General features: G+C 72.4%; 49 protein-coding genes (1 of these 49 running past the window's edge). 21 read left to right on the top strand and 28 right to left on the bottom strand.

Annotation, left to right across the window (positions count from 1 at the left end):
- Both IT780_RS29425 and IT780_RS29420 read left to right on the top strand, forming a co-directional pair.
- Window positions 1-124, top strand: a 124-nt coding sequence (locus IT780_RS29425; RefSeq protein WP_267910100.1) for a sigma factor-like helix-turn-helix DNA-binding protein, incomplete at its 5' end; no start/stop codon positions are given.
- Between the two features lie 237 nt (window positions 125-361).
- Window positions 362-1618: an alpha-amylase family protein gene (locus tag IT780_RS29420; RefSeq protein WP_199515046.1), complete on the top strand. Its 1257-nt coding sequence runs from the start codon at window positions 362-364 to the stop codon at window positions 1616-1618.
- Between the two features lie 75 nt (window positions 1619-1693).
- Here IT780_RS29420 and IT780_RS29415 read toward each other — a convergent pair whose 3' ends face one another.
- Window positions 1694-2527: an SDR family oxidoreductase gene (locus IT780_RS29415; protein WP_199515045.1), complete on the bottom strand. Its 834-nt coding sequence runs from the start codon at window positions 2525-2527 to the stop codon at window positions 1694-1696.
- 109 nt (window positions 2528-2636) lie between these two features.
- Between IT780_RS29415 and IT780_RS29410 the strand changes: the two genes are divergently transcribed.
- Window positions 2637-3239 (top strand): TetR/AcrR family transcriptional regulator, encoded by a 603-nt coding sequence (locus IT780_RS29410; RefSeq protein ID WP_199515044.1) that lies wholly within the window; start codon window positions 2637-2639, stop codon window positions 3237-3239.
- Between the two features lie 4 nt (window positions 3240-3243).
- On the opposite strand, the gene IT780_RS29405 is transcribed toward IT780_RS29410, so the two are convergent.
- Window positions 3244-5112 carry a sulfatase-like hydrolase/transferase gene (locus IT780_RS29405; RefSeq protein ID WP_307831446.1) on the bottom strand — a complete coding sequence of 623 codons (1869 nt, stop codon included), beginning with the start codon at window positions 5110-5112 and terminating at the stop codon, window positions 3244-3246.
- A gap of 182 nt (window positions 5113-5294) precedes the next feature.
- Here IT780_RS29405 and IT780_RS29400 point away from each other — a divergent pair, with 182 nt between their 5' ends.
- The 6 genes from IT780_RS29400 to IT780_RS29375 all read left to right on the top strand — a co-directional run bounded on the left by IT780_RS29400 (window position 5295) and on the right by IT780_RS29375 (window position 12309).
- Window positions 5295-8156 carry a GH92 family glycosyl hydrolase gene (locus IT780_RS29400; protein ID WP_199515043.1) on the top strand — a complete coding sequence of 954 codons (2862 nt, stop codon included), beginning with the start codon at window positions 5295-5297 and terminating at the stop codon, window positions 8154-8156.
- A 162-nt stretch (window positions 8157-8318) separates the two neighbouring features.
- Window positions 8319-8996 carry a DedA family protein gene (locus IT780_RS29395; protein WP_199515042.1) on the top strand — a complete coding sequence of 226 codons (678 nt, stop codon included), beginning with the start codon at window positions 8319-8321 and terminating at the stop codon, window positions 8994-8996.
- A 45-nt stretch (window positions 8997-9041) separates the two neighbouring features.
- On the top strand, window positions 9042-9488 hold the full coding sequence (locus tag IT780_RS29390) for a hypothetical protein (protein ID WP_199515041.1): 447 nt from the start codon (window positions 9042-9044) through the stop codon (window positions 9486-9488).
- Between the two features lie 131 nt (window positions 9489-9619).
- Complete coding sequence (locus IT780_RS29385; RefSeq protein WP_199515040.1) at window positions 9620-10450, top strand: SDR family NAD(P)-dependent oxidoreductase; 831 nt, start codon at window positions 9620-9622, stop codon at window positions 10448-10450.
- 66 nt (window positions 10451-10516) lie between these two features.
- Window positions 10517-11476 carry an ATP-binding cassette domain-containing protein gene (locus IT780_RS29380; protein ID WP_199515039.1) on the top strand — a complete coding sequence of 320 codons (960 nt, stop codon included), beginning with the start codon at window positions 10517-10519 and terminating at the stop codon, window positions 11474-11476.
- Window positions 11473-12309 carry an ABC transporter permease gene (locus tag IT780_RS29375; RefSeq protein WP_307831445.1) on the top strand — a complete coding sequence of 279 codons (837 nt, stop codon included), beginning with the start codon at window positions 11473-11475 and terminating at the stop codon, window positions 12307-12309. The genes IT780_RS29380 and IT780_RS29375 overlap by 4 nt, the downstream gene beginning before the upstream one ends.
- Here IT780_RS29375 and IT780_RS29370 read toward each other — a convergent pair.
- Window positions 12302-15448 (bottom strand): ATP-binding protein, encoded by a 3147-nt coding sequence (locus IT780_RS29370; RefSeq protein WP_199515038.1) that lies wholly within the window; start codon window positions 15446-15448, stop codon window positions 12302-12304. The two genes, IT780_RS29375 and IT780_RS29370, sit on opposite strands and share 8 nt — an antisense overlap.
- Window positions 15449-15452: 4 nt before the next feature.
- A complete protein-coding gene (locus IT780_RS29365; protein ID WP_199515037.1) occupies window positions 15453-16229 on the bottom strand; it encodes a helix-turn-helix transcriptional regulator in 777 nt (258 codons plus the stop codon).
- Between the two features lie 109 nt (window positions 16230-16338).
- Here IT780_RS29365 and IT780_RS29360 point away from each other — a divergent pair, with 109 nt between their 5' ends.
- Complete coding sequence (locus IT780_RS29360) at window positions 16339-16542, top strand: tautomerase family protein (RefSeq protein WP_199515036.1); 204 nt, start codon at window positions 16339-16341, stop codon at window positions 16540-16542.
- Between the two features lie 22 nt (window positions 16543-16564).
- On the opposite strand, the gene IT780_RS29355 is transcribed toward IT780_RS29360, so the two are convergent.
- Together IT780_RS29355 and IT780_RS29350 are read right to left on the bottom strand one after the other, a co-directional pair.
- Window positions 16565-17710 (bottom strand): NHL repeat-containing protein, encoded by a 1146-nt coding sequence (locus IT780_RS29355; RefSeq protein WP_307831444.1) that lies wholly within the window; start codon window positions 17708-17710, stop codon window positions 16565-16567.
- Window positions 17711-17717: 7 nt separating this feature from the next.
- A complete protein-coding gene (locus IT780_RS29350) occupies window positions 17718-19829 on the bottom strand; it encodes an alkaline phosphatase family protein (RefSeq protein ID WP_199515035.1) in 2112 nt (703 codons plus the stop codon).
- A gap of 126 nt (window positions 19830-19955) precedes the next feature.
- Between IT780_RS29350 and IT780_RS29345 the strand changes: the two genes are divergently transcribed.
- The 3 genes from IT780_RS29345 to IT780_RS29335 are packed head-to-tail and all read left to right on the top strand — an operon-like array spanning window position 19956 to window position 22396.
- Window positions 19956-20423 (top strand): DUF6174 domain-containing protein, encoded by a 468-nt coding sequence (locus tag IT780_RS29345; protein ID WP_199515034.1) that lies wholly within the window; start codon window positions 19956-19958, stop codon window positions 20421-20423.
- 34 nt (window positions 20424-20457) lie between these two features.
- The gene (locus IT780_RS29340) at window positions 20458-21654 is read left to right on the top strand and encodes a glycoside hydrolase family 18 protein (protein WP_372443818.1); all 1197 of its coding nucleotides are present in this window, start codon (window positions 20458-20460) and stop codon (window positions 21652-21654) included.
- A gap of 28 nt (window positions 21655-21682) precedes the next feature.
- Entirely contained in the window at window positions 21683-22396 is a 714-nt protein-coding gene (locus IT780_RS29335; protein ID WP_199515033.1) for an aspartate/glutamate racemase family protein, read from the top strand.
- Between the two features lie 8 nt (window positions 22397-22404).
- On the opposite strand, the gene IT780_RS29330 is transcribed toward IT780_RS29335, so the two are convergent.
- The 3 genes from IT780_RS29330 to IT780_RS29320 all read right to left on the bottom strand — a co-directional run bounded on the left by IT780_RS29330 (window position 22405) and on the right by IT780_RS29320 (window position 26303).
- Complete coding sequence (locus IT780_RS29330) at window positions 22405-23196, bottom strand: LamG-like jellyroll fold domain-containing protein (RefSeq protein ID WP_233413684.1); 792 nt, start codon at window positions 23194-23196, stop codon at window positions 22405-22407.
- Window positions 23197-23309: 113 nt separating this feature from the next.
- Window positions 23310-24815 carry an MFS transporter gene (locus IT780_RS29325; protein WP_199515032.1) on the bottom strand — a complete coding sequence of 502 codons (1506 nt, stop codon included), beginning with the start codon at window positions 24813-24815 and terminating at the stop codon, window positions 23310-23312.
- Window positions 24816-24989: 174 nt separating this feature from the next.
- Window positions 24990-26303, bottom strand: a complete 1314-nt coding sequence (locus IT780_RS29320; RefSeq protein WP_199515031.1) for an NAD(P)/FAD-dependent oxidoreductase — start codon at window positions 26301-26303, stop codon at window positions 24990-24992.
- Between the two features lie 123 nt (window positions 26304-26426).
- Here IT780_RS29320 and IT780_RS29315 point away from each other — a divergent pair, with 123 nt between their 5' ends.
- Entirely contained in the window at window positions 26427-28229 is a 1803-nt protein-coding gene (locus IT780_RS29315; RefSeq protein WP_199515030.1) for a glycoside hydrolase family 15 protein, read from the top strand.
- A 48-nt stretch (window positions 28230-28277) separates the two neighbouring features.
- Here IT780_RS29315 and IT780_RS29310 read toward each other — a convergent pair whose 3' ends face one another.
- The 8 genes from IT780_RS29310 to IT780_RS29275 all read right to left on the bottom strand — a co-directional run bounded on the left by IT780_RS29310 (window position 28278) and on the right by IT780_RS29275 (window position 35229).
- Window positions 28278-29207, bottom strand: coding sequence for a sporulation protein (locus IT780_RS29310; protein ID WP_199515029.1), 930 nt, complete (start codon window positions 29205-29207; stop codon window positions 28278-28280).
- Window positions 29208-29215: 8 nt separating this feature from the next.
- A complete protein-coding gene (locus tag IT780_RS29305) occupies window positions 29216-30529 on the bottom strand; it encodes a hemolysin family protein (protein WP_199515028.1) in 1314 nt (437 codons plus the stop codon).
- A 218-nt stretch (window positions 30530-30747) separates the two neighbouring features.
- A complete protein-coding gene (gene ptsP, locus IT780_RS29300; protein WP_199515027.1) occupies window positions 30748-32373 on the bottom strand; it encodes a phosphoenolpyruvate--protein phosphotransferase in 1626 nt (541 codons plus the stop codon).
- Entirely contained in the window at window positions 32366-32638 is a 273-nt protein-coding gene (locus IT780_RS29295; protein ID WP_199515026.1) for an HPr family phosphocarrier protein, read from the bottom strand. The genes ptsP and IT780_RS29295 overlap by 8 nt, the downstream gene beginning before the upstream one ends.
- The gene (locus IT780_RS29290) at window positions 32635-33081 is read right to left on the bottom strand and encodes a PTS mannitol transporter subunit IIA (protein WP_199515025.1); all 447 of its coding nucleotides are present in this window, start codon (window positions 33079-33081) and stop codon (window positions 32635-32637) included. Before IT780_RS29290 ends, IT780_RS29295 begins: the two co-directional genes overlap by 4 nt.
- The gene (locus IT780_RS29285; RefSeq protein ID WP_199515024.1) at window positions 33078-33830 is read right to left on the bottom strand and encodes a magnesium transporter MgtE N-terminal domain-containing protein; all 753 of its coding nucleotides are present in this window, start codon (window positions 33828-33830) and stop codon (window positions 33078-33080) included. Before IT780_RS29285 ends, IT780_RS29290 begins: the two co-directional genes overlap by 4 nt.
- A gap of 14 nt (window positions 33831-33844) precedes the next feature.
- Window positions 33845-34165 (bottom strand): PTS lactose transporter subunit IIB, encoded by a 321-nt coding sequence (locus tag IT780_RS29280; protein WP_199515023.1) that lies wholly within the window; start codon window positions 34163-34165, stop codon window positions 33845-33847.
- Window positions 34162-35229, bottom strand: coding sequence for a PTS transporter subunit EIIC (locus tag IT780_RS29275; protein ID WP_372443816.1), 1068 nt, complete (start codon window positions 35227-35229; stop codon window positions 34162-34164). The genes IT780_RS29280 and IT780_RS29275 overlap by 4 nt, the downstream gene beginning before the upstream one ends.
- 341 nt (window positions 35230-35570) lie before the next feature.
- Here IT780_RS29275 and IT780_RS29270 point away from each other — a divergent pair, with 341 nt between their 5' ends.
- The 3 genes from IT780_RS29270 to IT780_RS29260 are packed head-to-tail and all read left to right on the top strand — an operon-like array spanning window position 35571 to window position 38293.
- Window positions 35571-36098 carry a SigE family RNA polymerase sigma factor gene (locus IT780_RS29270; RefSeq protein ID WP_199515022.1) on the top strand — a complete coding sequence of 176 codons (528 nt, stop codon included), beginning with the start codon at window positions 35571-35573 and terminating at the stop codon, window positions 36096-36098.
- The gene (locus IT780_RS29265) at window positions 36095-37255 is read left to right on the top strand and encodes a TolB family protein (RefSeq protein ID WP_199515021.1); all 1161 of its coding nucleotides are present in this window, start codon (window positions 36095-36097) and stop codon (window positions 37253-37255) included. The genes IT780_RS29270 and IT780_RS29265 overlap by 4 nt, the downstream gene beginning before the upstream one ends.
- An 18-nt stretch (window positions 37256-37273) precedes the next feature.
- Entirely contained in the window at window positions 37274-38293 is a 1020-nt protein-coding gene (locus tag IT780_RS29260; RefSeq protein ID WP_199515020.1) for a lysylphosphatidylglycerol synthase transmembrane domain-containing protein, read from the top strand.
- Here the strand turns inward: IT780_RS29260 and IT780_RS29255 are convergent.
- From IT780_RS29255 to IT780_RS29235, 5 genes are all read right to left on the bottom strand, one after another.
- Window positions 38256-38996, bottom strand: a complete 741-nt coding sequence (locus IT780_RS29255) for a tetratricopeptide repeat protein (protein ID WP_199515019.1) — start codon at window positions 38994-38996, stop codon at window positions 38256-38258. The two genes, IT780_RS29260 and IT780_RS29255, sit on opposite strands and share 38 nt — an antisense overlap.
- A gap of 86 nt (window positions 38997-39082) precedes the next feature.
- Entirely contained in the window at window positions 39083-40036 is a 954-nt protein-coding gene (locus tag IT780_RS29250; RefSeq protein WP_199515018.1) for a cyclase family protein, read from the bottom strand.
- A 17-nt stretch (window positions 40037-40053) separates the two neighbouring features.
- On the bottom strand, window positions 40054-40641 hold the full coding sequence (locus IT780_RS29245; protein WP_199515017.1) for a TMEM165/GDT1 family protein: 588 nt from the start codon (window positions 40639-40641) through the stop codon (window positions 40054-40056).
- A gap of 299 nt (window positions 40642-40940) precedes the next feature.
- On the bottom strand, window positions 40941-42527 hold the full coding sequence (locus tag IT780_RS29240; protein ID WP_199515016.1) for an alpha/beta hydrolase: 1587 nt from the start codon (window positions 42525-42527) through the stop codon (window positions 40941-40943).
- A 94-nt stretch (window positions 42528-42621) separates the two neighbouring features.
- Entirely contained in the window at window positions 42622-43848 is a 1227-nt protein-coding gene (locus IT780_RS29235) for an MFS transporter (protein WP_199515015.1), read from the bottom strand.
- 79 nt (window positions 43849-43927) lie between these two features.
- On the opposite strand from IT780_RS29235, the gene IT780_RS29230 reads away from it, so the two are divergent.
- Together IT780_RS29230 and IT780_RS29225 are read left to right on the top strand one after the other, a co-directional pair.
- Entirely contained in the window at window positions 43928-44533 is a 606-nt protein-coding gene (locus IT780_RS29230) for a TetR/AcrR family transcriptional regulator (protein ID WP_199515014.1), read from the top strand.
- 94 nt (window positions 44534-44627) lie between these two features.
- Window positions 44628-45176, top strand: coding sequence for a hypothetical protein (locus tag IT780_RS29225; protein ID WP_233413683.1), 549 nt, complete (start codon window positions 44628-44630; stop codon window positions 45174-45176).
- Here IT780_RS29225 and IT780_RS29220 read toward each other — a convergent pair.
- From IT780_RS29220 to IT780_RS29195, 6 genes are all read right to left on the bottom strand, one after another.
- A complete protein-coding gene (locus IT780_RS29220; protein WP_199515012.1) occupies window positions 45157-46572 on the bottom strand; it encodes an APC family permease in 1416 nt (471 codons plus the stop codon). The genes IT780_RS29225 and IT780_RS29220 overlap by 20 nt on opposite strands.
- A gap of 122 nt (window positions 46573-46694) precedes the next feature.
- Window positions 46695-47684 carry a zinc-dependent alcohol dehydrogenase family protein gene (locus tag IT780_RS29215; protein WP_199515011.1) on the bottom strand — a complete coding sequence of 330 codons (990 nt, stop codon included), beginning with the start codon at window positions 47682-47684 and terminating at the stop codon, window positions 46695-46697.
- Window positions 47681-48517: a carbohydrate ABC transporter permease gene (locus IT780_RS29210; RefSeq protein ID WP_199515010.1), complete on the bottom strand. Its 837-nt coding sequence runs from the start codon at window positions 48515-48517 to the stop codon at window positions 47681-47683. Before IT780_RS29210 ends, IT780_RS29215 begins: the two co-directional genes overlap by 4 nt.
- Window positions 48514-49443 carry a carbohydrate ABC transporter permease gene (locus IT780_RS29205; protein ID WP_199515009.1) on the bottom strand — a complete coding sequence of 310 codons (930 nt, stop codon included), beginning with the start codon at window positions 49441-49443 and terminating at the stop codon, window positions 48514-48516. Before IT780_RS29205 ends, IT780_RS29210 begins: the two co-directional genes overlap by 4 nt.
- Window positions 49444-49544: 101 nt before the next feature.
- Window positions 49545-50909 carry an ABC transporter substrate-binding protein gene (locus IT780_RS29200; RefSeq protein WP_307831442.1) on the bottom strand — a complete coding sequence of 455 codons (1365 nt, stop codon included), beginning with the start codon at window positions 50907-50909 and terminating at the stop codon, window positions 49545-49547.
- 67 nt (window positions 50910-50976) lie between these two features.
- Window positions 50977-51738, bottom strand: coding sequence for a DeoR/GlpR family DNA-binding transcription regulator (locus tag IT780_RS29195; RefSeq protein ID WP_199515008.1), 762 nt, complete (start codon window positions 51736-51738; stop codon window positions 50977-50979).
- Window positions 51739-52119: 381 nt separating this feature from the next.
- Between IT780_RS29195 and IT780_RS29190 the strand changes: the two genes are divergently transcribed.
- Complete coding sequence (locus IT780_RS29190) at window positions 52120-54408, top strand: putative bifunctional diguanylate cyclase/phosphodiesterase (RefSeq protein WP_199515007.1); 2289 nt, start codon at window positions 52120-52122, stop codon at window positions 54406-54408.
- Between the two features lie 291 nt (window positions 54409-54699).
- Window positions 54700-56535, top strand: the 5' portion of a protein-coding gene (locus IT780_RS29185; protein ID WP_199515006.1) for an MMPL family transporter. Its footprint extends 402 nt past the window's final position; the window shows 1836 of its 2238 coding nt (coding positions 1-1836); its start codon is at window positions 54700-54702; its stop codon lies off the right edge, out of view.

The following is a 56535-nucleotide window of genomic DNA, read 5'->3' as shown; positions in this document are numbered from 1 at the left end:
CTACGGCAACCTGACCCAGTCGCAGATCGCCGAGCAGATCGGCATCTCCCAGATGCACGTCAGCCGCCTGCTCACCAAGGCCCTGACCAAGCTGCGCACCCAGCTCGCCGCCGAGACCCTCTGACCCTCGCACCACCAGGAAACGCCGGCCCGGTTCGGGCCGGCGTTTCGCCATGTCCGGGACGCCCGGGTTCAGGCCTGCGCCTCGCCGCGTCCGACTGGGCCTGAGCCTCGCCGCGTCCAGGCAGCCCTGCGCCTCGCCACGTCCAGGCAGCCCTGCGCCTCGCCACGTCCAGGCAGCCCTGCCTCGCCCGGCTCGGGCCGGCGCCTCGCCGTGGCCGGGCGGCCGTAGAGTGGCCCGATGAATGAGGCCTCGTGGGTTCAGCACGCCGTGTGGTGGCAGGTGTATCCGCTCGGCTTCGCCGGCGCGTACCCGGAGCACGACAACGGCGGGCTGCGGCGCCTCGACGCGTGGCTGGACTACGTAATTGAGCTGGGCGCCTCCGGGCTGATGCTCGGGCCGGTCTTCGCGTCCGAGACCCACGGGTACGACACCGTCGACCACTTCCGCATCGACCCCCGGCTGGGCGACGACGGCGACTTCGACGCGCTGGTCGCCGCCGCCCACGGGCGCGGGCTGCGGGTGCTGCTCGACGGGGTCTTCAACCATGTCGGCCGCGGCCACCCCGCCTTCCAGGACGTGCTCACCCGTGGCCGGGAGGCGCCGACCGCCGGGTGGTTCCGGCTGACCTGGCGGGAGGGGCGCAGCGAACCGGACTACGCGACCTTCGAGGGGCACGGCGCGCTGGTCGCCCTCAACCATCTCGAACCGGCCGTCGCCGACTACGTCGCCGACGTGATGATCCATTGGCTGCGGCGCGGCGCGGACGGATGGCGCCTGGATGCCGCGTACGCCGTCCCGGCCGCGTTCTGGGCGCGGGTGCTGCCCCGGGTACGGGCCGAGTTCCCGGAGGCGTACTTCGTCGGGGAGGTGATCCACGGCGACTACCAGGACGTCGTGTCGCGCTCCACGATGGACTCGGTCACCCAGTACGAGCTGTGGAAGGCCATTTGGAGCGCGCTGGAGTCGCGGAACTTCTTCGAGCTCAGCTGGGCCATGGAACGCCACAACGACTTCCTCGCCGCCTTCGTGCCGCAGACGTTCACCGGCAACCACGACGTCACGCGGCTCGCCAGCCGGCTCAGCGACGAGCGCGACATCCCGCTCGCCGTCGCCGTCCTGATGACCGTCGGCGGCACGCCCAGCATCTATTCCGGCGACGAGCAGGGCTTCCGCGGCGTGAAGGAGGATCGGGCGGGCGGCGACGACGCGGTCCGGCCGCCGTTCCCCGAGAAGCCGGCGGACCTGGCACCGTTCGGCCGCCCGCTCTACCACGTACACCAGGAACTGGTCGCCCTTCGCCGCCGCAACCCGTGGCTGCACCGCGCGCGGACCACGACGCTGCATCTGACGAACGAGCAGTTCGTCTACGAGGCGGCGGCCGACGGCAACCGGCTCGTCATGGCCCTGAACGTGGGCAACGAGCCCGCCGAGGTGCCGGCCCCGGGCGGCGGCACCGCCACCCTCGAACCGCACACCTGGCGTGTGCTGACCTGACAGCAGTGGGCGAGTCCCGACCCGGACGGCACGGGCGAGTCCCGACCCGGACGGCGTGATTGTCCCGGCGCGGCTTCAGCGGAAGTCGTCGGCGTGGTCGCGCGCCCATTCGGCGAAGGTCAGGGCCGGCCGGCCGAGGAGCTCCGGCACGGCGTCGGTGGCCACCTCGGGCGGCAGCTGATGCACGCTGCCGCCGGACTGGATCAGGAGCTCGACCAGCGGGCCGGGAAGCTGGGTCATCAGGTCGGCGCGGTACGTGTCGACGTCCACCTCCTGCAGGACCACCGGCTCCCCCAGCGCCTCGGCGATCGCGGCGACTTGATCCCGAATGGTCACCGGACCCGCTCCGAGCACCGGATAGGCGGCGTCAGCGGTGTCGTTCAGCAACGCTCGCGCCGCCACGGCGGCGATGTCGCGCTCGTGGACCGGCGCGGTCGTCGCATCCGGGAACGCGGTGCGCAGCACGCGGTCGGTGCGGATGGACTGCCAGCGCAACGAGTTCGTGGCGAAGTAGCCGGGGCGCACGAAGGTCCGGGTGAGACGGGCACCGGCCAGCTCCCGCTCCGCCGCGAGGTGGCGCCGCCCGATCGGGTTGGCCTCGGCGTCCGCAGCCATCACCGTGTAGGACGACAGCAGGACCACATGCTCGACCCCGGCCCGCTCGGCCGCCGCCGCGAACTCCGCCGCGGTCTCCGGATGGGCGTACAGAAACACCTTCTGCACGCCGGCGAGAGCCGCCGGCCACGTCGACGGATCGGTCAGGTCGGCCCGCACCGCGTCGACGCCGGGCGGGAAGTCGCCCGGCTGCGGGGAGCGAGCGGACGCGCGGACCGGGGCCCCGGCGGCCAACAACTCGCCGAGGACCGCGGCGCCCACCTGCCCACGTGAACCGGTCACCAAGATCGCCACGTCTGACCCCCATTCGCTGGAACGGGTTACAGAGTACATAATCTGAAACCTGTCACCAAGTCGCCCAGTACGCTCGGAAAATGCTCGCCTCGCCGAACCGCGCCGCCTGATGCGGGCGCGTGAACCGCTGGACGCCGAAGCGATCCTGTCCGCCACCGAGGACGTGTTGCGCCGCCACGGGCCGGCCAAGGCAACCGTGGTGGACGTGGGCAGAGCGCTCGGCGTCAGCCACGCCGCCGTCTACAAGCACTTCCCGTCCAAGACGGCACTGCGCGAGGCCGTCTCCCGGCGCTGGCTGAACCGTGACCGGGACACCTTGGCGGCCATCGCGCGCGACACGGAGATCCCGCCGCCGCAGCGGCTGCGCCGCTGGCTCGCCGCCCTCCTGGTCGCGAAGCGGGCCAAGGCCCACGACGATCCGGAACTGTTCGCCGCCTACAAGGCCCTGGTCACCGAGGACAGCGCCGCGGCGGTCGACCACGTGGCGGACCTGCTGGGGCAGCTGGAGACCATCCTCACCGACGGCATGACCGACGGCTCGTTGCAGCGGGCCGACCCGGCCGAGACCGCCCGGGCCGTCTTCACCGCCACCACCCGGTTCCACCACCCCGGCCTGGCCGGCGCCTGGACGGAACCGGGCATCGACCACGAACTGCAGGTCGTCTGCACCCTGCTGCTGGACGGCCTGCGAGCGGCCCGGCCGACGGCCTGAGGCGTCAGCGGCGCGGCGGCGACATCGCCCGCGCGACCTCGCCCGAGGGGCCGTACGCGGTCAGGAACTTGTCGCGGAACTGGTTCATCGGGAACGCCGGGACGCTCGCGGCGGGACGCAGCCCGTCGGTCCAGCCCCAGTCGGCGATCTTGTCCAGCACGGCCGGGTCCTTGGCGACGATCGTGATCGGCACGTCGTGGCTGGCGGTCTCGCCGACCACGATCGGCGCGGGCTGGTGGTCGCCGAGAAACACCATGACCGTGTCGTCGTCGCCGAACTTCTCCAGGTACGAGATCAGCGTCGAGAGCGTGTACTGGATCGAGCGGGCGTACTCGTGCCTGACCTTCGCCGGGTCCTTCCAGACCGAGCCGGGCTTCTTGGCGCGCGCGTGGATCTGCTCGTACACCGAGCCGTCGCCCACGTCGTTCCAGTCGATCATGCTGGGGATCGGCACCCACGGGGTGTGGCTCGAGACCAGCGGCATCTCGACGAACAGAGGCGAGTGCGCCGGGCCGTGCACGTTCTTCTGAAGCCACGAGAGCGTGTACTGGTCGGGCTGCGGTCCCCAGCCGAAGCGCGGGCCGGCGTAACCCATGGTGCGGGAGTCGTAGACGCGGTTGTAGCCGTAGAAGTTGCCCTCCGGCCAGGCCCGGGTCGCGCCCGGCATGACGCTCATCGTGTCGAAGCCCGCCTTGCGGGTCAGGCTGGTCAGCGTCAGCCGCTCGCTCGAGGTGAGGTTGCGGTACCGCTGCTGGTTGTTGATCCACAGGCCGGAGAGCAGCGTGGAGTGGGCGAGCCAGCTGCCGCCGCCGAAGGTCGGAGAGGTCAGCCAGCCGCTCTTCGCGGTGTACCCGGCCTTGGCGAGCGTCGCGGTGCCCTCGTCGAGCACCTCCACCGTGCCGGCGTTGATCGCCGGGTCCTCGACCGCCGAGCGGCCGTAGCTCTCCACGAACGTCAGCAGCAGGTCCTTGCCACGCAGCGAGGTGAGCAGCTGGTCCCCCGGTACGTTCGCGAACGCGTCGATCTTGACCTCACGGGCGAAGTTCGCCTCGTCGCGCAGGCCGCCGCGGACCATGTGGGCGCGGTCCCAGGCGTACATGGCGCTGGCGCGGGCGGCCACCGGCATGTTGCCGAAGACCTGGACGCCCAGCACGAAGCAGGTCACCCATACCGCCGTTCCGGCCAGCGCCGTCCGCGCGGTCGCCGTACGGTGCTTCGCGGCCACGCGGGCGATGCGCAGCGCCGCCAGCGTCGTCAGGCTCATGATCGCCAGGACGAGGACGATCACGCCGATCAGCGCGCCGATGGCGCCCGCCTCGCCGGCCGAGTCCCGCAGGAACGCCTCGGCGTCGTCGAGCAGCACCCAGTCCAGGACCGGGTCGAACGGGCGGGCCAGTACCTGGTAGAAGCCCATGTCCAGGGACTTCTCCACCATCAGCAGGCCGAGGCCGGCGCCGAGCACGCCGGCGACGATCCGCTTCCAGCGGCCGGGCAGGACCAGGAGCAGGCCGAGCGCGAGGAAGCCCTCGATCGGGAGGCGGACGTACGTGCCGGGGCGTTCGAGCCGGTTGACGATGTTCGGCATGATCAGCCCGGCGAAGATCAACACGATCGCGCCGGCGGTGAGGGCGCGCCCGGCGACCCGGCGCAGACGACTCGGCTCGGCGGCAGCGGCGGCCGGCTCGGCGGCAGCGGCGGCCGGCTCGGCGGTCGGCGGCTCGGCGGCGGAGGACGTCGGCTCAGCGGCGGCGGTGGCCGGCTCGGCGACGGCGGCCGGTTCGGGGGACGTCGGCTCGGCGGGGGCCTCCGGGGAGGTGGGCGTGGCCGACCGGCGCAGGCGGGTGGCCAGCACTTCCCGCAGGGAGACAGACAAGACGGGGTCCTCCTCGTGGCGAACGTTCCAGGAGGAGGAACGGATCTCACCGGGCGACAGTTCAACCACGGACCGAGTTCACCGGGTGTACACCTCGGCGCGGGTGGTTGACACATCGGATCGAGTCGATGGAGGCTGACCTCCGACATGGTCTGACATCGATGTCATCAGGGGGACCCCGCATGCTCGGACTCCGTACCGTCGCCGCCCTCGCCGGGGTGGCGCTGACCGTTCCGATCGGCGCGGCCGCGCAGGCCGCCGCGCCCCTACCGCCCTTGGTCGCGGAGCCGGCGTCGTACGTCAACCCGTTCATCGGCAGCACGAACCTCGGCAACACGTACCCGGGCGCGGTCACGCCGTTCGGCATGCTGGCGTGGAGCCCGCAGACCTCGCGCGGCAACCAGCTGTCGACGCCCGCACCGGGCGGCTACCAGTACACGGCGACGCGCATCCGGGGCCTGAGCCTGACGCACCTCAGCGGCGTCGGTTGCTCGGGCGCCAACGGGGACATCCCGATCATGCCGCACGTCGGTGAGGTGGCCGGGTCGCCGACCGCGGACGCCACCGACGCGGTCTACGCCAGCACGTTCTCGCACGCCAACGAGGCCGCCAAGCCGGGCTGGTACAAGGTCGGGCTGGACAGCGGCGCCGGGGCGGAACTGACCGCGACGCCGCGTACGGGATTCGGGAAGTTCACGTTCCCCGCCGACAAGGCGGCCAGCCTGCTGTTCCGCACCTCGCTGTCGGAGACCGGCAGCGAAGACGCGACGGTCCACATCGACCCGGCGACACAGACGGTCACCGGCTCGGTGAGCGCGGGCAACTTCTGCGGCCCGCAGAGCACCAACAACTCGCACGCCTACTACACGCTGCACTTCGTCGCGAAACTGGACAAGCCGTTCGCTGCCACGGGTACGTGGAAGGACACCACGCTGACCCCCGGCGGCACGGACGCCCAGGGCGGCAGCGGATACAGCTCGACCGGCCGGCCGAACGCCGGCAAGGGCTCGGGCGGGTACGTGACCTTCGCCCCCGGCACCACCAGCGTGGGCATGCGCGTGGCGATCTCGTACGTGAGCCTCGACGGCGCGCAGAAGAACCTCGCCGCGGAGTCGCCGGAGCGGCTGAGCTTCGCCGCGATCCAGGCCGGCGCGCGGGCCGCGTGGTCGCAGCGGCTGAAGAAGATCGGCATCGGCGGCGGCACCGAGGACCAGAAGACGACCTTCTACACGGCGCTGTACCACTCGATGCTCGAGCCGACGCTGACCAGTGACGTCGACGGCCGCTACTACGGCGCCGACGACGAAATCCACACGTTGTCCACAGGACAGAAGGCGCAATACGGGACGTTCTCCGGCTGGGACGTGTACCGGGCGCAGGTGCAGTTGCTCGCCCTGCTCGACCAGAAGATGGCGAGCGACTACGCGCAGAGCCTCTTCAACTACGCCACCCAGCGCGACGGCGAGTGGGACCGGTGGCTGCTGCAGCACGGCAAGACCGCGGTCATGTCAGGCGACCCGGCGGCGGCAGCCGTCGCCGGCATGCACGCCTTCGGCGCCCGCGACTTCGACGTCAAGGGCGCGTTCGACTCGCTCGTGCACGCGGCCACCGTGCCGACGGCCAACGACTCCAGCGACGCCGGCTGCAACGTCGAGTGCGTGGGCCAGCGCCCGGCCCTCGACAAGTACCTGAAGCTCGGCTACGTGCCGGCCGACGACTGCCACTGCTGGGGCGGCGCGGCGGAGACGCTGGAGGACGCGGCGGCCGACTACGGCATCGCGGAGCTCGCCAAGGCGCTCGGCGACGACGAGAAGCACGCGGAGTTCCTGGACCGGTCGCACAACTGGCGCAACGTCTTCGACCCGCAGGCCAAGGCCGACCCGGGGCTCGAGCACAACATCCGGGAGCGGATCACCGAGATCCAGGCCAGCGCCGAGAACGCCCCGTTCGAGGGCAAGGCGCAGGCGTTCGACGGCGACAAGGGCACCAAGTGGCTCACGTTCGCCACCACCGGCTGGATCCAGGCGAAGCTCGGCTCGCCGCTGACCGTGAACCGGTACGCCCTCACCTCCGCCAACGACGTCCCCGAGCGCGACCCGAAGGACTGGGAGCTGCAGGGCTCCGCCGACGGCAGCACGTGGACGACGGTCGACTCCCGGTCCGGCGAGAGCTTCGACAAGCGCGGGCAGACCAAGGAGTACGAGGTCAGCGACCCGAAGCCGTACGCGTACTACCGCCTGAACGTGACCGCGAACGGCGGCGCGCCGATCGTGCAGCTCGCCGAGCTGGAGCTGGCCGACCCGGCCGTACCGACCCCGGTGCCCGCCGACGGAGCGGCCGTGGGCTGGATGCGGGACCGCTACAGCGACGGCACCTGGGCCGAGGGCTTCAGCCCGTCCACCGGCACCGGTTTCGTCGAGGGCAGCAGCGCCCAGTACACCTGGATGGTGTACTCCGACGTGGTGACGCTCGCCGAGAAGATGGGCGGCACCGCCACGGCCATCGAGCGGCTGGACGGCTTCTTCCGCAAGCCCGACGGCACGTTCGACCTGAGCGCCACGAGCGGCACGAAGTTCGACGCGACCAACGAGCCGGACATCCAGACGCCGTACCTCTACAACTACTTCGGGGCGGCGTACAAGACGCAGGAGACGGTCCGGGCGATCATCGACGGGAAGTGGAGCAACGGCACCGGCGGCATCCCGGGCAACGACGACGCCGGCACGATGAGCGCCTGGTACGTCTTCTCCGCCCTGGGCCTCTACCCGACCGTGCCGACCCGCGCGGAACTGGCCCTGACCAGCCCGCTCTTCCCCCGCGCGGTGGTGCACCTGGGCAGCGGCGCGGATCTGACGATCGAAGCGCCGCGTACCGACGCCAAGGCGATCTACGTCCAGAAACTCACCGTCGACGGCAAGGCGACCACCAAGGGCTGGCTTCCGGCCTCGGCGGTCACCAAGGGCGGCAAGCTCAGTTACACCCTGAGTACGACCCCGAGCCGTACGTGGGGCAGCGGCCCGGGCGACGTGCCACCGCAGAACTAACCTTCGTTGCATAGCGGTTGCTATCACCGCGTAAGCACGACATCGGGTGCCCCGGCGAGGGATCGTCGGGGCACACCCGTGTTTGGCCGCCCGCCCGGCGGATACCGTGTCAGGCCACAGGGGCCGCCGCCCCACACCGATGACGGGAGCGCTTGAGGACCCATGCCGCCCACCGACGACCTGCCGAGCTTCCTGCACGGGGTGGCCCCGATCCTGGACAACTGGGGATATCTGGCGGTGGCCGGGGTCATCGGGGTGGAGAGCTTCGGCGTGCCGGCGCCCGGCCAGACGATCATGGTCGCCGCGGCGATCTACTCCAGCTGGGGGCGGCTCGACATCTTCGCCGTGGCGGCGGTCTCCTTCGTCGCGGCGGTGCTCGGCGACAACGTCGGCTACTGGATCGGCGTGCGCGGCGGCCGCAAGGCGGTGCACCGGTTCGGCCGGTACATCTTCATCACGCCCGAGCGGCTCGAACGGGCCGAGAAGTTCTTCGCCCGGCGCGGCAACCGGGTCGTCCTGGTCGCCCGGTTCATCGACGGGCTGCGGCAGCTCAACGGCGTGATCGCGGGGATCACCGCGATGCCGTGGCGCACGTTCCTGCTGTACAACGCGATCGGGGCCGCGCTCTGGGTGGGCTGGTGGACCACGGTGGCGTACCTGCTCGGCACCCACCTCGTCGACATCATCGACCACGCCCACAAGTACAAGTGGTGGGCGCTCGCCGCGATCGTGCTGGCCATCGGGGCGTACGCCGCCCTGCACATGCGCCACATCCGCCGGCGCCGCGCCCGGGCCGCGGCCGCCGACGACGAGACGGTGGAAGTCGACTCGCAGGCTTGACCGTCACCCGTCCGGGTACCGCTGGGGAAGGACCGGATGGGAGTGATGACCGTGACCGCAACCGACCAGACACTCGACCGCCGCCGGGACCGGGCCGGTGCCGCCGGCGCCGCCGCCGAACGGGCCGAGGCGACCGTGACCGACCTCGACAACCAGCTCAGGACGATCGCCGACCTGACGACGCAACAGCAGCAGTCGCTGCGCAACGCCGTCGACGAGGCGGCCCGCCTGAAGCGGTCACTGAAGGCCGCCCGGCAGCGGCGGGCCGAGCTGCTCAAGGCACGCAAGAAGGCCGCGGCGAAGGCCGGCAAGGCGCGCGACAAGGCCCGGGCCGCCGAGGCGAAGTACGACAAGCAGCTCCTGGCCGACATGATCCGCCGCGAGAAGGAACGCGACCGGGCCGCGTCGACCCCGGACCCGCAGCCGGAAACCGAGACCGCGAGCACCGCGACGGCCCGGAAGACTGCCGCGCGCAAGACCGCGCGATCCTGAGCTTTCTCCAGGTACGCGTCGCCGAGGCGGGACAACCGCAGCACCGGCGCGCCGCCCTCATGGGACGGCCAGCGCGACCGGTACGCGTCACATGTGGCGTGGTTCGGCGCCTCAGCGGTGATAATCGATCGATGGAAAGATTCGCGTTCGCGGGGCGTACGTGCGTGATCACCGGCGCGGCGAGCGGCATCGGCGCCGCGCTCGCGCTCGACCTCGCGAAGCGCCGGTCGGTGCTCGTGCTGGTCGACCGGGACGCCGACGGGCTGGCCCGGGTCGCCGAGACCGCCCGGCAGATCGGCGCGGCCGAGGTGGACACGTACGTGATCGATCTCGCCGACGGCGGCGACCGCGCCGACCTGGCCGCCGAGGTGGCCGCCCGGCACGGCGGCGCGGACCTGCTGGTCAACAACGCCGGCGTCGCGCTGAGCGGCACGTTCGAGCAGAACAGCCTCAAGGACTTCGACTGGCTGATGGAGATCAACCTGCACGCGGTCGTCCGGATGACCAAGGCGTTCCTGCCCCAGCTGCTGAGCCGTCCCGGTTCGCACGTCGTGAACATCTCCAGCCTGTTCGGGCTGATAGCGCCGCCGGCCCAGGTCGCGTACGCGACGAGCAAGTACGGCGTCCGCGGCTTCTCCGAGGCGCTGCGGCACGAGCTGGCCGGCCGGGTCGGCGTGACCGTGGTGCACCCCGGCGGCGTACGCACCAACATCGCCCGTAACGCGCGGCTGAGCGGGCCGGACGTGGACGGCCGGCAGGCGGCGCAGATCGAGCGGTTCACCGAGAAGGCGCTGACCCTGCCGCCGGAGGAGGCGGCGCGGCAGATCGTCGCGGCCGTCCAGTCACGCAAGCCCCGGCTGGTGATCACCCGGGTGGCGAAGCTCGCCGACCTGCTGGCCCGCGTCGCGCCGGGACGCTACTGGAACGTCATCGAGCGGCAGATCCGCGACCGGGGTCTGTAGCCGCCTGTCAGGCCGTGTCGGCACGATGTCGGCGCCGTGTCAGCGGCGCCGCGCACGCTGGGCGGCATGACAGCAGACCTGATCATCGAGGCCGAGGGCCTCGTCAAGCACTTCGGCAGGACGAAGGCGCTGCAGGGCGTCGACCTCGCCGTACCGCGCGGCACGGTGCTGGGGGTGCTGGGGCCCAACGGCGCCGGCAAGACCACCGCCGTACGGATCCTCTCCACGCTCCTCACCCCGGACGGCGGCTCGGCGCGGATCGCCGGCCACGACGTCGTCCGCGACGCCGAGCGGGTCCGCCAGTCGATCGGCCTGACCGGCCAGTACGCCTCCGTCGACGAGGACCTGACCGGCCGGCAGAACCTGGAGCTCTTCGGCACGCTGCTCGACCTCGGCCGGGCCGGCGCGCGGCGGCGGGCCGCGGAGCTGCTCGAGTGGTTCGACCTCACCGACGCCGCCGACCGGATGGCGAAGACGTACTCGGGCGGCATGCGCCGGCGCCTCGACCTGGCGGCGAGCCTGGTCGGCTCCCCCGCCGTGATCTTCCTGGACGAACCCACCACGGGCCTCGACCCCGCCAAGCGCGAGGACATGTGGGACGTCGTCCGCACGCTGGTGGCCGGCGGCGCGACGGTGCTGCTCACCACGCAGTACCTGGAGGAGGCCGACGCGCTGGCCGACGAGATCACCGTGATCGACCACGGCCGGGTCATCGCCCACGACACCCCGGACGGGCTCAAGCGGGTGGTCGGCGGCCAGACCCTGGAGGTACGCCCGGCCGACCTGACCGACCTGGGGCGCACCGCGGCGATCCTGTCCGAGGTGTCGACGGGCGCGGCGGCCGACGAGATCCGCAAGGGCGTCCTCGCCGTCCCGGTGGCCGGTGACGCGGCGCTGACCGAGGCGGTCGCACGGCTGGCCGGCGCCGGTGTCGCCGTCACCGAACTGTCCCTGCACCTGCCCAGCCTCGACGAAGTCTTCTTCACGCTGACCGGCGCACCCCAGAAGGAAGAGGTTCCCGCATGACCACCACGCTCGCCGCCAAGCCGTCCCGTTCCAACCCGGTCATGCCGGCCGAGGCCGTACCACGCAAGCGCCCGCTGAGGTTGTTGCGGCATTCCCTGGCCCTGACCAAACGCAGCCTGATCAAGACCGCGCGGACGCCCGAGGCGCTCATCGACGTGACCCTGCAGCCGGCGCTGTTCCTGGTCATCTTCGTGTACATCTTCGGCGGCGCGGTCGCCGGCTCCACCCACGACTACCTGCAGTTCCTGCTGCCCGGCATCCTGGCGCAGACCATCGCCACCGGCTGCATCGCGATCGGCGTCAACCTCAACACCGACCTGCAGAAGGGCATCTTCGACCGGTTCCGGTCGCTGCCGGTGCCCCGCTCGGCGCCGCTGGTCGGCGCGGTGCTCGGCGACATCGTCCGCTACGTGATCGTCACCGGGGTGACCCTGGCGATCGGGTACGTGATGGGCTTCCGGATCACCACCGACCCGTTGAGCGCGCTCGCCGGATGCCTGCTCGCCGTGCTGTTCGCGCTGTGCCTGAGCTGGCTGCCGGTCTTCGTCGCGATGAACGTACGGACCCCCGGCGCGGTGCAGGGCCTGATGTTCGCGCTGATCATGCCGCTGAGCTTCGCATCCAACGTCTTCGTCGGCACCGAGACGCTGCCCGGCTGGATGCAGGGTTTCGTGGACGTCAACCCGTTGACGCACCTGGTCGGCGCGACCCGCGGGCTGTTCCTCGGTACGCCGATCGGCAACCACATCTGGTGGACGCTCGCCTGGTGCGCCGGGTTCGTCGTGGTGTTCATGCCGCTGGCGCTGCGGGCGTACCGGCGGAAGGCTAGTTGAGCAGGCGCGCCATGAGCTCGTGGATGCGCGCGACGGTCGCCGTCACCTGCTCATCGGCGTGCGCGGCCAGCAACGCCTTGCGGTGGTCCTCGTCCCCGAGGGCCACCGCGAGCCGTCCGGTGTCCCCGGACGGGAACATCATCCGGTCGTAGGCGCCGATCCGGCGGGCCGCCGCCCAGAGCTCCCCCGCACCGTCCACATCCCCGCGGTACGCGGCCAGCGCGGCGCCGCCCAGCGCCCACCCACCCGCGAACTGGGCGTCCTGCAACGGCAGCCCTTCGTCCCGGACCTGAGCGAGCAGCGCCGCCGCCCGCGCGTCGGCCCCCTCGACCGGCCGCTCAGCGGCGACCGTCACGTACAGGGCCGCCACGGTGACCTCGAACAGGACCCGCAGCTGCGGCACCGGCTGGGTGAACTGGCCGAGCGTGCGCATCACCGCGTCGGCGCACCTCAGCGTCTCGTCGTGGTCGCGCCGCTGCCACGCCAGGTGGGCGAGGCTCAGGTACGCCTGCGCGACCTGCTCCGGCTCGGCGTGGCCCGACGTCGCCGTCTCGTGCAACCGGCGTTCCGCCTCGGCATCGCCGGCCGCGGCGAGTTGCCCGTCCAGCACCACGCGGATCGACCGGGCGTCCTGCGCGGCTCCCAGCATCTCCATGTGCTCCACGCCGCGCCGGAGCCACTGCACCGACTCCTCTTGCTGAGGGGTCATGGACTGCCCGATCGCCCCGGCCGACATCGCCATGCCCCAGTGGTCGCCGACCGCCTCGAAGCGGGCGTACGCGGCCTTGGCGTCGTTGAGCGACTCCTCGGGCATGCCGCCGTTCTCGCGCAGCACCGCCCGCATGAACAGCGCCAGCGCCTGCACGTACGGGTCGGCGTGCCCGATCAGCTCCTCGGCGCCCCGCAGTGCGTCCTGCGATTCGAACCGGTCGAGCCGGGGAAGCTGCGCCGCCAGCGCGAGGTAGCGCGGCGAGATCTCGGCGGACCGCTCGGCGACGACCCGGCGCAGGGCGCGGCGGGCCAGCACGGCGACCCGGACCGGGCCGGTGATGCCGGCGTTGATGCCGAGCATGAGGCAGAGGGCGGCCAGCCGGTCGGCGTTCGGGAGCGCCCTGCCGTCCGCGTGTCCGCCGGCCACGGCCGAGCGCATCCGCGCCACCGGGTCGTCGGTGTGCAGCAGCGTCCGCCCCCAGCCGGAGACCTCGACGTGCAGGCCACGCACCTGCCAGAGGTAGAAGATCGAGGCGCTGACGTCCACCGCGGCGGCCTCGTCGTCGCGGTCCACCGCCCAGCGCAGCGCCGCGACGAGGTTCTCCTGCTCGCGGGCCGTCGCGGCGAGGACGTCGAGCTGCCGCGGCCCGATCTGCTCGGCCGCCAGCTCCACCGAGCGGTTCCGGGCCCACGCGACCAGGCCGGCCATCGCCTCGGCGCGGTCGCCGAGCCGGGCCTCGCCGTACTCGCGGACGGTCTCGAGCATGCGATAGCGCGGCGGGCCGCCCTCGCCGTCCTCGAGCGTGAGCAGGGACTGCTCGACCAGGACGGCCAGGCCGCGGCGGACGTCGGGCACCTCGGCGACCGCAGCTGCCGTGTCAGCGGTGAACGAGGCCGGGATCACCGCCAGCCGCTGCATCAGCTCCTGGTCGGCGGGCTTGAGCAGCTCCCTGCTCCAGTCGACCATCGCCCACAGGCTCGCGTGCCGCTCGGGCAGGCCGCGCAGCGCGTCGTCCAGCAGGGTGAACCGGTCGTCCAGCCCGGTCAGCACGTCGTCGACGGGCATGTGCCGCAGCTTGGCGGCGGCCAGCTCGAGGGCGAGCGGCAGGTTGTCGAGACGATGGCACAGGGCGAGCGCCTGCGCGTCGTCCCAGGTGGACACGGCGCCGCCGGCCCGGGCCCGGCTCTCCAGCAGGCGGATCGCCTCGCCGTCGGGCAGCGTCCGCAGCCGGTGCACCGCCTCCCCGGCCAGCCCGAGCGGCGCCCGGCTCGTGGCCAGCACCGTCAGCTCCGGTGCGGCGACCGCGAGCAGGTCGGCGACGGCCGCCGCGGCCGCGTCCAGGACGTGCTCGCAGTTGTCCAGCACGACGAGCCCGTCGAGCTCCGGCGCGGCCACGCGCAGCCGGTCCTCCGGGCTCAGCACCCGCCGCTCGAGGGTCAGCGCCGGGGCGGGCACGGCCGTCTCCGCCCCGCCGAGCGCGGCGACCACCGCGGGCAGCACCTCGCCCGGCGCCCGGATGCCGGCGAGCTCGATGACGCGGACCGGGCCGGACGCCCGGCGGGCCACCTCGGCCGCGAGCCGGGTCTTGCCGGCCCCGCCGGTCGCCACGATCGTCACGAGCGGTGCCTCGGCCAGCGCCGCCTCCACCGCCGCCACGTCGCCGTCGCGGCCCACCAGCGGGGTGCCGGGCCGCTGCCAGGAACGCGGCATCGCGGCCCGGGACGGGGGACGGGACTGCGCCGCGGGCCTGAGCTCGCCGCGCAGCAGCGCGAGGTGCACGTCGGCGATCACCGGGGACGGATCGGTGCCGTACCGGTCGGCCAGCTCGCGGCGCAGCTCGTCGACCACCGCGAGCGCCTCGGCGTCCCGGCCCTGCGCCGCCAGCACCCGCACCAGCAGCGCGGTGGCGGGCTCGTCCGGCGGCGTACGCCCGGCCAGCAGCCGCAGGTCCGCTTCCTCGTACGGCCCCCCGCCGGCCAGCGCCGCCTCGGACCGCAACGCCGCGACGTCGCTGAACAGCCGGGCGGCCTCCACGCCGGTGAGCTCGGGCACCTCGGGGAAGAACGCGCGGGCCTCCTCGGCGGCCCGGCGCGCGTCGGCCACCGCACCGGCACCGAGGGCGGCGCGGCCCCGGTCCACCAGCGCGCGAGCGGCGACGACGTCGGTCTCGACCTGGTCGGCGGGCACCCGGTAGCCGCCCGCCACGGCCACGACCGGCAGGCCGAGGCGGCGTACCCGGGAGACCAGCGCCTGCACCGCACCGGCGGCGTCCTCGGGCGGGTCGCCGTCCCAGACCGCGTCGACGAGCGCGGCCGCCGAGACCGCACGGCCCCGGGCGGCGGCGAGCTCGCGGATCACCGCGGCGAGGCGCTCACCGCGCACCGGCCGGCCGTCGACGGCCAGCGGGCCGAGCGTCGTGATCCGCACCGGCTCATTGTGTTACATCCGGCAATGGCGTGAAGAACTGGAGGCGCTGGCGGCCGTCCTCGCTGAACAGGTTCTCGCAGATCACCGTGAGCGTGCCGCGTACGGGATGGTTGATCCGCTTCCGGTCGCCGCGACGGACCGCGACGTTCCCGGTCTCCCACAGCGTACGGAACTCAGCACTGGCTTCCCGGAGCTCAGCCACCAGGTCCGAGGCTTCCGTGTGCGGGCCGCGGCGGGCGACGGCCGCGCGCAGGTCGTGGACGAGCACCCGGGAGTGGTGCGGGTGGTCCTCGGCCGGGTAGACGTGCCGGGCGGCCGGATCGGTGAACCAGCGCTCGAGGAAACTGCCTGGTTCGGGCACGCCGAGCAGCTCGGTGGCGAGGTCGTTCTGCGCCAGGGTCTCGTGCAGGTCGGTGAGGATCCGGGCGGGCGTGGCGCCGAGACGGTCGAGCAGCGACCTCAGGGCGGGTTGGACGGCCTGCGGCATGGCCGGCCGCGGCGGCGGGGTGAGGTGGCCGGCGAGCCGGAAGAGGTAGTCGCGTTCGTCGTCGCCCAAGCGCAGGGCCCGGGCCAGCGCGCCGAGCACCTGCGGCGAGGGCTGGGCGCCGCGACCGCGTTCCAGCTCGGTGTAGTAGTCGACAGAGGCGCCGGCGAGAACGGCCACCTCGTCGCGGCGCAGGCCCGCGACCCGGCGGCGCGGGCCGGGCGGCAGGCCCACCTCGGCCGGGGTGATCGCCGCGCGCCGGGACTGCAGGAACGCCCCCAGCTCCGCAAGATCCATCCTCCCAGTGTCACCGGGCCCGGGCGGCTCAGCCAGGGGTTGACGTCCCCTGGTTCCCGCCCGGTCGGCCGGTCACCGTGGGAGGCCGGACCACGATGAAGGAGACACCATGCCGTTCGCGAACCTCAAGGTGCCCGCGGGCCTGCTCGGCCCGGCCCAGAAGGAGGAGCTGATCACCAAGGTCACCGACCTGTACGCCGAGACCTTCGGCGACGACGTCCGCGCCACCACCATGGTGCTGGTGGACGAGGTCGCCGACGGCGGCTGGGGCATCCGGGGCGAGGTGCTCACGCTGGCCAAACTTCAGCAGTGAGCACCGTCGCCGGGCCGGGACGTCAGTGGAAGGACGCGTACCGCTTACGGTTCTGGCCGCCGATGGTGGTGAAGTCGCCGCCCGCACCGATCGCGCCGCGGGTGCGGTCGACCACCAGCGCACGGACGCCGATCACGCCGTTGGCCTGCGGTGCCCAGCCGGTGAGCGCGCCGCGTCCGCTGATGGCGGCGAGCTTGACCCGGGACACCGAGCCGTCGGTGCAGGCGCCGTGCGCACCGTTGTTGACGGTGGTGCAGGCCCGGTCGAAGTGGCCGCCCACGTAGATCGTCCCGCCCAGCGCGGCGACCGCCACCGCGTCGCCGTCGAAGACCCGCTGCCAGCGCATCGTGCCGCCGGTGGTGTACGCGATCGCCCGGCCGCCCTGGCCGCCGGTGGCCGCGTACACCCCGGCGGAGTCGGTGGCGAGCCCGTTGACCTGGGCCGGAGCCGTCGGCAGGAAGCCGCGGTCGACCGAGCCGCCGGACGGGCTGACCGCCGCGACGCGCAGGGTCCGGCTGACCCCGTTGATCAGGTGGAACGAGCCACCCAGGTAGACCCGCGAGCTGGTGACGGCGAGCGCGTGCACCGAGTCGTCGGCGCTGGGCCGCCAGCCGCCGTCCAGGGCGCCGCTGGTCAGCGAGAAGGCGGCCAGGTTGCGCCGGGTGGAGCCGTCCACCGCGGTGAAGCTGCCGCCGGCGTAGAGGCGGCCGTTGCCGGCGGCGAGGGCGTACGGCACCCCGCTGACCCGGTGCGCGAAGCTTCCGACCGCGCCGGTGGCCGCGTCGAGGCGGACCAGGTTGTCCCGGGAGCGGCCGGAGACGGTGGTGAAGTTACCGCCCGCGTACACCGAGGAGCCGCTGACGGCGAGGGCCCGTACGGTGCTGTTTGCCGCCGGCGCCCAGCTCAGCAACGTGCCGGAGGATGCGTCGAAGGCGGCGAGGCGGGCCCGCGCGTACGTACGCCCGCCCCAGCTCACGCTGGTGAACGACCCTCCGACGTACGCGGTCCCGCCGCGGTACGCGATCGCGTACACGGAACCGTTGAAGAGCGGTGCCTTGTCGGGGCCGGCGCTGACCGCGAGCGCGGGCGCCGATCCGGAGGCGGTGACCAGGGCGGTGGCGGCGGCGACGGTCAGCAGCAGCCGCCGTGCAAAAAGGATAAAACGCACATTTCAATCAACCATCACGGCTGTGCGAAAGTCGCGCCGCCGCGCCGTCGCGGTCCTCCTCGGCGATCGCGAACTGCTCGATCGCGGGCGGGGCGGGCGCGGTCAACTCGTCCAGCCGGGCGCTCTGCGTACGCAGCCCCAGCAGGTCCAGCCAGTCCACGAGCTGCCGGTGGACGGCGTCCGGCCCGTCCAGGTCGCCGTGGGTGATCTGCCACTCGGCCGGGTGCACCAGCACCGCCTCGGTCTGCCAGCCGCCCAGCCCGCCGTGCGAGCCGACGAGCTCCTCGAACGCGGCCACCTCGCTGGCCACCGGGTCCACCGTACTGATCAGCACGAGGTCACCGACGTGCTCGGAGCGCTGGTGGCGCAGCAGGTCCGCGCGGGCCTGCGGGCCGTACGGCAACAGCGGGTCCACGCCCTCGACGGTGCCGTCGGCCAACCGGTGGCTGCCCGCGGAGCCGTACGCGACCGGCCCGTCCTCCTCCTGCACCACCACGAGCCCGATCCCGGGATGCCCGGTGAGCCCGGTGATCAGCCGCGGGTAGATCTGCTCGATGCGTGCGCGGTCCAGCCGCTCCGCGTGGCGGGTCAGGTAGACGAGGGCCAGGTTGCCGGAGGAGACCACGAGCACCGGAGCGACCGGGCCGGTCGGGTAGTCCGGCTCCTTCGTCGCCTCCTGCTCGGCGGGCGAGCGGGGCGCCTCGGCCGGATCCGGCCCGCAGAACCGGGCGACGGCCTGGTCGAGCGTCTCGCCGTGGCGCTGCCGGAACGTGGCACCCAGGCTCTGCCCGTGGTCCGAGAGCACCACGATGCGGTACGCCCGCGCCGCCTCGGCCCCCAGCCGCTCCAGCACGCCGAGCATCCGGTCGAGGCTCTCCAGCTGCCGCAGCGACTCCGGCCGCGCGGGACCGGCGTGGTGCGCCACCTCGTCGTAGTCGACCAGGTCGCAGTACACGACCGGGGCGCCGCGGGCCATCTGCTCGGCCACCAGCGACACGTTGACGTCGCGCAGCAGGATCGAGGCGGGCCGCAGGGCCAGGAACGCGCCGGAGCGGCTGACCCGCGGCTGCAGGTTGCGCCGGCGCTGCAGCCGCGCCTGGTGCAGCTCGGTGAAGACCTCGCCGACGCCGAGCACCAGCGCGCGGGTGAAGCCGAACGGGCTCGCCATGAACGCCGCCCAGCCGCGCGCCGAGCGCCCCGGGAACGCCGCGTGGCTGACCGTGAGCAGGTTGATAGCGGCGTCGCCGGAGAACGCGTTGCCGATGCTGACCCCGCCGTCGCGCAGCAGGCCCCGGCCATCGGAGAGGCGCGACTCGATCACGGCCGCGTCGCGGGGCCGGTTGGAGACCATCAGCCGGCCGGTGTCCTTCTCGTACCACCGGAAGCCCGGGATCCGGCCGGAGGCGCCGTGCAGGATGCCGGCCTGGGAGGCGGGGGTGGTCGACGGCAGGCCGGTGTGCCAGCCGCGCATCACGTGGGTGCCCGAGCGCAGCCAGCGTCCGATGGTCGGCAGGTTGCCGGCGCGTACGGACCACCGCAGCACCGGCTCACCGACCCCGTCCAGCTGGATGATCAGCAGCCCCGGTTCGGTGCCCGGCCGCGGGCGGCGCAGCGTGAGCAGCCGGCCGCCGGCCTGACGGGCCTGCCGCCGCCGGATGCCGCGCATGAGGCGCCGGGCCTCCTTGATGAACGTGTCCTCGGTGCCGCTGTCCACCATCCAGTCGAAGATCGCGGCGCAGATCACCGCGAGCAGCGCGGCGACCCCGACGGTGGGCCAGCCGCTGAGCCGCTTCGACGGGTCCAGCTCGAGGGCGACGGCCATGACGGTGACCTGGGCCACGACGCCGAGCAGCATCGCGCCCCAGCCACCGAGGGCGATGACCCCGGCCAGCAGCAGCGGCCGCAGCACCGCGCCCACCGCTGCGACGAGCAGGACCAGGCCCATGGTGTCGACGACGTCGGTGGCGCGGACGCCCGGCATCAGCCACAGCGTCACGGTGAGGACGACGAACGTGGTCACGCCGTTGCGGACGACCGCCTTCGCCCGGTCGTAGACGCGCGGCCAGGCGAACAGAGCGCGCAGGTCGTCCCTGCGCCTCCCACCTGCTTGTACGGCCACGAGAAAACGATCGCACAGTGCGTCGCGACCGTGCGGACCGCGTAGCGAACGACACTACGGGTGACCCGGGGAACCGTGCCCCGGCGGCCGGCGTCGGACCGGTACGTCGACTCCCTGGAGGGACCCGTGCGCCGACTTCTCCCGTACGCCACTCTGGCCCTGCTCCTGGGCGGTTGCGCCGACGCCGAGCCGGTGGCCCCGGCAACGGCGCCGGCCACCTGGACGCCCCCGGCGAAGTACGCGTTCACCCTGGGCTCCGAGTGCGGCGAGCGCGCGCTCATCGGCCGGTTCCGCGTGACTGTCGCGGACGGCAGGGTGACGGGCACCGAAGGGCTTGACCAGGCGGCGAAGAGGGCGTTGATGCTGCGCATCGCGGATCTCGTACCGACGCTGCGGCAGCTCGAGGAGGAGGCCGCCACGGCTCAGCGGGCCGGTGCCGAGGTGGTGCGGGTGGAGCGGGACCCGGTAGACGCGCACCCGGTGCGGATCACCATCGACCCGTCGACGAACGCGATCGACGACGAGGCGTGTTACACGATCCAGGACTACACGATCGGGTTAGCGGCCACGCCGTCCGCGCCGCCGTCGAGGTAGGTTCGCCGGACCTGCGAGGGATGGGGAGGCCCGCGTGCGGGTCGTACCCGTTCTCGCCGCCATGGCGCTGCTCGCCGGCTGCTCGGCTCCGGCGGACCCACCCCGGCCCGCGCCTTCGGCCGCAGGTCCGATGCCGCGCGTCGTCGCATACTTCACGAACTGGGGCAACGACCAGGTGCGCGACGTGGAGACCTCCGGCGCGGCGGGACGGCTCACCGATCTCGTGTACGCCTTCGGCAAGGTCACCGACGGCACCTGCGCCACCGGTGACACGTGGGCCGACCAGGGCAAGCCGATCGCGGCGCGGAACAGTGTGGACGGGGTCGCTGACGTGGCGGGCCAGGGCCTGCGGGGCAACTTCGGGCAGCTGCGCAAGCTGAAGGCCCGCCACCCCGGGCTGCGGGTGCTGTGGTCGTTCGGCGGCTGGACCGGCTCCCGCGGCTTCACCGAGGCAGCGCAGGACCCCGGTGCCTTCGCGCGTTCGTGCGCCCGGCTGCTCCGCGATCCCCGCTGGGCCGGGCTCTTCGACGGCATCGACGTCGACTGGGAGTACCCCAACGCGTGCGGGCTGACCTGCGACGAGAGCGGCCCGCAGGCGCTGGCCGGCATCGTCGCGGCGCTGCGGCACGAGCTCGGCCCGGACGCCGTGGTGACCGCGGCGGTGCCGGCCGACCTGGGCAAGCTGCGGGCCACGGACTACGCCGCGATCGCCCGCCACGCCGACTGGCTGAGCGCCATGACCTACGACTTCTTCGGCACCGGCGGCGGCACCGGGCCCACCGCGCCACACTCGGCGCTGAGGGCGTACCCGGGAATCCCGCGACCGGCCGCGACCACCGACGCCGCCGTGCGCGGCCTCCTCGGCCTGGGGGTTCCGCCGGAGAAGGTGCTGCTCGGCGTGGGGTTCTACGGCCGCGGCTGGTCCGGGGTGACCAGCGCGGCGCCGGGCGGGCAGGCGACGGGACCGGCGCGGGGCCGCTACGAGGAGGGCCTGGAGGACTACGACGTCCTCCGCCGCACCTGTCCCCCGACCGGCACGGTGGGCGGCACGGCCTACGCGTTCTGCGGCGACCGCTGGTGGAGCTACGACACCCCCGAGACCATCAGGACCAAGATGGCGTACGCCGTGAGCACCCACCTCGGGGGCGCCTTCGCCTGGGAACTCTCGGGCGACACCCCGGACGCGCAACTGGTCACGGCGATGGCGACCGGGCTGGCCGCCCCCTCCTGACCCGGTCGTCGCCTGGTAAGAAGGCCGGATGCTGACGATCGGGATGCTCGGCGGGATGAGCTGGGAATCCAGCGCACACTATTACCGGCTGGCCAACGAGATGGTGCGGGAGCGCCTCGGCGGGCTGCACTCGGCGCGGTGCGTGCTCTACTCCGTGGACTTCGCGGAGATCGAGCGGCTGCAGAGCAGTGCGCACTGGGAGCAGGCGGGGCAACTGCTCGGCGAGGCGGCTGCCGCCGTTCAGGCCGCGGGGGCCGACGTGCTGGTGCTGTGCACCAACACCATGCACAAGGTCGCCGACGAGGTGCAGGCCGCCATCGGTATTCCGCTGTTGCATCTGGCCGACGCGACGGCCGAGGCGGTGACCGCCGCGGGGGTGAGGACGGTGGGCCTGCTCGGTACGGCCTTCACCATGGAGCAGGACTTCTACCGGGACCGGCTCGCGAGCCACGGCCTCGAGGTGATCGTGCCGGAAGCGCCCGACCGCGCCGAGGTCCATCGGATCATCTACGACGAGCTGTGCCTCGGCGAGGTACGGGACCCGTCGCGGCAGATCTACCGCGGGGTCATCGATCGCCTCGTCGCTGCCGGCGCGCAGGGTGTCATTCTGGGGTGCACCGAGATCGAGCTGCTCATCTCGGCCGCCGACAGTCCCGTGCCGGTCTTCGCGACGTCCCGGCTGCACGTCGAGGCCGCCGTCGAGTTCGCGCTGCGGAACCGGGCGGCGCCGAGCACTGCCTGATGCCGCGGTCAGCCGATGCGGACCCAGATGTTGTCGAGGATGCCGTGGAACTGGTCGTTGTCGGCGTACGCACCCTTGGCGCCGATGCTCAGCGCGCGGCGGTTGGTGATGGTGAGGCGGGGCGAGATGGTGCGGCTGCCGCGGACCGCCCCGTCGACGATCACCCGGAGCAGGGTGCTCGTACGCCGGCACTCGACGGTGTGCCAGCTGCCGTCCGCCACCGACACCGAGCTGCGGACGAGCTTGATGCCGGGGTTCGCGCCGACCAGGACACAGCTGGGCAGGCCCGCGGTGCCGTCGATCTGCAGCTTCCACTGGCTGCTCGTGGTCGAGTAGCCCTTCTGCACGATGTTCTGCCCCTTGCTGGTCTGGCTGGGGGCGAGCAGGATCTCCGCGCCGTACGAGATGTTGCGCGTACCGGGGTTGAGGTCGGCCGAGCTGGAGCTCTGCAGGGCGGCCCGGGGACAGCCGGCGCCGGCGCACTTGGCCGGGAAGCGCAGGGCCTGCCCGCTGCGGTGCGGTACGGCGCGGACCGTTCCGCCGTTGCCGGAGACGAGCCGCAGGGTGTGCCCGCGGCCCGACTCGTCGAGGATCGAGCTGGACCGGCCGCCGTCGAAGCTGTAGCGCGCCACCACGGCGCCACTCGTCGTGCCGGCTGCGGCGGCCGCGGTCAGGACGGCCGCCGCGCGGGCGGCGGCTGCCTGAGCCGTCGTGGGCGCGGCGTCCGCCGCCGGGACACCGAGCAGGGTGCCGCCCAGGAGACCGGCCACGGCCATGGAGAGTGCACGACGAGATTCCATGACCGAATTATGACGTATAGCCGTTTTGCCCGAGCTGATCCGCCTACACCGGACGGCCGGATCCCTCGGACAATCGGACTAAACTCCCCTGACCGGGTGAAACGCGACGCTCGTCAGCCGACGTGCGCGACCGACTCCCCCGCCGGCAGCTCCTCCTTGCCGACCTTGATGAAGACCGCGGTGACCACGGACGCCACCAGGATCAGAGCCGCCGCCCAGGTGAAGGCGTCGGCATACCCGTCGACCTGGGCCGCCAGTGCCGCCTGCTGCCCCTCCTGCGGGCTGCGTGGCGGATGCGCCACCAGGTACGCGGTGATCGCGCTGGTGGCGATCGTGTTCAGCAACGCCGTACCCAGCGAGCCGCCGACCTGCTGGGTCGCGTTGAGCGCCGCGCTCGCCGCACCGGCGTCGTGCTGCGGGACGCCGACCAGCGCCAGGCTCGACAGCGGGACGAAGGTGAACCCGAGGCCCAGCCCCAGCAGCACCTGCGCGGGCATCAGGTGCGCCCAGAACGAGGTGTCCAGGTCGATGAAGCGCAGCGAGATCATGCCCGCCGCGGCGAGCACCGGACCGACGATCATGAGCGGCTTGGGGCCGGTCCGCGGCAGCAGGTTCGAGGCCACCGTCGCGGAGATCAGGACACCCACGGTGACGGGCAACGACGCGAAGCCCGCCCGCAGCGGCGTGTAGCCCAGCACGTTCTGCAGGTACAGCGTGAGGAACAGGAACGCGCCGAAGAGGCCCGCGCCGACCAGCATCGACGCCACGTACGCCCCGCCCCGGTTGCGGTCGAGGACGATGCGCAGCGGCAGCAGCGGGTTCCGCGTCCGGCGCTCGATGGCCACGAACAGCACCAGCAGGGCCAGGCCCACGCCGATGAACCCCCAGGTGGTGCCCGCGTCCCAGCCCTTGTCCGGCTTGGCCGCCTCGGTGAAGCCGTACACCAGCGAGGCCAGGCCCAGCGTCACCACGATCGCGCCGGGCACGTCGTACGTGGTGTCGCCGTGCGCCTTGCTCTCCGGCACCAGCGGGACGGCCAGCGCCAGCGCCACCAGCGCGATCGGGATGTTGACCAGCAGGCACCAGCGCCAGCTCGCGTACTCGGTGAGCACACCGCCCAGCAGCAGGCCCACCGCGGAACCACCGCCGGCGATGGCGCCGTACACGGCGAAGGCCTTGGCCCGCTCGCGGGCCTCGGTGAACAGCACCGTGAGCAGGGCGAGCGAGGCCGGCGCGAGCAACGCGCCGAACGCGCCCTGCAGCGCGCGGGCGCCGAAGAGCAGCGTCCCGCTGGTCGCCAGGCCGCCGATCGCGGAGGCCACGGCGAAGCCGATGGCGCCGACCATGAAGGTGCGCTTGCGGCCCCAGTAGTCGGCGATGCGGCCGCCGAGCAGCAGCAGACCACCGAACGCGAGCGTGTACGCCGTCACCACCCACTGCTGGTCGGCCACCGTGATGCCGAGGTCCGCCCGCGCGCTGGGCAGGGCGATGTTCACGATCGTCGCGTCGAGCACCACCATGAGCTGCGAGATCGCGATGACCCCGAGCGCCGCCCAGCGACGGGGATGCGGCCCCGCGGCGTGCTCGCCGGTCTGTGACTCTGTTGCTGTAGCCGACATCGGCTGGTCCTTCCCCGTACCGTCGCCGATCCCCGACCGGCCTTCGAGCATGATCGTATGGAGGATTGCGGCCACTTCCCGACCGCTGAACGGCGAATGAGACGCGGCTCGCAGCCCCGCGCGGCACCGCGCATCCCCTGGTGCCCGACCGGCACCCGGTCATGCGTGACGGGATCAGGGTGTCTTCGAGGTCACGCCGGTGTCGGGCAGCCCTTGCGGGAAGGCGCTGTCCAGCGGCACCGCCGCGGCCGAGACCAGCCCCAGCTGCACGCCCTGCCGGGGCAGCACGGTGTCGAGCAGCCAGTCCGCCGCGACCCGCACCCGGTTGCCCGGCATCGACAGCAGGTGGTAACCGCGGGTGACCACCTTGGCCGGGAAGCCCCGCAGCGGCACCCCGAGCGGGTTCGCCGCGGAGTCCAGGCCGCCCAGGTCGACCACGAACCCGAGGTCGTGGTGGACGTACGCGCGGCGCCGGCCCTTGCCGTACGAGGCGGCGATGTTGTGCGCGGCGGTCTTCCCCTGGCGGGTGGCGTGCTGAGCGGTCATGCCGGTGAGCTCCCCGGGACGGGTGAGGTCGGGCACGGCGGCCGCGTCGCCGACGGCGTACACGTCGGGGTGGCCGGGCACGGTGAGGAACTCGTCCACGACCAGGCGGCCGTGCCGCACCTCCAGCCCGAGGTCCGCGACGAGCGGGTCGGGGCGCACGCCGACGCACCAGATCAGCGAGCGGGTCGGCACGAAGTCGCCGTCGCTGAGGCGTACGCCCTCCGGGCCGGCCTCCTCGACCGAGCTCTTCAACAGCACCTCCACCCCGCGGCGGCGCAGCACCTCGTCGGCCGCCACGGCAAGCCGCGGGTCGAGCGACGGCAGCACCCGGTCGGCCGTGTCGATGAGCAGCCAGCGCGGGTGCACCCCGGGCCGGTTACGGGTGAGCGCCTTCGTGAACAGGACGCCCTGCGCGGCCACCTCCGTACCCGTGTAACCCGCACCGACCACGACGAACGTGGACCGGGCCTCCCGCTCGGCAGGGTCCTCGGCCGTCTCCGCCATCTCGATCTGGCGGGTGATGTGGTCGCGCAGGTACAGGGCCTCGGGGATGCCCCGGAAGCCGTGCGCGTACTCGGTGACGCCGGGCACCGGCAGCAGCTTGTTCACGCTGCCGGCCGCGAGGACGAGACGGTGGTAGCCGATGCTGTGCCTGCCGCCGTCGGGGTCGGCGTACGAGACGGTCCGCGCGGCCAGATCCAAGCCGTCGACCTCGCCGAGCAGCACGCGGACGCCGGGCAGCGTCGCGGCGAGCGACACGGACACCCGGCGCGGCTCGAGGATGCCGGCGGCGACCTCGGGGAGCAGCGGCAGGTAGAGGAAGTAGTCGGTCGGGTTGATGAGGACGATGTCGGCGGCGCCGCGCGCGAGCCGGGCGAGGGTCCGCGCGGTCTCGAAACCGGCGAACCCGGCACCGACGATGACGATCCGGGGACGAGCCATCTCAGGTCCTTCCGTCGTGGCGACCGGTGCCCGCCCGACGCTACTCGCGGGCCGGCCAGCACAGGGACGACGCAGCGAACCCGGATGTGACAGGCGGCCGCGGCGCGGGTACGTAAGCGGGTCATGGCGCTGCCCATCGAGGACTACGCGATCATCGCCGACACCCAGACCGCCGCGCTGGTGGGGCGGAACGGGTCGATCGACTGGCTGTGCGTACCGAGGTTCGACTCGGGCGCCATCTTCGCCGCGCTGCTCGGCACCGAGGAGAACGGGCACTGGACGATCGCGCCCGCCGGGGAGGCGACCGCCGTACGCCGCCGGTACCGCGACGACACGCTGGTGCTGGAGACCGAGTTCGAGACCGCCGACGGGGTCGTCCGGCTCGTCGACTTCATGCCGCCGCGCGGGGAGGCGCCCGACGTGGTGCGCATCGTCGAGGGCGTACGCGGCACTGTGCCGATGCAGATGAACCTGCGGCTGCGCTTCGACTACGGTCACGTCGTCCCGTGGGTGTACCGCGAGGACGGCGACCTGGTGGCCGTCGCCGGCCCGGACGCGGCGTGGCTGCGGACGCCCGTGGAGACCCGCGGCGAGAACATGTCCACCCGCGCCGACTTCACCGTGTCGGCCGGCGACCGTACGCCCTTCGTGCTGACCTGGCGTCCCTCGCACCTGCCGCCGCCCGAGCTGATCGACGCCCTGCACGAGCTCGGCGCCACCGAGGGCTACTGGCGCGGCTGGGTCTCCGCGTGCACGTACGAGGGTGAGTGGCGCGACGCCGTGGTGCGGTCGCTGCTGACGCTCAAGGCCCTCACGTACGCGCCCACCGGCGGCATCGTCGCCGCGGCCACCACCTCGCTGCCCGAGAAGCTCGGCGGCGTCCGCAACTGGGACTACCGCTTCTGCTGGCTGCGCGACGCCACGATCACCCTGCAGTCGCTGCTGTACTCCGGCTTCCAGAGCGAGGCGAAGGCGTGGCGCAAGTGGCTGCTGCGGGCCATCGCCGGCGATCCCTCCCAGCTGCAGATCATGTACGGCGTGGCCGGCGAGCGCCGCCTCGACGAGTACATCGCCGACTGGCTGACCGGCTACGACGGCAACCCCGTACGGATCGGCAACGCCGCCGCGGAGCAGTTCCAGCTGGACGTCTACGGCGAGGTGATGGACGCGCTGCACCAGGACCGGCGCGCGGGCCTGCGGACCAACGACAACGCCTGGGGTCTGCAGGTCAAGCTGATGGAGTTCGTCGAGCAGCACTGGACCGAGCCGGACGAGGGCATCTGGGAGGTACGCGGTGACCCCCGGCACTTCGTGCACTCGAAGCTGATGGCCTGGGTGGCCGCGGACCGGGCGGTGAAGGCCGTCGAGGACTTCGGCCTCGAGGGCCCGGTGAAGCGGTGGCGCAAGCTGCGCGACGACATCCGCGAGGACATCCTGACCAACGGGTACGACAAGAAGCGCCGCACCTTCACCCAGTACTACGGCTCCGATGAGCTCGACGCGGCCCTGCTCATGGTGCCGCTGGTCGGCTTCCTGCCGGCGACCGACGAGCGCGTCGTGGGCACGGTCGAGGCCATCGAGCGGGAGTTGCTGAAGGACGGCTTCGTCCAGCGCTACACCCAGCACGCGGACACCGATGTGGACGGGCTGCCGCCGGGCGAGGGTGCGTTCCTGGCCTGCACGTTCTGGCTGGCCGACAACTACGCGCTGATGGGACGGCAGGAGGAGGCGCGCGAGGTGTTCGAACGCCTGCTGGCCCTGCGCAACGACGTCGGGCTGCTCTCCGAGGAGTACGACACCGGCGCGCGGCGGCTGGTGGGCAACTTCCCGCAGGCGTTCAGCCACGTGCCGCTGATCGACACGGCCCGTACCCTCACGGACGCGCTGGCCGCCAGCGAGGCGCGCGCCCGTGAGGGCCTCAAGTGACCCGTCCAACCACCCCGCCGCCACCCACGACCGGACTGCAGGCGAGCGTCAGTCCTCGCCCTCGAACTCGTCGAACACCTCGTCGATGACCTCACCGGCGAGGAAGCCCGCGGCCACGCCGCCGGCGACGCCCGCCACCATGCCGACGCCGCCGTGACCGTGGCCGTGGCCGCCGTAACCGTGGCTGTAGCCCGGCACAGCCTGATAGTGGGTGAGCGCCTCGCGTACCCAGCCGTCGACGACCTGCGCCCAGTCGGTGGTGTCCGCGTCGGCGTGCGGGACGGTGTAGCGGCCGTACGAGTCGTGGCCGCCGCTGAACATGCCGCCGCGCTTGTCGAACTCCAGCACCACCTCGACGGTGTGCGGGTTCGTCACGAAGGTCAGCTCGACCTCGTTGATGCCGTGCGCGTACCGGTCCGGCGGGTAGTACTCGATCTCCTGGAAGAACGGGAGCGTCTGGTGCACGCCGGCGATCCGGCCGTACTCCAGGTCGGCGTGCTTGAACTGGAAGCCCAGCCGGGCGAACGCCTCGAGGATCCGCTCCTGGATCGGCAGCGGGTGCACGGCGATGAGGTCCAGGTCGCCCTTGTCGACGGCCTTGGCCACGGCCACCTCGGTCCGCACCCCCATCGTCATCCCGCGCAGGTGCTGGCCGTACACAGTGGTGATCGGGGTCTCCCACGGCAGCACGATCTGGAACGGCAGGGAGAGCTGCTCGCCCTTCGCCAGGCGCGTCGGGCCGCTGACCGTGGCGTGGAAGAACTCGCCGGTGGCGCCGTACTCCCCGCTGCCGCCCTCGACCTCGACCCGGGTGACAAGAGCCAGGCTGATGTGCTCGATCTCGACGTCATGGCTGCCGCCGGTCAGGTTCACGTGCCCGGTCAGCGGCGCCCCCGGCCGCGCGTCCGGACTCATCAGCACGGTGTCGACACTCGGACCGCCCACACCGAAGGCGCCCAGCATCCGCTTCAGGCCCACAACTCTCCCTACGAAGGACTGTCAGGTCGGGCAGAAGCTAACAAGTCCGGCTGAACGGATCCTGGGAGCGGCCGCAGGCGTACGGCGGTGATCGCCCGCCCGGTGACCTCGGTGACCTCGGCGGTGTGGCCGTCGAGCGTCACGATCTCGCCCGGCTCGGTCGGTATGTGCCCCAGCAGCGACAGCACCAGCCCGGCGACGGTGGTGAAACCGCCGTCGGTGGTCTCGACGTCCACCCCGATGTCGGACAGGTCGTGGATGGGGAAGGTACCGGGCAGCAGCATCGCGCCGTCGTCCTCGTGCACCACCGAGCGGACATCCCGGTCGGTCTCGTCGTAGATCTCACCGACGACCTCCTCGACCAGGTCCTCCATGGTGACGATGCCGCCCACCGACCCGTGCTCGTCGACGACCAGGGCGAACTGCCCGCGCTGCTGGCGCATCTGCCGCATGGCGTCGGAGACCTTCAGCGTTCCGGGCAGGTACAGCGGCTGGAACACGACCCCGATGACCGGCCCCTCGGCGTCGACCAGGTCGCGCAGGTGGACGACGCCCAGCACGTCGTCGAGCCCCAGCGGCCCGGTGACCGGCGCCCGCGAGTGCCCCGCCTCGACCAGCTTGCGCAGCGCCTCCTCGGCCCGCAGCACGGCCGGCAGCGTGAACACGTCCCGCCGCGGTACGAAGATCTCCCGCAGCGTCCGGTCCGCGATCTCGAAGGCGCCGCTGATGATCGTGCGCTGCTCGGCGGAGAAGTTCTCCTGCACCGCGACCATGTCGCGGATCTCCTCGCTGCTCACCTCCTCCCGGCCGGCATCCGGGTCGCCGCCGGCGAGCCGCACGATCAGATCGCCGGCCTTGCCCAGCAGCCACACCGCGGGCCGGGTGAGCCCGGCCAGCACGTCGAGCGGCCGCGCCACGGCGAGCGCCCACCCCTCGGCCCGCTGCATCGCCACCCGCTTCGGCGCCAGCTCCCCCACCACCAGCGTGAAGAACGTCAGCACGATGGTGACCAGCACGATCGCCGCCGGCCCCGCGGCACCGCCGAGAAAACCCAGCGGCCCGACCAACGGCTGCGCCAACGACACGGCCGCGGCCGCGGAGGCGAGGAAGCCGGCCAGCGTGATACCGATCTGGATGGTCGCCAGGAACCGGTTCGGATCCCGCGCCAGCCGAGCCAGCCGTACGCCCGTCCGCGACTCCCGCTCCAGCCGCTGCAACTGGCTCTCCCGCAGCGACACGAGCGCCATCTCGCTGCCGGCGAAGCCCGCGTTCAGCAGCACCAGGACCACGACGAGCGCGACCTGCCAGCCATAACCACCCATCCGCGCCCCTTACCCAGAACCCGCCCCCCTCAGACCCGGACCACCGGCGCGGGAACCGGTCAGGGTGCGGCAGGCGCCGGCACCTGCCACTGGGCGATGTTCGATCTTCGGGTACCCACACTTTCGATTTGCGGACGCTGCGGCTTTCGATTTGCGGGCCCCTCTTCGTTCGATCTGCGGGGCATTCGGCTTTCGATCTGCGGACCGGCTCCGCCGGTTCAGAGCCTGGTCACGGCGGCGCGGGCGGCGGCCGGGTCGGCGGCTGCGAGGGCCCGCTGGGCCGCCGCGCGGCATTCCTCCAGCGTGTGCGCCGCGAGCGCCGCGCGGACCGCCGGGACCGCCGGCGGCGACATGGACAGGCTGGTCACGCCGAGGCCGGCCAGGACCACCGCGAAGGCCGGGTCGGCCGCCGCCTCGCCGCAGACCCCGACCGGGCGGCCCACCGCCGCGCCGGCCGCGGCGCACAGGGCGATCAGGGACAGCAGCGCCGGTTGCCAGGGGTCGAGAAGGTCGGCGAGCTCGCCGCTGCGGCGATCCGCGGCGAAGGTGTACTGGCTGAGGTCGTTGGTGCCGACGCTGAGGAAGTCGACGACCTGGAGGATCTCGGCGGAGCGGACCGCCGCGGCCGGGACCTCGATCATCACGCCGACCGTGGGCAGGCCGGCGTCGCGGCACAGGGCCGTGAACTGGGCGGCCTCCGAGACCGTGGTGACCATCGGCGCCATGACGGCGACCCGGGCGGTCGACGCGCGGGCCGCCGCGGCGATCGCGGCGATCTGCGTACGGAGGATGTCGGCGCGGCGGCGGGCGACCCGGAGGCCGCGGATCCCCAGGGCCGGGTTGGGTTCGTCGTGGTCGCGCAGGAACGGCAGCGGCTTGTCCGCGCCGGCGTCCAGGGTCCGTACGATCACCTGCCGGCCCGGCATGGCCGCGAAGACCTCGGCGTACGCGTCGATCTGTTCGGCGGTCGTCGGCGGGTCGATGTGGTGCTGGAACAGCAGTTCGGTGCGGAAGAGGCCGACCCCTTCCACGGCCGCCCCGGCGAGCTCGGCCGCGCAGCCGATGTTGGCGAGCAGCGCGACGTGGTGGCCGTCGGCCGTACGCCCGCGCAGGTCGGCGGGCTCCTCGGGCGCCGGCGGCGGCTCCTCGGCCGGTGCCGGCACGGTGCGCCCGACGGTGACCCGGCCGGCCGTGCCGTCCACGGTGACCACTGTGCCGTCGGCGATCTCCAGCGCCCCGCCGCAGGCCACGACGGTCGGCAGGCCGCGGGCCCGGGCGAGGATCGCGGTGTGGCTGACGAAGCTGCCGGCCGACGTGACGACGGCGAGCACCCGGGCCGGGTCGAGCAGCGCGGCGTCGGCGGGGGCGAGGTCGACGGCGATCAGCACGAACGGGCAGCCCGGCTCGGGCAGCGCCGGCATCGGCAGCCCGAGGCAGTGCGCCACCACCCGGTCGCGCAGGTCGTCGAGGTCGGCGGCGCGAGCGGCGAGCAGCCCGCCGGCCGCGAGCAGGGCGGCCCGGTGGTCGGCGAGGACAGCCGCCACCGCGTGCGGCGCCTCGTGGCCCGCGCGTACGGCGAGCGCCACCCCGTCGCGCAGCGTCCGGTCGGCGGCCAGGGCGGCCTGCGCCCGCAGGATCTCCGCGGCCGTCTCGTCGGCGGTGACGGCCGCCCGCCGGCCGATGTCCCGGCAGACCGCGTCGATGGCGGCGTACGCCCGGTCCACCTCGGCGTCCGGGTCGGTGACCGGGCGCGGCGCGGGGAGCCGGGGCGGGTCGGCCAGCCGGTACGCGGGACCGGTGGCGGCGCCCGCGCTGGCGCCCAGCCCTCGCAGCAGGTCAGGCACCGGCGACGTCCAGGTCGGTGGCGAAGAGCCCGGCGAGCGTGTCGAGGGCTTCGGCCGCGCCCGGGCCGTGCGCCTCGAGGATCAGTTCCGTGCCGCAGAGCGCGCCGAGGCTGAGCAGGGCCAGCACGCTGTCGGCCGCGACGGCGGGGCGGTCCATGGTGCGTACGGTGACCGCCGCCGGAGCCAGCGCCGCGGCGACCGCGATCTGCGAGGCGGCGCGCAGGTGCAGGCCGGCCCGTCCGGCCAGCAGGACCGAGCGGATCACAGGTCCTCCTGGCTCAGCATGGCCACGATCGCCTCGGCGTCGGTGGTCTCGCGCAGTTCCCGGGCCCGCTCCGGGTCGAGCAGGATCTGCGCGAGCGCGGCGAGCAGCGCGACGTGGCCGTCCCCGCGGGCGGCGATGGCCACGCAGACCGTGACCGGGTGGCCGTCCCAGTCGACGCCGTCGGGGAAGCGGAGCACGACCAGGGAGTCGCGGCGCACCAGGGCGCGGGACTTGTCGAGGCCGTGCGGGATGGCCACGCCCTCACCCAGGTACGTGGACATCGCCCATTCCCGGTCGAGCATCGCCTCGCGGTACGTAGGGTGCACCGCGCCGAGCTCCTCGAGCACGTCGGCGCAGCGGTGCACGGCGGACTCCCGGTCGGCGGCCGTCTCGTGCAGCCGGATCCCGCGCACCTCGAGCACGGGCCGCACGTTCGTCGTCATCCGGCCAGCCTCACGAGCGCACGTCCCAGCACGCCGTCATTGTCGTCGGGATCCCAGGTGACCACCAGGGCGGGTGTCCCTCCGTACCGCGGATCGGTCACGAGCTCACCAGCTTGCACGCTGGGCATTGCATTGGTCACGATGAGCAACCCGTGCACCTGCCGCGCGGCGAAGACCTCGTGGGCGGCGACGACGGCCGCCGGCTGCAGCGGGCCGCAGTCCACATAGCACAGTGAGACGCCGAAGAGCCGGTGGAAGACGCCGGCGAGCAGGTTGCTGCCGTAGTCGCCCGGCACCCACTGCAGGCCGGCGGCGGTGCGGCGCAGCGATTCGATGACCCTCTTCTCGTACGCGACCCGGCGCAGGTCGGACAGGCGCAGCGGGTCGAGCACGTCCACCAGCCGCCGGCGCTGCGGGCCGGGCATCGCGTCGAGCAGCATCGCCAGGTGCTCGGAGGTGACCCGGTCCAGCTGGGGCCGGGCGCGCGCCGCGGGCAGGGCGGCCATCACCGCGGCCGCCTCCACCAGCGGAAGCAGAGCGAGCTCGGCGGCGAGCCGCGCGTCGTCGAGGTGGCTGAGCAGCGCGGCCCGTTTCTCCGGATCGGCGGCGATGAGCAGCTTGGCGATCAGCCGGCCGTCCATGGCGGCGAGCAGGGCGTCGATGCGGTCGCGGGGCATGGACAGCAGCACGCCGACCGCACGCTGCGGCGGCGAGTTGCCGAGCATGGCGACGACATGTTGCGTCGGCATGGAGCCGAGCACGCTCAGCCTCCCGTGGTGCCGACGACCACGCCGCCCTGCTTGACGGCGGCGACGACGCGGGCCACGGCGGGGTCGCCGAGGAACATGCGGAAGCCGACCACCACCGAGCGCGGGGCACCGGCCCGGACCCGGTCGGCGAGCCCGGCCTGGCAGAGCACGACGTCGGCGTCCGACGGGATGGAGGCGATCGCGTGGTGCTCGACGATGACGGGCATCTTGCGCAGCTCGCGGCGGAGCTGGGCGGCGAGCATGACGCTGCTGCCCATCCCGGCGTCGCAGGCGACCACCAGTTTGCGGATGTCGCCGCCGTCGATGCTGCTCACATGCCCTCCTCGTCGCGGGCCAGCCGGCCGAAGCCGAGCAGCAGGGAGCCGACCACGAACGACACCCCGGCCGCCACGACGACGCCGGCGAGCACGCCGAAGTAGTCGCCGCGCGGGGTCTCGGCGAGGTAGGCGAAGATGCTGCCGGGCGACGGGGTGGCGACCAGGCCGGCCCCGGTCACCATGAACGTCAGGATCCCGGCGCCACCGCCGCAGACGGCCGCCAGGACCATGCTCGGCTTCATCAGCACGTACGGGAAATAGATCTCGTGAATGCCGCCGAGGAACTGGATGGCCATCGCCGCGGGCACGCTCGGCCGCAGCGACCGGGGCCCGAACAGCAGGTACGCCAGCAGGATCCCGAAGCCCGGCCCGGGGTTCGTCTCCAGCATGAACAGGATCGACTTGCCGTTGTCGGACGACTCGGCGATGCCCAGCGGCCCGAGCACGCCGTGGTTGATGGCGTTGTTGAGGAACAGCACCTTGGCCGGCTCGATCAGCACCGCCGCGGCGGGCAGCAGGTGGTGCTGGACGAGGAACCGTACGCCGTCGCCGGCCGCCTCGGTGAACACGCGCATGACCGGGCCGATCGCGAGCACCCCGGCCAGCGCGGAGAGCCCGGCGACGATGCCGGCGGAGAAGTTGTCGACCAGCATCTCGAAGCCGGGGCGGATGCGGTCGGCGGTGAGGCCGTCGACCAGCTTGAGCACGTACGCCGTCAGCGGCCCCACGATCATCGCGCCGAAGAACATGGGCGCCTCGGAGCCCACCACGAGACCCATCGTGGCGACCGCGCCGACCACCGCGCCGCGCTGGGCGTGGACCATGCGGCCGCCGGTGTATCCGATGAGGACCGGGAGCAGCACGTGCGACATCGGGTCGATGAGCGCGGCGAACTTCTCGTTGGGCAGCCAGCCCTTCTCGAAGAACAGCGCCGTGATCAGACCCCAGGCGATGAAGGCGGCGATGTTCGGCATCACCATGCCGGCGAGGTAGCCGCCGAAGCGCTGCACGCGCGCCTTGACGCCGGTGTCCTGGGCAGCAGGCGCGTACAGCTCTGCCACGGCACAGCTCCTAACCGGAGGCCGCAGGGGGGCGGGGAGGGGAGAGGTGCGTTTGTTGTACCGACGAGATCACCGACTGTCAATCGCGGGTTTGCGGCGTTCCGGTTTCCCCTGGCCGTTCGTACGGAGCGGAATCACCCGAAGGTCCCGTCGCCCACCGCCGGGAAGATCCGCGTCTACCTATGCGTACGCCGCGGGGGCCGGTACCGATAACGGGGGGTACCGGCCCCCGCACCTCTGTGGACGGCACGGGAAGAAGTGACGTGGTGAGCGCTGACGCGGTGATTGACCGGCCGCTGTACGCTCACGGCTCTTTCCGGACGCCGATCGGAACACGGGGAATGACCGACGCGCGCGATGCCGCTTATGCGACCTTCGTCCGAGAGCGCTCGCACGCCCTGCTCCGCTCCGCGTACCTGCTCACCGGTGACCAGCACCTCGCCGAGGACCTGGTCCAGGAAGCCCTCGCGCGCACCCATCGGGCCTGGTCGCGGCTGGAACGCCCGGACCACGCCGAGGCGTACGCCCGCAAGGTCATGTATCACGCCCAGGTCTCCCTCTGGCGGCGGCCGAAGGTCGCCGAGGCGCTGCCCGGCGAGAACCTCGAACGGCACGGCGGATCGACCGATGACCCTGCCGAGGCGACGGTCCGCCGCGTGGCCCTGCGCCGGGCCTTGCTCTCGCTGAGCCCCAAGCAGCGCGCCGTGGTGGTGCTGCGCTACTTCGAGGACCACACCGAGGTCGAGGCGGCGCAGATGCTCGGCGTCTCGGTGAGCACGGTCAAGACGCAGTGCTCCCGGGCGCTCGAACGGCTCCGCGGCCTCGTGCCCGACCTGCGGTCGCTCGCCGACATCGAGGGGCCCCGATGACCGGCGCCGGCCCGCTGCACGACTCGCTGAGCGACCTCGCCGACTCGGTCCTCCCGATGGACCTGTACGAACGGTCGCTGCGGCGCTCACGGCGCATCGGCCGCCGGGAGGCCGCGGTGGGCACCGGCGCCGCCGTCGTCGCCCTCGGGCTGCTGGGGAGCGGGCTGTGGCAGTTGCCGCAGCCGTCCAGCGACTCCTCCGCCCGCGGGGTCGCCGCCGCGCCGCTCGACCCCTCGCCGGGTGCGACCGCCGCGGCGCAGGGGGACGCCGGGTCGGCGCCCGTCCCGTCGCTCACGCCGGGGCGCACGACCTTCCGCCCGCACCGGCCACGCCCTCAGGCACCCGCCTCGTCGACGCCCCGGTCGACGTCGCTGGCGGCCCTGCCGGGCCAGGTGTTCTACCAGGACGCCGGCACGAAGGGCGACCTCGTCCGGCTCACCCGGGACGGCGACCCGCGGACCGTGCTGTCCGCCCCGTCCTCGGCCGTGGGCGTCTCGCCCGACGGCACCCGGGTCGCGTACATCACCGAGGGTCAGCTCATGGTGGTGGACACCGCGGGTGGCGAACCGCAGCAGGTGTACGCGGGCACGACCTCCGACGCGCAGGTGCCGGCCTGGTCACCGGACGGCGGCCGGCTGTTGATCGACGCCACCGACCCCGGGGTGCTGGACGTGGCCACCGGCGCCCTCACGCCCCTGCCGAGCGGCCTCGACGGGGAGCATTTCCGCTGGTCCGGCGACGGCACCACGCTCGTGTACGCGACACCCTCGTGCCGGCTCGAGGTCGCCGACGTGAACGCGCAGAGCGGCACGCCCGTGCCGGCCACCGAGGACACCGGCGGCGCGGCGGCCTGCCGGCCGGTCAGCGTGGACAGCACCGGCGACCTGGTGACCGTACGCACGGAGCAGGCCGGCGCCGCGGACACCGACGCGCCCGCCGACGCGGTGCTGGACACCTCGACCGGCGAGACCGTCGACCTGCCGGTGCCCGGCCCGGTCATCGGGGCGGTGTTCGACGCGGAGGGCAACCTGCTGGTCCGCTCGGTGCAGCGCGGCAGGACCCGATTGTCCCTGTTCGACCCCGGTTTCACGCTGCTCGTCCGGGCGAAGGAGCCCGCCGCGCTGAAGGACCTGGATCTGGTCGCGTACACCCGCTGAGGGTGCGACGATCAAGGGATGCCCGAGACCGCCCGGCCCCGGTTGCGCCGCGGACCCGTCGTGGCCGCGGTGGTGGCGCTCATCATCCTCGCCGAGCTGCTGATCGGCTGGCGTGCGCTCGTCGACGCGCTGGTCCAGCTGCGGACGCCGCACTGGAACTGGGTCGCCGGAGCCCTCGTCGCCGAGATCGCCTCGATGGGCAGCTACGCCCGGATGCAGCGGGCCCTGCTGCACGGCGCCGGGACGAAGGTGCAGATGCGCAGGCACGTCGCGCTGGCGTACGCGGCCCATTCGCTGAGCGTGACGCTGCCCGGCGGGCCGGTCTTCTCCACGACGTTCAACTTCCAGCAGATGCGCCGGTTCGGGGCCTCGTCGGCGGTGGCTTCCTGGTGCATCGCGCTCAGCGGGGTGCTCTCGGCGGGCGCGCTCGTCGTGATCGGGGCGGTCTTCGGCATCCTGACGCGCAGCACGGGCAGTTGGCGGACGCTGGTGCTGTACATGGGCGGGGCGCTGGTCGTGGCGCTGACCGTACGGTTCCTGGCGCAGCACCCGGAATGGCTGATCAATCCCGCGCGGGCCCTGCTCAGCCGGGTGAACCGGCTGCGGCGCCGGCCCGCCGACACCGGCCACGCCCGCCTGGTGGGCTTCGTCGACCAGTTGCGCTCGGTGCGGGTCCGGCCGGGCCATTTCGCGTACGCGTCATTGCTGGCCGTCGCGAACTGGCTGCTCGACGCGCTGTGCCTGTGGATGTGCTGCATCGCCGTGGGCGCGCACGACATCCGGCCCACGCAGCTGGTGATCGCGTACTGCGCGGGGATGGCGGCGGCCAGCATGCCGATCGTGCCGGGCGGGCTGGGTGTGGTCGACGGCGCGCTCGTGCTGGGCCTGGTGGCCGGCGGCCTGACCAGCAGCTCCGCCGTCGCCACCGTGGTGCTCTACCGGCTGATCAGCTTCGGCTTCATCATCGGGATGGGCTGGCTCGTCTGGCTGGTCCTGCGGTCTAGGGCAGGAACTCCTCGGGACGCGCTGGCCCGCTAGCCGCGCTGTCCTTGCGCCCGAAGAGCTTCCAGCCGCGCTTCTTCTTCTCCGGACCCCGCACGGCCTCGCCGTTGAGGACGGCCAGCCGATGCTGTGCCACCGGGTTCTCCGGTTCGAGCTGCAGCGACTTGAGGAACGCCTGCCGGGCCTGGTCGGAGTGGCCGAGCGCGTCCAGGGCGACGCCGTGGGTGAAGTAGTAGTGCGCCTCGTTCGGGTCGAGGCCGACGGCCGTACGGGCGGCCTGCTCGGCGTCGGCGTACTGCCGGTCGGCGGCGAGCAGCGACCAGGCGACCCGGTCGTGCCACAGCGGGTTCTTCGGGTCGGCGATGACCGCACGGTACGCCATCGTGACGGCCTCCTCGTGCCGTCCGAGCAGGGTGAGCGCCCGGCTCGCGATCGCCAGCGGCCGCGGGTCCTCCTGCGCCAGGTCGATGGCACGGTTGGCGGCGTCGAGCGCCTTGTCGACCTCGTCGAGCACCAGCCGGATGCGGGCCATGAGGATCCAGCCGGCCGTGGACCGCGGGTCGGCCGCGAGGATCGGCTCGAGGTGCTGGGCCGCGGCGGCCGGGTCGACCCGTTCGAAGAGGGCGGCGGCGCGGGCCACGCCGAGCTCCGTCGGGCTGCTCAGCCCCGGCTGCTTCTCCCCCGCCGCCTGCTGCCGGGCCCGGTCCGGGGCGACCCGCGCCGCGTCCACGTCGGTCATCGCGGCTGCCCGGCCGGGGAGAAGTCAAAGTTCACACGGGCATCATCGGCAGATGCGCGGCCGTTCTGAGCGGCTTTGCGGGAAAATCACCCCTGGGTCGGCAACCACCCGCCGGACCTGCGGTGGTCGTGCGGCTCGAGCTCCGGCACCGACGCGTACGCCCGTACCGGGAATGTGCCGAAGCCTGACACCCGGGGCGGCGCGGCGGTGAAGCGGGCACCGGTCGGCGGGAGGTTCTCCAGGCCGGTCAGGTGCTCGACGACCGGGATGCCGGCCCCGAGCAGCAGGGTGTGTGCCGGCCGCGCGCCGCCTCCCGCCGGGGAGGCGTCGTCGATGTTGACCGCGTCGATGCCGACCAGCGCCGCCCCGTGGTCCACCAGCCACCGCGCGCCGGCCTCGGTGAGGAAGGGAGCGTCTTCCGCGTACGCCGGGGTGCCCCAGTGCGCGTCCCCGCCGGTGTGCAGGAGGACGGCGTGACCCGCGACGGTCAGGTGCTCGAGGGTGTCCACGCCGACGCCCCGGGCCCCGCCGACCGCGCGGACCACGACCGCGGGCAGGTCGGCGAGGCGTTCCAGCGGCAGGCCGGCGAGGTCCGTGCCGTCGGCGTACCGGTGGAACGGGCTGTCCAGGTAGGTGCCCGTGTTCCCGACCATGGAGATGCGGTCGATCGCGAACTCGGTGCCCTCGGCGTAGACGTCGCGGGACGCCTCCCGGGTGAGGTGCGGCGTGATCTCCGGCGCCGGCAGCCCGGGGTACGTCACCGTCCCCGCGCCGATCACGTGGCTCAGCTCGACGAACCGGGTACGCGGCTCGGACGGCCCGCCCGGGGTGCCGAGGTGCGGCTCGGCGAAGATCCTGATGCCCGACAGCTCGACGCGGTCGACCATCAGCAGCCGGCAGGCCGTGACGAACAGCGACGCGATCTCGGACTCCGTGACGTCGGCGTGCGGGACGTCCACCCGGAAACCCCGGGTCTGCAGCCCGCCGCCGTTGCGGAACGTCACAACGGCGTCGAACTCGGCACGATGCTGCAGCGGCACGTCCGCCTCCTCCGTGATCAGGTCAGCTCGGTGAGTGCCTCGACGACGAGCCAGACGCCGAAGATAGCGAAGAGCGCGGCCGCGCCGTACTTGATCACCTTCTCCGGCAGGTGCCGGCCGAGCAGGCGGCCGACCAGGATCGCCAGGGCGTCGGCGGCGACCATGCCCACGGTCGAGCCGAGCCACGTGCCGAACCAGCCGTACGAGGTGGCCAGCGTGATGGTCGCGAGCATGGTCTTGTCGCCCAGCTCGGCCAGGAAGAACGCGCCGCCGACGGCGAGGATCGCGGAGCCGGTGGACCGCTCGGCCTTGTTCTTCTCGTCGTCGGTGAGTTTGTCGCCGCGCAGCGTCCATGCGCCGAAGGCGAGGAAGGCCAGGCCGGCCACGAGGGAGATCCAGTCGGTGGGCAGGGTGGCGCCCAGGCCGTAGCCGATGCCGACCGAGACCAGATGGACGACCGCGGTGGCCACGGTGATGCCGATGAGCACCGGCAGCGTCTTGAACCGGGTGGCGAAGGTGAGGGCCATGAGCTGCGACTTGTCGCCGAGCTCGGCCACGAAGATGACGGCGAAGCTGACCGCCGTCGCGACGAGGAAACCGTCCATGGGGAAGAGCAACTCCCGGTGTGTGCGGACCGGGGCGCGGGCGCGGGGCGACCTCGACCCGGCCACGTGGAATGGCCAAGTCGAAGGTCTCGCTCGCCCCGGCGGACCGGGGCCGCGTGGCCGGATCGCCGGGCCCTCCGGGCACCGTTGATCAGCATGTCGACCACGACGTTGGGAGCTACTCCCCTTCGCGCGATCAGCCTACCCGGCGGGGGCGGCCTCCGGCACGCAACGTGACGAAGGCCGCCCCCCGTCCAACCACCCCACCCGCCACCCACAAGGGGACTGAAGGCGTCGGCTCAACGGATCGTGACGAGCTCCTGCAGCTCCAGCCGGCTGAGCGACCCACCGCGCTCGGCCCGCTTCGCCCGGGCCGACGGGTCGGGCTGCGGCAGCGGCTCGCACCGCTTGTCGGACGTGTTCGACTTCAGCCTCTTGGGAAGCTTGCCGCTCGCGAGGTACGCGGCGATCGTGTCGTCGACGCAGGCGTTGCCGAAGAGCGAGCCCGCGTGGGTCGTGCCACCGACGCCCTCCACGAGCACCGACCGCGGGAACCGCTTGCGCACCTCGAGGCTGCCGGTGAACGGCGTCGCCGCATCGAGCGTCTCGCTGATCAGCAGCACCGGCGGTGCCTTGGCCCCGGTCACGGCGACCGGCTTGCCGGCCTTCGCGCCCCAGGTCAGGCAGGGTGCGTTGTACCAGGCGTTTCCCCAGGTCTCGAAGGGCGCCCGGGCGTGCACCCGCCAGTTGTCCGTACGCCACTTCTGCCAGGACGTCGGCCACTGCACGTCCGTGCACTGGACGGCGAGGTAGATGGCGTACCCGTTGTCGGCGCCGTCCTCCTGCGGGCTGCCCTGGTCGTAGAGGGCCTTGAGCGGCGCCGGGTCGCGGTCGTTGACCCAGGCGGCGAACGCGGAGGCCACCGACTCCCACCCGAACACGTAGTAGCCGGCCTGCAGGAACACGTCGCTCAGCTCGGCCGGGCCGATCACGCCCGCCGCCGGCTTCGCGGTCAGGCGGGCCTGCTCGCGGTAGAACAGCCGCTCGACCGCCTTGCCGGTGGTGCCGAGGCCGTACACGTCGTCGTGCCGCGCGAGCCAGCGGAAGTAGATCTTGATGTTGCGGTCGAACGCGACGTCCTGGTCGAGGTTCGCGTCGTACCAGACCCGGCCCGGGTCGACGACGCCGTCCAGGACCATCCGGCGGACCCGGTCCGGGTGCAGGGTGGCGTAGACCTGGCCCAGGTACGTCCCGTACGAGAAGCCGTAGAAGTTGATCTGCTTCGCGCCGAGCGCGGCCCGCAGGCTGTCCATGTCGGCCACGGTGTCGGTGGTGCGCAGGTGGTCGAGCAGCGCGCCGCCCGCCCGGTCGCACGCGGCGGCGTAGCCCTTCGCCCGGGCCAGCCAGGCCTTCTCGATCGCGGCGGTGGTGGGCACGTACGGCGGCCGGTTGTAGCCCAGGTAGTCGCCGTCGCACGCGAGCGCCGGCTTGCTGTCGCCCACCCCGCGCGGGTCGAAGCCGATCCAGTCGTACGCCGCCCCGGCGTTGCCCGGCACGTATTCGCCGAGCACGGACAGGGTCAGCCCGGAACCACCGGGCCCGCCGGGGTTGACCAGCATGACGCCCTGGTACTTGTCGTCGGGCACGGTGTGGCGTACGCGCGACACGGCGAGCTTGATCTGCTTGCCCCCGGGGTCGGCGTGGTCGAGCGGCACGCTGAGGTAGCCGCAGTCGGCGCCGCGCGCCCGCAGGCCGGGGTTCTCACACGCGCGCCAGGCGATCGCGTGGTAGCCGGGGGCGCCCCGCTCGGGTGCGGCGCCGGCGGCCGCGGCGGCGCCGCTCAGCACCAGGCCGATCGTGGCGGCGGTCGCCAGAAGTCTTCTCATGCGTAGCCCTTCGTGTGGATTCGCACCATATGCTCCGGCGCGGAACGGCTGAATGAGCACCGTCCACGCCGGAGCGCCACGAAAGAGCCGGCGTTCAGGCCGGGCGTACGCGCTGGGCGACCAGGGCCGTGCCGCCGAGCAGGACCACCACCGCGCCGTAGACCAGCGCGGTCGCGTGCAGGCCGAACGACGTCGCCGCCAGGCCGGCGACCACGGCCGGGAGGCTGAACGCCACGTACGCGACGGTCAGCGCGACCGCGAGCAGTTCGCCGCGCTCGTGCGGGTCCGCCAGCCGGGCCAGCGTGCCGAAGGAGGCGAGCGCGGAGGCGCCGAAGCCCACACCGGCGAGGACCGTACCCACGCCGGCGAGCGTGACGGCATCGCTCTGGACGCCGGCCAGCGCCACGGCCGTGCCGAGCGTCAGCAGCCCTCCGGCGAGCGTCAGCACCCGCGGCGTGGGGTGACCGCGCAGGGCGAAAGCGGTCAACGCGCCGGTGCCGCAGAGCAGGGTCACGACCAGGCCGCCGATGAGGTGGTTGCCGAGCCCGAAGACGCCGACCGCCACGGACGGCCCGAGCGAGAGGTAGAGCCCGCCCAGCGCCCAGCTGGCCACGATGACCGGTACGAGCGCGAGCACGTCAGCGCGCAGCCGGGCCGGTACGCCCAGCCGCGGCACCAGCGAGGCGGCACCTCCGGGGCGGCGGGTGGCGGTCTCCGGCATGAGCAGCACCACGCCGGCCGCGAGCACCATGCCGGCGAGCAGGAGCGCGAAGACCAGGTGCGTGGGGCCGGGGGCGAACTGGACGAGCGCGCCGGTGCCCAGCGAGCCCAGCGCCAGCCCGGCGAGCGGGACGATGCTGTTGATCAGCCCGGCCCGGCCCGGCGCGTGCGGCGGGTTCAGGTCGACGAGCGCCGCGCCCAGCGTGGTCAGCGCCGCGCCGGTGGCGATGCCCTGCAGGAACCGCGCGGCCAGCAGCACCCCGACGTCTCCGGCCGTGAGGAAGAGCACGAGCGCCACCGTCTCGAGCGCGATGGCCGCCGCCAGCACCGGCCGGCGCCCGACATGGTCGGAGAGCGCGCCGAGCACGAGCAGGGCGCCGATGAGGCCGACCACGTACACGGCGAAGACGACCGTCAGCGTGACCGCCGAGAAGCCCCAGAGCTGCTGGTAGACGACGTACAGCGGGGACGGCGCGCTGGAGGCGGCGGTGAACGCGACCAGGATGGCGGCGATCCCGGCGAAGGCCGCGGGATGCGAGAGGCGTCTCCGGCGGGTGAGCGGCTCGCGGGCGACGGCGGGCAGCGTGGGTGTGGCGGTCATGGCGTTCCCCGATCTGTGAACAGACAGGTCTGTCTAGCGCCACCGAGACTAGACAGATCTGTCTGCTATCGTCAAACGCATGTCTGCCGCGTCACCCGCCACCGCCGCGTCACCGGCCACCGCGCGCAAGCCGTCCGCCCGCGACCGCCTGCTCGCCGCCGCCGACGAGCTCTTCTATGCCGAGGGCGTGCACACCGTCGGCATCGACCGCGTGATCGAGCGGGCCGGCGTGGCCAAGGCGTCGCTCTACAGCAGCTTCGGCAGCAAGGACGGGCTGATCCGGGCGTACCTGGAGGGGCAGCACCGGCGCCGGCGCAAGCGCATCCTGACCGCGCTGGAGCGCTACGACTCCCCCCGGGACAAGCTGCTCGGCATCTTCGACGTGCTGGCGGAGACGGCGTCGCGGTCGTCGTTCCGGGGCTGCGCCTTCTACAACGCGAGCGCCGAGTCGCCCAGGGGCGGGGTCGTCGAGGAGGTGTGCGACACCAACCGGGCCTGGACCCGCCGGCTGTTCACCGACCTCGCTCGCGACGCGGGTGCCGCGGACCCCGAGGCGCTGGCCGCCCAGCTGGTCCTGCTGTACGACGGCTCGACGGTCGGCGCCCGTATGGACCGCGACGTCTCCGCGCCGACCACCGCCCGGGCCGTGGCGACCGCCCTGCTCGAAGCGGCCACCGCTCGATAAAGGCCACCGCTCGATAAGGCACCGCTCGACAAAGCCCCCGACGCGCCATCCGATATGCACCGGCTAGGTGCAATTGTGGTGTCACCATGCGGTGATGGACTCCTGGGCTCGCGCGCCGCGCTGGCTGCATCCGCACATGGGAACGATCACGGTCGACGGCCGGGTGCCGCAGGCGTACATGGTGGCGCTGCAGCACGTGGTCGTGACGCTGGACGCCGACCCCGCCTGGGGACGATGGTGGCGCGATTCCGGCGTACCGGAGTGCGAGCTCGGCATCGTCGCCGAGGGCGCGCTCGACCACCTGCGGCCGAGCGCCGACATCCGGAAGGTACGCGGCAAGATCCGCGCCAACTTCACCTGCGCGGCCCCGCCCGGCGCGGGCAACCGACCGGCGGAGCTCTTCCCGCTCGCGGTGCGCGAGGTGACCGGCATGTTCGAGGTCATCCGGCAGGCCATCGGGCTGGCGGCGCTGCCACCCGTACCGCCCCTGCCCGAGCTGCCCGAGCAGGCGCGCGACCCCGAGGTGACGTGCAAGCCGCTGCCGCCGGACACCGGCGAGGTGGAACAGCAGGGCTACCTCACGCTGACCCAGATCCAGGAGTTCTTCGGCGACGAGCCCTCGGTCAACCGGCCAGGCGCTTGACCCGTTCCGGCCGGTGCGCCCCGGGCAGCCGGGGACGCGGCACCGGCACGGCCGGCGGGGTCACCACGACCGCCCGGCCGCCCAGGCCGATGCCGGCGTAGACGACCGGGCGGACCGCGCGCAGGACGAGCGCGTACGCCACCCCCAGCACGAACGCCGCGGCCGACACGATCATCAGCTCCCGGAAGTGCTGGTACGCCAGATAGCTGAGCGCTCCGAACACGACGGTCGACACGCCGGGCGAGACGAACCGGCGCAGGAACCCCTCCCCCTCCGGATCGCGGTTGAGAAAGAGCAGCGTGGCCAGGGACGCCAGGGTGAGCAGGAGCAGGACGCCGAGCCCGCCGCCGAGGGCGAGCCGCTGCCCGAGCGGTGCGACCGGCCCCAGACCGGCCAGCACCCCGCCGGCGATGACCAGCCCGGCGGTGAGGCTCTGGGTGAGCGACGCGGGGCGCACCCGGGACAGGCCCGCGGGCAGCACCCGCTCCCGGGCCAGCCCGACGAGGTAGCGGACGACCGTGTGGTGCAGCGCCAGCATGGCGGCGAGCAGCCCGGTCACCAGCACGATCCGGCCGGCCGTGACGGCACCCGGCACGAAACGCGCGGCGGCCAGGTCGAAGATCAGTTCCGGCCCGCGCTCGGCGGCCCGGGCGGCGATCCGGTCCGGCCCGGCGGCGACGGTCATCGCCCAGCTCGCGGCGGCGTACAGCAGGGTCAGCACGAGCACCGAGAGGGCCGCCGCCCGGCCGATGCGGCGGTGCGGGCGGACTTCCTCGCTGTACGCGGCCGTCGTCTCGAAGCCCACGAAGGCAAGCGCGCCGGCGACCAGCAGCAGCCCGAGCACCGGCCGGGAGACACCGAGGTACGCGGGGTCCAGAGCCGCCGTGGTCAGCCGCCCGCCGGGCGGGTCGAGCAGGTTCGCGACGGCGTACCCGCAGATCACCGCGATCTCGGCGAGCACCAGCGCGGCCAATGCCCAGGCCGTGACCTCGACGCGGACCAGTCCGGAGACGGCCACCACGGCCCAGCACGCCAGCGCCACCGTCCACCAGGGAGCCCGGACCAGCGGGGCCGCGGTCGCGCCGACCACGCCGTAGAGCCCGATCTGCAGGGCGTTGTACGACAGCAGCGCCAGCCATCCCGCGCCGACACCGAACGGGCGGCCGAGCCCTCGCGCGACGAAACCGGACAGGGCGCCGGCGTGCGGCAGGCGGTGGGCCATGCGGGCGTACCCGGGGATGCCCGCGAGCAGCAGCAGGCCGAGACCCGCGAAGAGCAGCGGGAGGGCGAGCGGGCCGCCGCCGGCGTACGCGCCCGGCACGGCGGCGGAGACGATCGTCAGCGGGGTCGCCGTGGCGAGCGCGAAGAACACGAGCGGCGCGGGTCGCGGAGACATCGCTCCATTGATCCCGATGGCGGGCGCCGCCGACAACGTCTTGTGACGAGTAACTAACTAATAGTGAGAAGAATGGCACGAACGTCGGCCGGCCCCCGCCAGGGCCGGCCGACGCCCGCGACTCAGGGCTCGATCAGGATCTTGCGGCCGACGCCCGCCCGGAACTGCTCCAGCGCCTCGGCGTACGACGCCAGCGGGAAGCGGTGGCTGACGAACACCTCCGGGTCGAGCAGCCCGGACGCCATCAGCTCGCCGGCCCGGTCGAAGCTGTGCAGCACGGCCATCGAGCCGGTGATGGTGATCTCGCGCCGGTAGATCTCGTACGGCTCGATCTCCACGCGGGCGTCGTACGCGGACACCCCGAACTGCAGGAACGTCCCGCCGCGCCCGACCCGCCCGAGCCCGTCCTTGATCGCGGCCGGCACCCCGGTGCAGTCGATCACCACGTCCCACCCGCGCGGCGCGTCGAGCTCGTCGGCGCTCGTCACCGCGGCGGAGCAGCCCAGCCGCTTCGCCGTCTCCAGCCGGGCCGGGTTCAGGTCCACCATCGACACCGAGGCGGCGCCGGCCCGCTTCGCCAGCTCCATCATCATCAGGCCCATCGTGCCCGAGCCGTAGATGAGGAACGTGTCGGCCAGGTTCCGGGGCAGCACGTCGAAGCCGCGTACGGCACACGACAGCGGCTCGATCAGCGCCGCGTCCTTCGCCGCGAGGTGCGCGGGCAGCTTGAACAGGTTGGCCATCGGGGCGAGGACGTACTCGGCCGCCCCGCCGGACTTGGAGACGCCGATCGCGTTCCAGTTCTCGCACTGGTTGCCGCGGGCACGCTTGCAGTAGTAGCAGTGCCCGCAGTACAGCGACGGATCGACTGCGACCTGGTCACCGACGTCGTACCCGGCGACCTCGGCACCCACCGCCACGATCTCCCCGGCGAACTCGTGCCCGGGGATGATCGGGAAGGCCGGCGCGAATTCGCCGTCCATGATGTGCAGATCGGTGCCGCAGATCCCCACGGCGGCCGGGCGCACCACGACGTCCTGAGGCCCGGGCGCCGGGTCCGGCACCTCCTGGATCTCGATCGTCCCCGGAGTGACCACGACGGCTGCCTTCACTTCACCGCTCCCATCGACAGACCTCGGACCAGCTTGTTCTGCGCCAGCCAGCCGGCGATGAGCACCGGCAGCGAGAGCAGCGTCGCCGCGGCGCAGAGCCGGGCGAGGAACAGGCCCTCGGAGGAGATGAAGCCGACCAGGAAGATCGGCGAGGTACCCGCGTTCGTCGCGGTCAGGTTCACCGCCAGGAAGAACTCGTTCCAGGCGAAGATGAAACAGATGAGCGCCGTCGCGGCCAGGCCCGGCGAGACGATCGGCAGGATGATCTTCCGGATCGAGGTGAGCAGGCCGGCGCCGTCCACCTCGCCCGCCTCCAGCACCTCGCGCGGCACCTCCAGCAGGAACGAACGCATCATCCAGACCGCGAGCGGCAGGTTCATCGATGTGTAGAGGACGACCATGGTCCACACGTTGTCGAGCATGCCCAGGTTCTTGACCAGTAGGTACACCGGCAGCAGCGCGGCGACCGCGGGCATCATCTTGGTGGAGATGAAGAAGAACAGCACGTCGGTCCACTTCGCGACCGGGCGCAGCGACAACGCGTACGCGGCCGGCGTGGCCAGCACGATCACGAAGAGCGTGGAGAAGACGCTGGCCATCAGCGAGTTCAGCAGGAACGGCGTGATGTTGCGGTCGAAGACCGCGGCGTACTGGTCGAGCGTCGGCGTGAACACCCAGGTCGGCGGGTTGCTGGCGGCGTCCTGCTCCTGCTTGAAGCTGGTCAGCACCATCCAGATCACCGGGAACACGAAGACGATCCCCGCGACCCAGGCCACGACCCCCCAGACCGAGTTGGCCAGCCGGCGCTTCGCGGGCGCGGCGAGCGTGGTCATCGGCTCTCCTCCATCCGGAACAGGCTCGAGATGACGCGCAGGGCGAACGTCGCCACGATGATCGTCAGGATCACCACGATCACGCCGGCCGCCGACGCCTCGCCGTACTCGAACTTGCGGAACGTGGTCAGGTAGATCTCGTAGGGCAGGTTCGTGGTCGCCGACCCGGGGCCGCCCTGGGTGATGCTGAAGACCGCGTCGAACGTGTTGACCAGGTAGATCGAGCCGAGCAGAGCGCCCAGCTCGAGGTACTGACGCAGGTGCGGCAGCGTCATCTTGACGAAGATCTGCCACGCGTTGGCGCCGTCGACGCGCGCCGCCTCCAGCACCTCCTCGCTCTGCGACTGCAGCCCGGCGAGCAGGATCAGCATCATGAACGGCGTCCACTGCCACACCAGCGTGGTGATGACCGCCGCCTTCGGGTACGACGAGATCCAGTCCGTCGAGCCGCCGAAGAGGCCGTTGATGAGGCCGTACGCCGGGTTGTAGATCGCGTGCTTCCACAGCAGCGCCGCGGCGATCGGCATCACCAGGAACGGCGTGATCAGCAGCGTGCGGACCACGGACCGGCCGACGAACTTGCGGTCCAGCAGGACGGCCAGGGCCAGCCCGAGGATCATCGAGAAGATCACCGCGCCGGCGGTCAGCAGCACGGTGTTGAGCAGCGCCGACCGCAGCCGCGTGTCGGTCAGCACGGTGACGTAGTTGTCCACGCCCACGAACGGGCGGTCGCCCGGGCGCAGCGCGTTCCAGTCCAGCGTGGACAGGTAGATGGTGACCAGGAACGGCACCTGGGTCACGACGATGGCGAAGATCAGGGCGGGCAGCAGCGGCGCCCGGCGGACCCAGCGCTCCTTGGCGCCGCCCTTCACGGGCGCCACCGGGGCCTCCGGCTCCGGGTCCGTCCGAGTGATGACGTCGGTCATTGGTCGGCCTTCCGGTAGGGATGTGGCCTTCAGTCAGGTTGTGGGTGGTGGCGGGATGGTTGGACGGGGGCGCCGCACGATGCGCGGCGCCCCCGTGCGCGCTACTTGTAGTTCTTCGCCACGTCCTCGGCGAGCTTCTGACCGTCCGTCAGGGCCTTGTCGACCGAGCTGCTGCCCGCGATCGCCGCGCTGACCTCCTGCGACACCTTCGTGCCCAGGTCGGCGAACTCGGGGATGCCGACGAACTGCACGCCCAGCGCCGGCCGCGGCTGCACGCCGGGGTTCTGCGGGTTGGCGTGCTCGATGGAGCCGAGGGTCACGTCCGCGAACGCCTTCGCCGACTCCTTGTACTCCGGGATCGAGTACGTCGACGTGCGCTTGCCGGAGGGCACCCGGGACCAGCCGAGGTTCTTGCCGACGAGCTGCTCGTAGTCCTTGCTGGTGGCCCAGGAGATGAACTTCCAGGCGGCGTCGGACTTCTTGGTGGTCTTCGGCATGGCCCACGCCCAGGTCCACAGCCAGCCGGAGTACTCGGTCTTGTTCACCGGCGCGTACGCGTAGCCGACCTTGCCGGCGACCTTGGAGGCCTTGGGGTCCTCGAGCGTGCCGGCGGCCGAGGTGGCGTCGTACCACATGGCGGCCTTGCCCTGGCCGAAGGTGTTCAGGCACTCGGTGAAGCCGGCCTGCGGGGCGCCCGACTCGCCGTACTGCTTGACGAGGTTGACGTAGAAGTTCGTGGCCTCCTTGAACTCGGGCGAGTTGACCTTCGGCGTCCAGTCCTTCTCGAACCAGGTGCCGCCGTACGTGTTCACCACGGTGGTCAGCGGGGCGAAGAGCTCACCCCAGCCCGGCAGGCCGCGCAGGCAGATGCCGGCCACGCCCTTGTTCTTGTCGTTGAGCTTCTGCGCGAAGTCGGCGACCTGGGCCCACGTCGGCTTCTCCGGCATCGTGAGGCCCTTGGCCTCGAACATCTCCTTGTTGTACATGAGGAACGACGACTCGCCGTAGAAGGGCGCCGCATACATCTTGCCGTCGTCGCCGGTCAGCGACTGGACCATCGGCTTGATCAGGTCCGCGGAGTCGTACTTCGGGTCCGCGCCGGCCTGCGTCGACAGCTCGTGCAGCCAGCCGTTCTTGGCCCAGATCGGCACCTCGTACGCGCCCACCGTCGCGACGTCGTACTGCCCGCCCTGGTTGGCGACGTCCTGCGTGACCTTGTCGCGCAGCTCGTTCTCCGGGAGGATCGTGAACTTCACCGTGATGCCGGTCTGCTTGGTGAAGTTGTCGGCGGTCAGCTTCTGGATGTCCTCCATCTGCGGGTTGCCGACCATCAGCGCGGTGATGGTGTTGTCCGCGGAATCACCGCTGCCGGACGAGCCGCCGGCGCCGGAGCACCCGGAGAGCGCCAGCGCGCCCGCGGTCGCCCCCGCAATCAGTATCGAAAGCTTCTTCCCTGGTTTCTGCACGACGGATCCTCCGTTTTAGGACATGCGTGAGCCGCACCGATTACGGTGCTTTTCTTCTCGAGGTTCTCTAGACCCGGATCACCTGAGGACCGAGTCGTGAATAGCGGTGCGCCTCGGACGCCGGCAGACCGGTGTCCGTGACCAGTGACTCGAAATCGGATACCTCGGCAAAACGGCAGAAGGTCCGTACGCCGAATTTCGTGTGCAGGCCGGCGAAAATGCGGCGGCGGGCGGCCCGTACCGCCTGTGCCTTCACGTCGGCGACGGCCGGGTCCGGGGTGGTCAGCCCGACCTCGCGGGAGATGCCGTTGGCGCCGACGAAGGCCAGGTCGATCACGAAGCCCGCCAGCATGGTGCTGGCCCAGTGGTCGACCGTGGCCAGCGTGCGGCCGCGGACCCGCCCGCCCAGCAGCAGCACGGTGACCGGGGTGTTGGTGGACAGCCAGGCCGCGGTGTTGAGCGAGGCGGTCACGATGGTCAGCGGCCGGTCGGTGGGCAGCGCCTCGGCGATCAGCTGCGGCGTGAAGCCCTCGTCGATGAAGATGGTCTCGGCGTCACCCAGCAGGGCGGCGGCCGCGGCGGCGATACGTCGCTTCTCCGGAACCCCACGGGTGGTACGGATGGCGAGATCGGTCTCGAATTTCGCGGTCTCCACCGGATAGGCGCCGCCGTGCGTGCGCCGCAGCAGACCGTGCTTTTCCAGCAGCCTCAGGTCGCGCCGAATGGTTTCCGCGGAGACGGCGAGTTCGGCGGCGAGTTTCGCGACGTCCACCTCGCCTTGGCGCCGCGCCAGGGCGACGATCTGATGCTGCCGCTCCTCCGCATTCAATGCGCACCTCCGCCGCCACCGGTATCGGCAGGTGAGCGCTCCTGCCGTGGACCATTTGTAACACCGGGGAAACGTGTGGTCCCCATCACAAGCCACGGTGATTCGGTGGGTCTCTGCCCGATTACGTGTGGCCCCGGCCCGCGCAATATCATCTCACGGCCGGACGAAAACGGACGAAAGTCGTGCCCGAATGGTCGAGGACGATGCCCGGTTCGTGCCCGAGGGTGTGAGCTCGGTAGCGCCGCGCGTGTGTGTTCGGGCGTGAGTAAGGCCTCGGAACCGCCGAGCGGCCGGTCCGCGGGCGCCGCGCCGGCACCGCTTGACCAAAACGGTCACGGCAAAACGCTCAGCTCCCCCGGCCCGGGACCGACAGACGGGGTCATGGGCATGCTCGCAACCCGGCAACTGACGGCGTTCCTCTCAGCGGTCGCCGACCGACCGGACGGACCCGCGGCGCAGTACGCAGCCGTGGAGTGCGCCGCGCGTGCCCTCAGCGCGGACTTCGCCGTGCTCACCATGGACGCCGGCGTGGTCGCCTCCGTCGGGCCGGCAGCCGGGCACGTACCCGTCACCGCCCTCAAGGAGATCGCCGCCGGTCACCGCGCGGAGCTCGAGCTCGGCGACACCTCGTACGCCGTCGCGTACGCGCCCGTCGACGGTCCGGAACCCGGGCTGCTGGTGCTCGGCCGGGCCGGCGGCGCCTTCTCCGACGAGGAGGTGTGCCTGCTGCGGGGCATGGCCCGCGTCCTCGAGCTCAGCCTGCAGACCCTGCACGTCATGGCGGCCCAGCGCCTGCAGACCGAGGAGAACGGGCGCCTCACCGCCACGCTGCACGAGCGGCAGCGGTTCTTCGACCACCTCACCGGCGTCCAGCGGCTGATCGCCCGGCGCGCGCCCCTGCAGCACATCCTCGACTCCATCACCACCTCCGCCGCGGACCTGCTCGGCGTCGAGATGGCCTCGCTCAACCTGCTGGAACGCGACGACCCCTCGGTCGGCACGATGGTCTCCAGCGTCGGCTTCGCGCCTGACATCCTGCCCCGCATGCACCGCGTACCGCTGCCCTCGGCCGGCGTCGCAGGGCTCGCGGTGATGGGCGACGAGCTGGTCATGGTCGAGGACTACGAGAACTGCCCGATCGCGATCCCCGAGGTCGTCCGGTCCCACATGAAGGCCGTCATGGCGGTGCCGGTGCACGAGAACGGCACGGTGATGGGCTGCCTGACCGTCGGCACGTACACCGCGCCGCGCGAGTGGGACAAGCCGGCGCAGGACATCCTCCGCGCGTTCGCCGAGCACGTCAGCCTGGCGCTGACCGACGCGCAGACCCTCGAGGCGATGAACCAGGCGTTCCACGACTCGCTCACCGGGCTCGCCAGCCGGGCGCTGTTCCTCACCCGCCTCGAACGGGCCTTCATCGCCGCGTCCGAGGCCGGCGCCGGCGTCGCCGTCCTCTTCGTCGACCTCGACCGGTTCAAGGTGGTCAACGACTCCCTCGGTCACGCGGCCGGCGACCAGCTGCTCGTCGGCGTGGCCGAACGGATCACCGCCTGCCTGCGGTCCGCCGACACCGCGGCGCGGCTGGGCGGCGACGAGTTCGCGGTGCTGCTGCCGATGGCACACGGCGTGACGGAGGCCCTACCGGTGGCCGAGCGGATCCTGCAGGCCCTGCGCGAGCCGTTCGAGCTGGCCGGCAAGGAGACGTACGTCAGCTGCAGCATCGGGATCGCGTACCAGCCGGCCGCCGGGGTCGAGGACGCGCAGGAGCTGATGGTGCAGGCGGACCTCGCCATGTACCAGGCCAAGAAGCACGGCAAGGACCGCCTGGAGGTCTTCGAGCCGGCGATGCAGGCGTCGTTCCAGGCCGGCCTGCAGCTGGAGGCGGACCTGCGGCGGGCGGTCGTCCGCCACGAGTTCCAGCTGCGCTACCAGCCGATCGTGCACCTGCGGACCGGCGAGATCATCGGCCTCGAGGCGCTCGTGCGCTGGCTGCACCCCGAGCGCGGCATCATCCCGCCGCTCGACTTCATCCCGCTCGCCGAGGAGACCGGGATGATCGTCCCCATCGGCGAATGGGTGCTGCGTGAGGCGTGCCGCCAGGTCGCCGCCTGGAACGCCAAGCGCGCCGACGGCCGTGCGCTGAGCGTCAGCGTCAACATGTCCGCGGTCCAGCTCGACCAGCCGGACCTCCCGGCCGTCGTCTCCTCGGCGCTGCACAACAGCGGCCTGCCGGCGAGCTGCCTGGTGGTGGAGCTGACCGAGTCGCTGCTCGTCGACCACCGCACGTCGACGCTACGCCAGCTCGAGCAGATCAAGGAGCTGGGCGTCCGGCTCGCGATCGACGACTTCGGCACCGGCTACTCGTCGCTGGCGTACCTGCGCCGTTTCCCGGTCGACATCATCAAGATCGACAAGAGCTTCGTGGACGACGTCGGCGACGAGCCCGCCGCCGCGGCGCTGACCCTCGGCATCATCCAGCTCGGCCAGGCCCTGAGCCTGTCCACCGTGGCCGAGGGCATCGAGGACGCCGGCCAGCTGAGCGAGCTGACGGACGGCAACTGCGAGCTCGGGCAGGGGTACTACTTCGCGGAACCGCTGACCGAGACGGCCATGGACGAGCTGCTCTTCGGCGCGGACCGAGGCGTCCCGGACGCCGAAATGAGCCGGTGATCGGCTGACGCTGCCGCCCGCGGCGGCCATGCATGCTGCTTTCCCGTCACGACCCCGGGGGTGGACCCTGAGCCCGTCTCAGGGTCGTGCGGCCGTCGCGTCCTCCGCCGGGGCGAGCAAGATCCCCACGCAGTGCCGCGTACGCCATCAAATCGTGCATCCCGGCGGCCCGCCGACCCCCGCCGGCGCCCCGCCACGAATCGGGGTCGACCGCGGGTCCGACCCGGATGTTCCCAGCTCCCACCCTGCCTAGGTTCAGTTTCGACACAGAAACGAGCAGGGGGGCCAGCGATGGGCAAGCGACCGGTCACAGTACGGCTCGCGCGGTGGAGCGCGGAGCATCCATGGCGGGCGGTGGCGTTGTGGGTGGTGTTCGTGGCCGTCTGCTTCATCGGGGGCAACGCCGCCGGGCTGCAGGAGTCCACTGCGGAGGACATGTCCGTGGGCGAGTCCGGCCGGGCCGGCGTCATGATCGAGGCGGGCCGGTTCGCGGACGAGCCGGCCGTCGACAATGTCCTGATCACCGCCCGCTCCGGGGCGCTGGACAAGAAGACGGCCGGGGACGCGGCGGCCGCCGCCACCGACCGGTTGCGGACCGTGCCGGGGGTGGCGGAGGTCGGCAAGGCGATCCCGGCGACCGACGGCTCGGCGCTGCTGGTGCCGATCACGATGAGCGGCGACCCGGAGACCGCCTCCGACCGGGTGGAGCCGCTGCGCGCGGCGACCGCCGAGGTCCAGCAGCGGTACCCGGACCTGCGCGTCGAGCAGGTCGGCGGCCCGTCGATCAACAAGGCGCTCGACGACACGCTGGGCAAGGACTTCAAGCGGGCGGAACTGCTGAGCCTGCCCGTGACGCTGGCGATCCTCATCATCGCGTTCGGCGCGCTCATCGCCGCCGGCATCCCCGTGCTGCTGGCGCTCTCCTCGGTGGCCGCCGCGATCGGCTTGTCCACACTGGCCTCGCACCTGATCCCGGCCAACGACTCCACCTCCAGCGTCATCCTGCTCATCGGCATGGCGGTGGGCATCGACTACTCGCTGTTCTACGTACGCCGGGAACGGGAGGAACGGGCCCGGGGGCGCGGGCACGTCGACGCCGTCGAGCTCGCCGCGGAGACCTCCGGGCACGCGGTCGTCGTCTCCGGCACGGCGGTCATCATCGCCATGGCCGGCCTGTTCCTCGCCAACGACGCCATCTTCTCCTCGCTGGCCGTGGGCTCGATCCTCGTCGTCGCCGTCGCGGTGATCGGCTCGCTGACCGTGCTGCCGGCCCTCCTCGCCAAGCTGGGCCGCTGGGTGGACCGGCCGCGGGTGCCGCTGCTGTGGCGCCTCGCCGCGCGGCGTACCACCGCGGACGGCCAGGTGCAGCCGAGCCGCTTCTGGTCGGTCGTGCTGCGCCCGGCGCTGCGCCGCCCGCTGCCCACTCTGCTGGTCAGCGTCAGCCTCCTGCTCGGCCTCGCGGCGCCCGCGCTGGGCATGCAGCTCAAGTTCCCGGGTACGGAGGACCTGCCCCGCACCACCCCGGCCATGCAGGCGTACGACCGGCTGGCGGCCGCGTACCCGAGCAACGGCACCAACCACATCGTGGCCGTCCAGGCACCGGCCGACCAGGCGCCCGCGGTCAAGGCGGCCCTGACCCGGCTCGCCGCGAGCACCGAGGGCGACCGGCTGTTCGCCGCCACCGAGCAGGGCGGCCCCGAGATCAAGGTCTCACCGGACCGGCGGGTGACCACGCTGTCGGTGGCGACGCCGTTCGCCTCCCGCAGCGACGAGGCGGTGCAGTCGCTGCACCGACTCCGCGAGAACCTCGTGCCGGCGGCGCTGGGCGGGCTGAGCGGAGCCTCGTACGCGGTCGGCGGCGGCGTCGCCGAGAGCGAGGACTACGCCACGCACATCTGGCACAAGCTGCCGATCGTCGTCGGTTTCGTGCTGCTGCTGACGTTCCTGGTGATGGCATGGACGTTCCGCTCGGTGGTCGTGGCGCTCACGTCGATCCTGCTGAACCTGCTCTCCGCGGGGGCGGCGTACGGCCTGCTCGTGCTGGTCTTCCAGAACACCTGGGCGGAGGGCGCGCTGGGCTTCACCTCGATGGGCGCGATCGTCACGTGGCTGCCGCTGTTCCTGTTC

Source organism: Nucisporomicrobium flavum, assembly GCF_016464385.1.
Taxonomy (GTDB): domain Bacteria; phylum Actinomycetota; class Actinomycetes; order Mycobacteriales; family Micromonosporaceae; genus Actinoplanes; species Actinoplanes flavus_A.
This window is presented reverse-complemented; position numbering and strand designations above follow the sequence as displayed.

Coding starts and splice junctions, on each gene's coding strand:
- IT780_RS29325 (WP_199515032.1), bottom strand. CDS start 24,815: ATGTCGGCTACAGCAACAGAGTCACAGACCGGCGAGCACGCCGCGGGG.
- IT780_RS29190 (WP_199515007.1), top strand. CDS start 52,120: ATGGGCATGCTCGCAACCCGGCAACTGACGGCGTTCCTCTCAGCGGTC.
- IT780_RS29220 (WP_199515012.1), bottom strand. CDS start 46,572: ATGTCTCCGCGACCCGCGCCGCTCGTGTTCTTCGCGCTCGCCACGGCG.
- IT780_RS29305 (WP_199515028.1), bottom strand. CDS start 30,529: ATGGGTGGTTATGGCTGGCAGGTCGCGCTCGTCGTGGTCCTGGTGCTG.
- IT780_RS29285 (WP_199515024.1), bottom strand. CDS start 33,830: ATGCCGACGCAACATGTCGTCGCCATGCTCGGCAACTCGCCGCCGCAG.
- IT780_RS29260 (WP_199515020.1), top strand. CDS start 37,274: ATGCCCGAGACCGCCCGGCCCCGGTTGCGCCGCGGACCCGTCGTGGCC.
- IT780_RS29335 (WP_199515033.1), top strand. CDS start 21,683: ATGCTGACGATCGGGATGCTCGGCGGGATGAGCTGGGAATCCAGCGCA.
- IT780_RS29235 (WP_199515015.1), bottom strand. CDS start 43,848: ATGACCGCCACACCCACGCTGCCCGCCGTCGCCCGCGAGCCGCTCACC.
- IT780_RS29385 (WP_199515040.1), top strand. CDS start 9,620: ATGGAAAGATTCGCGTTCGCGGGGCGTACGTGCGTGATCACCGGCGCG.
- IT780_RS29315 (WP_199515030.1), top strand. CDS start 26,427: ATGGCGCTGCCCATCGAGGACTACGCGATCATCGCCGACACCCAGACC.
- IT780_RS29320 (WP_199515031.1), bottom strand. CDS start 26,303: ATGGCTCGTCCCCGGATCGTCATCGTCGGTGCCGGGTTCGCCGGTTTC.
- IT780_RS29290 (WP_199515025.1), bottom strand. CDS start 33,081: ATGACGACGAACGTGCGGCCCGTGCTCGAGGTGCGCGGGATCCGGCTG.
- IT780_RS29380 (WP_199515039.1), top strand. CDS start 10,517: ATGACAGCAGACCTGATCATCGAGGCCGAGGGCCTCGTCAAGCACTTC.
- IT780_RS29240 (WP_199515016.1), bottom strand. CDS start 42,527: ATGAGAAGACTTCTGGCGACCGCCGCCACGATCGGCCTGGTGCTGAGC.
- IT780_RS29225 (WP_233413683.1), top strand. CDS start 44,628: ATGGACTCCTGGGCTCGCGCGCCGCGCTGGCTGCATCCGCACATGGGA.
- IT780_RS29270 (WP_199515022.1), top strand. CDS start 35,571: ATGACCGACGCGCGCGATGCCGCTTATGCGACCTTCGTCCGAGAGCGC.
- IT780_RS29400 (WP_199515043.1), top strand. CDS start 5,295: ATGCTCGGACTCCGTACCGTCGCCGCCCTCGCCGGGGTGGCGCTGACC.
- IT780_RS29255 (WP_199515019.1), bottom strand. CDS start 38,996: ATGACCGACGTGGACGCGGCGCGGGTCGCCCCGGACCGGGCCCGGCAG.
- IT780_RS29410 (WP_199515044.1), top strand. CDS start 2,637: ATGCGGGCGCGTGAACCGCTGGACGCCGAAGCGATCCTGTCCGCCACC.
- IT780_RS29245 (WP_199515017.1), bottom strand. CDS start 40,641: ATGGACGGTTTCCTCGTCGCGACGGCGGTCAGCTTCGCCGTCATCTTC.
- IT780_RS29230 (WP_199515014.1), top strand. CDS start 43,928: ATGTCTGCCGCGTCACCCGCCACCGCCGCGTCACCGGCCACCGCGCGC.
- IT780_RS29375 (WP_307831445.1), top strand. CDS start 11,473: ATGACCACCACGCTCGCCGCCAAGCCGTCCCGTTCCAACCCGGTCATG.
- IT780_RS29420 (WP_199515046.1), top strand. CDS start 362: ATGAATGAGGCCTCGTGGGTTCAGCACGCCGTGTGGTGGCAGGTGTAT.
- IT780_RS29390 (WP_199515041.1), top strand. CDS start 9,042: ATGACCGTGACCGCAACCGACCAGACACTCGACCGCCGCCGGGACCGG.
- IT780_RS29205 (WP_199515009.1), bottom strand. CDS start 49,443: ATGACCGACGTCATCACTCGGACGGACCCGGAGCCGGAGGCCCCGGTG.
- IT780_RS29360 (WP_199515036.1), top strand. CDS start 16,339: ATGCCGTTCGCGAACCTCAAGGTGCCCGCGGGCCTGCTCGGCCCGGCC.
- IT780_RS29265 (WP_199515021.1), top strand. CDS start 36,095: ATGACCGGCGCCGGCCCGCTGCACGACTCGCTGAGCGACCTCGCCGAC.
- IT780_RS29210 (WP_199515010.1), bottom strand. CDS start 48,517: ATGACCACGCTCGCCGCGCCCGCGAAGCGCCGGCTGGCCAACTCGGTC.
- IT780_RS29365 (WP_199515037.1), bottom strand. CDS start 16,229: ATGGATCTTGCGGAGCTGGGGGCGTTCCTGCAGTCCCGGCGCGCGGCG.
- IT780_RS29330 (WP_233413684.1), bottom strand. CDS start 23,196: ATGGAATCTCGTCGTGCACTCTCCATGGCCGTGGCCGGTCTCCTGGGC.
- IT780_RS29395 (WP_199515042.1), top strand. CDS start 8,319: ATGCCGCCCACCGACGACCTGCCGAGCTTCCTGCACGGGGTGGCCCCG.